The 46,922-nt window shown below is 63.9% G+C and carries 48 protein-coding genes; 22 read left to right on the plus strand and 26 right to left on the minus strand.

Features of this window, described 5'->3' with window-relative positions; genetic code table 11:
• The first annotated feature begins 350 nt into the window (after positions 1 to 350).
• The 3 genes from BXU09_RS18795 (at position 351) to rnhA (ending at position 2,409) form a co-directional block, all read left to right on the plus strand.
• Positions 351 to 1,316 carry a WYL domain-containing protein gene (locus BXU09_RS18795; RefSeq protein ID WP_144012405.1) on the plus strand — a complete coding sequence of 322 codons (966 nt, stop codon included), beginning with the start codon at positions 351 to 353 and terminating at the stop codon, positions 1,314 to 1,316.
• A gap of 326 nt (positions 1,317 to 1,642) precedes the next feature.
• Positions 1,643 to 1,924 (plus strand): hypothetical protein, encoded by a 282-nt coding sequence (locus BXU09_RS18800; protein WP_168174681.1) that lies wholly within the window; start codon positions 1,643 to 1,645, stop codon positions 1,922 to 1,924.
• A 35-nt stretch (positions 1,925 to 1,959) separates the two neighbouring features.
• Positions 1,960 to 2,409 (plus strand): ribonuclease HI, encoded by a 450-nt coding sequence (gene rnhA / locus BXU09_RS18805; RefSeq protein WP_346417602.1) that lies wholly within the window; start codon positions 1,960 to 1,962, stop codon positions 2,407 to 2,409.
• 152 nt (positions 2,410 to 2,561) lie between these two features.
• On the opposite strand, the gene BXU09_RS18810 is transcribed toward rnhA, so the two are convergent.
• The 3 genes from BXU09_RS18810 to BXU09_RS20645 all read right to left on the minus strand — a co-directional run bounded on the left by BXU09_RS18810 (position 2,562) and on the right by BXU09_RS20645 (position 7,531).
• Positions 2,562 to 5,507, minus strand: coding sequence for a Tn3 family transposase (locus BXU09_RS18810; protein ID WP_078305856.1), 2,946 nt, complete (start codon positions 5,505 to 5,507; stop codon positions 2,562 to 2,564).
• 7 nt (positions 5,508 to 5,514) lie between these two features.
• Positions 5,515 to 6,066, minus strand: coding sequence for a recombinase family protein (locus tag BXU09_RS18815; RefSeq protein WP_078305857.1), 552 nt, complete (start codon positions 6,064 to 6,066; stop codon positions 5,515 to 5,517).
• An 841-nt stretch (positions 6,067 to 6,907) separates the two neighbouring features.
• The gene (locus BXU09_RS20645) at positions 6,908 to 7,531 is read right to left on the minus strand and encodes a hypothetical protein (RefSeq protein ID WP_144012407.1); all 624 of its coding nucleotides are present in this window, start codon (positions 7,529 to 7,531) and stop codon (positions 6,908 to 6,910) included.
• A 155-nt stretch (positions 7,532 to 7,686) separates the two neighbouring features.
• On the opposite strand from BXU09_RS20645, the gene BXU09_RS18820 reads away from it, so the two are divergent.
• Positions 7,687 to 8,689, plus strand: a protein-coding gene (locus BXU09_RS18820; RefSeq protein WP_144012408.1) for an IS630 family transposase whose coding sequence is annotated in 2 segments (ribosomal slippage) — positions 7,687 to 8,157 and positions 8,159 to 8,689 — 1,002 coding nt in all. Because the reading frame shifts where the segments join, the coding sequence is not laid out codon by codon here.
• A gap of 1,111 nt (positions 8,690 to 9,800) precedes the next feature.
• Here BXU09_RS18820 and BXU09_RS18825 read toward each other — a convergent pair.
• A complete protein-coding gene (locus BXU09_RS18825) occupies positions 9,801 to 11,330 on the minus strand; it encodes a hypothetical protein (RefSeq protein ID WP_078305858.1) in 1,530 nt (509 codons plus the stop codon).
• Positions 11,331 to 11,532: 202 nt separating this feature from the next.
• Positions 11,533 to 13,026, minus strand: coding sequence for a replication initiator protein A (locus BXU09_RS18830; protein ID WP_168174682.1), 1,494 nt, complete (start codon positions 13,024 to 13,026; stop codon positions 11,533 to 11,535).
• 131 nt (positions 13,027 to 13,157) lie between these two features.
• On the opposite strand from BXU09_RS18830, the gene BXU09_RS22040 reads away from it, so the two are divergent.
• A complete protein-coding gene (locus BXU09_RS22040; RefSeq protein ID WP_276205858.1) occupies positions 13,158 to 13,283 on the plus strand; it encodes a hypothetical protein in 126 nt (41 codons plus the stop codon).
• Entirely contained in the window at positions 13,276 to 13,572 is a 297-nt protein-coding gene (locus BXU09_RS20650; RefSeq protein WP_144012409.1) for a hypothetical protein, read from the plus strand. The genes BXU09_RS22040 and BXU09_RS20650 overlap by 8 nt, the downstream gene beginning before the upstream one ends.
• A gap of 177 nt (positions 13,573 to 13,749) precedes the next feature.
• Here BXU09_RS20650 and BXU09_RS18835 read toward each other — a convergent pair whose 3' ends face one another.
• On the minus strand, positions 13,750 to 14,316 hold the full coding sequence (locus tag BXU09_RS18835; RefSeq protein WP_144012410.1) for an IS630 family transposase: 567 nt from the start codon (positions 14,314 to 14,316) through the stop codon (positions 13,750 to 13,752).
• Complete coding sequence (locus tag BXU09_RS18840; protein WP_078305861.1) at positions 14,313 to 14,810, minus strand: winged helix-turn-helix domain-containing protein; 498 nt, start codon at positions 14,808 to 14,810, stop codon at positions 14,313 to 14,315. Before BXU09_RS18840 ends, BXU09_RS18835 begins: the two co-directional genes overlap by 4 nt.
• A 148-nt stretch (positions 14,811 to 14,958) precedes the next feature.
• On the opposite strand from BXU09_RS18840, the gene BXU09_RS18845 reads away from it, so the two are divergent.
• From BXU09_RS18845 to BXU09_RS18855, 3 genes are all read left to right on the plus strand, one after another.
• The gene (locus tag BXU09_RS18845) at positions 14,959 to 16,023 is read left to right on the plus strand and encodes a DUF1963 domain-containing protein (protein ID WP_240501513.1); all 1,065 of its coding nucleotides are present in this window, start codon (positions 14,959 to 14,961) and stop codon (positions 16,021 to 16,023) included.
• Between the two features lie 266 nt (positions 16,024 to 16,289).
• Positions 16,290 to 16,619, plus strand: a complete 330-nt coding sequence (locus BXU09_RS20655) for a hypothetical protein (protein WP_144012412.1) — start codon at positions 16,290 to 16,292, stop codon at positions 16,617 to 16,619.
• Positions 16,620 to 17,542: 923 nt separating this feature from the next.
• A complete protein-coding gene (locus tag BXU09_RS18855; protein WP_078305863.1) occupies positions 17,543 to 18,394 on the plus strand; it encodes a tyrosine-type recombinase/integrase in 852 nt (283 codons plus the stop codon).
• Positions 18,395 to 18,447: 53 nt separating this feature from the next.
• Here BXU09_RS18855 and BXU09_RS20660 read toward each other — a convergent pair whose 3' ends face one another.
• Positions 18,448 to 18,981 (minus strand): hypothetical protein, encoded by a 534-nt coding sequence (locus BXU09_RS20660; protein WP_144012413.1) that lies wholly within the window; start codon positions 18,979 to 18,981, stop codon positions 18,448 to 18,450.
• A 279-nt stretch (positions 18,982 to 19,260) separates the two neighbouring features.
• On the opposite strand from BXU09_RS20660, the gene BXU09_RS22145 reads away from it, so the two are divergent.
• Complete coding sequence (locus tag BXU09_RS22145) at positions 19,261 to 19,551, plus strand: helix-turn-helix transcriptional regulator (protein ID WP_078305864.1); 291 nt, start codon at positions 19,261 to 19,263, stop codon at positions 19,549 to 19,551.
• 53 nt (positions 19,552 to 19,604) lie between these two features.
• Here the strand turns inward: BXU09_RS22145 and BXU09_RS18865 are convergent, their stop codons facing one another.
• The 3 genes from BXU09_RS18865 to BXU09_RS20665 all read right to left on the minus strand — a co-directional run bounded on the left by BXU09_RS18865 (position 19,605) and on the right by BXU09_RS20665 (position 23,431).
• Positions 19,605 to 20,312: a hypothetical protein gene (locus BXU09_RS18865; protein WP_078305865.1), complete on the minus strand. Its 708-nt coding sequence runs from the start codon at positions 20,310 to 20,312 to the stop codon at positions 19,605 to 19,607.
• A gap of 315 nt (positions 20,313 to 20,627) precedes the next feature.
• Positions 20,628 to 22,775, minus strand: a complete 2,148-nt coding sequence (locus BXU09_RS18870; RefSeq protein ID WP_144012414.1) for a nuclease-related domain-containing protein — start codon at positions 22,773 to 22,775, stop codon at positions 20,628 to 20,630.
• Entirely contained in the window at positions 22,772 to 23,431 is a 660-nt protein-coding gene (locus BXU09_RS20665) for a hypothetical protein (protein WP_144012415.1), read from the minus strand. Before BXU09_RS20665 ends, BXU09_RS18870 begins: the two co-directional genes overlap by 4 nt.
• 202 nt (positions 23,432 to 23,633) lie before the next feature.
• On the opposite strand from BXU09_RS20665, the gene BXU09_RS18880 reads away from it, so the two are divergent.
• Positions 23,634 to 24,383 carry a hypothetical protein gene (locus BXU09_RS18880; protein WP_078305868.1) on the plus strand — a complete coding sequence of 250 codons (750 nt, stop codon included), beginning with the start codon at positions 23,634 to 23,636 and terminating at the stop codon, positions 24,381 to 24,383.
• Positions 24,384 to 24,467: 84 nt separating this feature from the next.
• Here the strand turns inward: BXU09_RS18880 and BXU09_RS18885 are convergent, their stop codons facing one another.
• Positions 24,468 to 24,944 carry a hypothetical protein gene (locus BXU09_RS18885; protein ID WP_144012416.1) on the minus strand — a complete coding sequence of 159 codons (477 nt, stop codon included), beginning with the start codon at positions 24,942 to 24,944 and terminating at the stop codon, positions 24,468 to 24,470.
• On the minus strand, positions 24,941 to 25,108 hold the full coding sequence (locus BXU09_RS21095) for a hypothetical protein (RefSeq protein WP_168174685.1): 168 nt from the start codon (positions 25,106 to 25,108) through the stop codon (positions 24,941 to 24,943). The genes BXU09_RS18885 and BXU09_RS21095 overlap by 4 nt, the downstream gene beginning before the upstream one ends.
• Positions 25,109 to 25,185: 77 nt before the next feature.
• Here BXU09_RS21095 and BXU09_RS18890 point away from each other — a divergent pair, with 77 nt between their 5' ends.
• The 4 genes from BXU09_RS18890 (at position 25,186) to BXU09_RS18905 (ending at position 28,523) form a co-directional block, all read left to right on the plus strand.
• Positions 25,186 to 26,217: a hypothetical protein gene (locus tag BXU09_RS18890; RefSeq protein WP_144012417.1), complete on the plus strand. Its 1,032-nt coding sequence runs from the start codon at positions 25,186 to 25,188 to the stop codon at positions 26,215 to 26,217.
• Positions 26,218 to 26,539: 322 nt separating this feature from the next.
• Complete coding sequence (locus tag BXU09_RS18895; RefSeq protein WP_078305871.1) at positions 26,540 to 26,833, plus strand: DUF3006 domain-containing protein; 294 nt, start codon at positions 26,540 to 26,542, stop codon at positions 26,831 to 26,833.
• On the plus strand, positions 26,830 to 27,837 hold the full coding sequence (locus BXU09_RS18900) for an excalibur calcium-binding domain-containing protein (protein WP_078305872.1): 1,008 nt from the start codon (positions 26,830 to 26,832) through the stop codon (positions 27,835 to 27,837). Before BXU09_RS18895 ends, BXU09_RS18900 begins: the two co-directional genes overlap by 4 nt.
• Positions 27,828 to 28,523 (plus strand): hypothetical protein, encoded by a 696-nt coding sequence (locus tag BXU09_RS18905; protein ID WP_144012418.1) that lies wholly within the window; start codon positions 27,828 to 27,830, stop codon positions 28,521 to 28,523. The genes BXU09_RS18900 and BXU09_RS18905 overlap by 10 nt, the downstream gene beginning before the upstream one ends.
• Positions 28,524 to 28,560: 37 nt before the next feature.
• Here BXU09_RS18905 and BXU09_RS18910 read toward each other — a convergent pair whose 3' ends face one another.
• From BXU09_RS18910 to nagZ, 13 genes are all read right to left on the minus strand, one after another.
• Positions 28,561 to 29,259 carry a hypothetical protein gene (locus BXU09_RS18910; RefSeq protein ID WP_078305784.1) on the minus strand — a complete coding sequence of 233 codons (699 nt, stop codon included), beginning with the start codon at positions 29,257 to 29,259 and terminating at the stop codon, positions 28,561 to 28,563.
• A 151-nt stretch (positions 29,260 to 29,410) separates the two neighbouring features.
• Positions 29,411 to 30,277, minus strand: a complete 867-nt coding sequence (locus BXU09_RS18915; RefSeq protein ID WP_078305874.1) for an ROK family protein — start codon at positions 30,275 to 30,277, stop codon at positions 29,411 to 29,413.
• A complete protein-coding gene (locus BXU09_RS18920; RefSeq protein WP_078305786.1) occupies positions 30,270 to 30,953 on the minus strand; it encodes an N-acetylmannosamine-6-phosphate 2-epimerase in 684 nt (227 codons plus the stop codon). The genes BXU09_RS18915 and BXU09_RS18920 overlap by 8 nt, the downstream gene beginning before the upstream one ends.
• Positions 30,954 to 31,169: 216 nt before the next feature.
• Positions 31,170 to 32,189, minus strand: coding sequence for a LacI family DNA-binding transcriptional regulator (locus BXU09_RS18925; protein ID WP_078305875.1), 1,020 nt, complete (start codon positions 32,187 to 32,189; stop codon positions 31,170 to 31,172).
• A gap of 5 nt (positions 32,190 to 32,194) precedes the next feature.
• Complete coding sequence (locus BXU09_RS18930; RefSeq protein ID WP_078305876.1) at positions 32,195 to 33,787, minus strand: FAD-dependent oxidoreductase; 1,593 nt, start codon at positions 33,785 to 33,787, stop codon at positions 32,195 to 32,197.
• The gene (locus BXU09_RS18935; RefSeq protein ID WP_240501515.1) at positions 33,784 to 34,533 is read right to left on the minus strand and encodes a carbohydrate ABC transporter permease; all 750 of its coding nucleotides are present in this window, start codon (positions 34,531 to 34,533) and stop codon (positions 33,784 to 33,786) included. Before BXU09_RS18935 ends, BXU09_RS18930 begins: the two co-directional genes overlap by 4 nt.
• 88 nt (positions 34,534 to 34,621) lie before the next feature.
• Entirely contained in the window at positions 34,622 to 35,497 is an 876-nt protein-coding gene (locus BXU09_RS18940; protein WP_240501501.1) for a sugar ABC transporter permease, read from the minus strand.
• Positions 35,494 to 36,723 carry a sugar ABC transporter substrate-binding protein gene (locus BXU09_RS18945; RefSeq protein ID WP_240501503.1) on the minus strand — a complete coding sequence of 410 codons (1,230 nt, stop codon included), beginning with the start codon at positions 36,721 to 36,723 and terminating at the stop codon, positions 35,494 to 35,496. The genes BXU09_RS18940 and BXU09_RS18945 overlap by 4 nt, the downstream gene beginning before the upstream one ends.
• A 699-nt stretch (positions 36,724 to 37,422) precedes the next feature.
• Entirely contained in the window at positions 37,423 to 37,755 is a 333-nt protein-coding gene (locus BXU09_RS21230) for a glycosyl hydrolase-related protein (RefSeq protein ID WP_205684189.1), read from the minus strand.
• Between the two features lie 53 nt (positions 37,756 to 37,808).
• A complete protein-coding gene (locus BXU09_RS18950; RefSeq protein ID WP_205684190.1) occupies positions 37,809 to 40,742 on the minus strand; it encodes an alpha-mannosidase in 2,934 nt (977 codons plus the stop codon).
• Positions 40,743 to 41,075: 333 nt separating this feature from the next.
• Positions 41,076 to 42,464, minus strand: coding sequence for a hypothetical protein (locus tag BXU09_RS18955; RefSeq protein ID WP_144012390.1), 1,389 nt, complete (start codon positions 42,462 to 42,464; stop codon positions 41,076 to 41,078).
• Between the two features lie 284 nt (positions 42,465 to 42,748).
• The gene (locus tag BXU09_RS22150) at positions 42,749 to 42,976 is read right to left on the minus strand and encodes a hypothetical protein (RefSeq protein WP_346417603.1); all 228 of its coding nucleotides are present in this window, start codon (positions 42,974 to 42,976) and stop codon (positions 42,749 to 42,751) included.
• A 124-nt stretch (positions 42,977 to 43,100) separates the two neighbouring features.
• Positions 43,101 to 44,237, minus strand: a complete 1,137-nt coding sequence (gene nagZ / locus BXU09_RS18960; RefSeq protein WP_346417604.1) for a beta-N-acetylhexosaminidase — start codon at positions 44,235 to 44,237, stop codon at positions 43,101 to 43,103.
• Between the two features lie 165 nt (positions 44,238 to 44,402).
• Between nagZ and BXU09_RS21755 the strand changes: the two genes are divergently transcribed.
• The 7 genes from BXU09_RS21755 to BXU09_RS18980 form a co-directional block, all read left to right on the plus strand.
• Positions 44,403 to 44,642 (plus strand): hypothetical protein, encoded by a 240-nt coding sequence (locus BXU09_RS21755; protein ID WP_240501517.1) that lies wholly within the window; start codon positions 44,403 to 44,405, stop codon positions 44,640 to 44,642.
• Complete coding sequence (locus BXU09_RS22155; protein WP_346417605.1) at positions 44,596 to 44,973, plus strand: hypothetical protein; 378 nt, start codon at positions 44,596 to 44,598, stop codon at positions 44,971 to 44,973. Before BXU09_RS21755 ends, BXU09_RS22155 begins: the two co-directional genes overlap by 47 nt.
• On the plus strand, positions 44,955 to 45,248 hold the full coding sequence (locus BXU09_RS22050; protein WP_276205860.1) for a hypothetical protein: 294 nt from the start codon (positions 44,955 to 44,957) through the stop codon (positions 45,246 to 45,248). The genes BXU09_RS22155 and BXU09_RS22050 overlap by 19 nt, the downstream gene beginning before the upstream one ends.
• Positions 45,245 to 45,592 (plus strand): MurR/RpiR family transcriptional regulator, encoded by a 348-nt coding sequence (locus BXU09_RS18970; protein WP_078305878.1) that lies wholly within the window; start codon positions 45,245 to 45,247, stop codon positions 45,590 to 45,592. Before BXU09_RS22050 ends, BXU09_RS18970 begins: the two co-directional genes overlap by 4 nt.
• A gap of 108 nt (positions 45,593 to 45,700) precedes the next feature.
• Positions 45,701 to 45,964, plus strand: a complete 264-nt coding sequence (locus BXU09_RS18975; RefSeq protein ID WP_240501519.1) for an SIS domain-containing protein — start codon at positions 45,701 to 45,703, stop codon at positions 45,962 to 45,964.
• A gap of 281 nt (positions 45,965 to 46,245) precedes the next feature.
• Complete coding sequence (locus BXU09_RS21760) at positions 46,246 to 46,440, plus strand: hypothetical protein (protein WP_240501520.1); 195 nt, start codon at positions 46,246 to 46,248, stop codon at positions 46,438 to 46,440.
• A partial coding sequence (locus BXU09_RS18980; RefSeq protein WP_240501522.1) for an extracellular solute-binding protein occupies positions 46,416 to 46,922 on the plus strand: 507 nt, incomplete at its 3' end. The genes BXU09_RS21760 and BXU09_RS18980, both read left to right, overlap by 25 nt.

The raw sequence follows: 46,922 nt of genomic DNA on the forward strand, positions 1-46,922 counted from the left end.
AGCCCGCGAGGGGCGCTATGTCTCACCGACGACTAACTGTCCTCCACTTGCATTTTGTTCCGCTCACATGTCAAAGACTGACGTAGGCAAAATCTCAAAAATGCGTCATTCTCTGGCAGTTTCGTGAGACGCGATCCAGTTCTTGTCTTAATGTGCCATCCAAACAGACGCCCCTGAGGACACACCTGGAAGTCGCACTACAGAGAAAACTATATTTTATTCACTGCAGAGTTTGTCGCGAGAGCCAAAGGATTGTTCGTGCGTAAAACGTAGTAGGCATCTGCTTAAACTATTCAAACAACTTTTTATAAATCACTATAAGAATCTAAAAACAGCTCAGGAGAGTCTCTGTGAGTGTACCGGTCACTAAAGCCCAACGCATCCGAGCCGTCCTTAATACTTTGAGCGATTCAGAATGCACTGCCCGCGAACTGACGCGTCGCCTTGGATTACCTCAAACTAAGCTCCGCAGCGTGCAACGGGACTTAGAAGAACTCATGAATGCCGATGAAGTGAAGAGGTCTCCAGACGGAAAATATAGTCGGCCTGTCCGTACTACAACTCTCAATTCCGTTGAAGCATTGGCTCTATATTCTGCTGCGCGAATGCTCTATCACCATGCGACGGAGTACAATACGCACTACCTAAGCGCACTCAAAAAACTCACCGAACAACTGCCCACTCCCGCGCGGCGCGTAGCGATTATGGCCAATGAAGCTTACCGGCGCAAACCAAATGGTCACGCTTCCCGTACATTTGAACTAGTAGCGCAGGCTTGGCTAGAAGGCAGGGTACTGCGTACTCAATATCACTCGGTAACCAGAATATCCGAAATAGAACTCGCCATCTATTTTATTGAAGTTAACGCCCGCAACCGTGAAGCCTATGCTATCGGCCATAATCGATTGGGGGATAACGCAGAACCTCGAGTTTACCGCCTTTCCCGTATGCGCAATCCTTATCTCCTGCCGGATGAATGTGAAATTCCTGAACATTTCCATCCGCTTGAATACCTTTCTAATGCTTGGGGCATCATGACTGGCCCTCCCATACGAGTCGAATTATTCTTTACACCCGAAGTGAGAGAGCGTATTGCCGAGATGCCTCTCGGTTCCCGAACGGAATTGTTGGTGTTGTCCTCTGGGTATACACGTGTCGTTCTGATTGTCGGCGGATGGAAGGAACTTGTTCCATGGATTCTCGGTTGGGGCGCAGAGGTGGAAGTAGTGGCACCGACCGATTTGCGTAGCCATATCAGTGAAGTCGCTCTTAAATCTGCGCAGGTCTATCACGCATCAGTATTTCAGCATGCCTAAGAGAAGTAGCAAGAAATTAAACACTGTGGGCATTAAAGAGCCAGTCAGCTAAAGTGTTTTGAATCAATGTTTTTCCCATTGACCGCAATCTCAAGAGCACCGTGCCTGCAATATTGCTTACCAATAGACGTATGTGATTAGCGGTCGACCGTAAGGTCAAGTCGCCGGGTCAGCGCATCAGGCCGTTCAGGACCGCGACGCGATGGTCTTGTTGCGTTCCAGACGTGATTAAAGCCAGGTTATCCGGTCCTGAGGGGCACGACCCCACCGCGGCGGACGACCTACTGGTCAGTGCATTTGAGCCCCTATGGGAGGCCTGTTTTGCCATGATGGAGGCAGAGGAAGCCGCCATGCGCCACGCCTGGGAGTACGTCATCAAAGCCGCACAGAATTTGCACGCGCAGGGTCACCCCCACTTGACGCGCGCGCAACTGCTTCAGGAAGCCCTCCGCCTGGGCTGGCCTCACGAAGCCGTGACGCTCGGCACCCACATCTCCGACCATATGCGCTCGGACCGCGAGTCGGCGGCGCACCCCTACCTCGACCGCGTGGCCCGCAACACCTACCAGCTGAACGAGGCGGGGCGGCGCGCCGTCCAGGGGTTGTGATGCCGGACGCAGCGCCCCGCCCCACTGTGCGGTTGGTGACCGACGGCGCCTGCTCCGGGAACCCGGGCCCCGGCGGGTGGGCCTGCATCCTGTCGATGGGCGAGCACGTCAAGGAACTCAGTGGGGGAGAGGCGCAGACCACCAACAACCGCATGGAACTCACCGCCCTGCTCGAAGGCCTGCAGGCTCTGAGAAAGCCCTGCGCCGTGCACGTGGTCAGTGATTCCCGCTACGTCATTGACGCCTTTGAAAAAGATTGGCTGAGCAGCTGGCAGCGCAAGAACTGGAAGAGCGTCAAGAACTCGGATCTCTGGCAGGCGCTGACCCAGGCGGCGCGGGGGCACACCCTGACCTTCGAGTGGGTGCAGGGGCACGCGGGGCACCCGGAGAACGAACGTGCCGATCAGCTGGCCGTGCAGGCCCGGAATGCGGCCGCCAGATTGCCCAGAGAGGTCCGGGAAGGCCCGGTGGGCGGCCTGTTCTGAGCGGTGGTTGTCACGGTTTGCGCTGGAAGGCCCGGCCACCAGCGGCATGCACCGGGACCAGGGCGGCCCCCCCAGGGCCCCGCACGGCCAGCTCTCCCACACAGGGCTTAACCTAGCGAAGGACAAAAATTTGTCCAACTCGCCTGTACCCGCTAGACCCTGAGTGGCAGCCGCTCATGCATATTCAGCGTGAAGGTGCCGTAGGGATTGATGTGCTGCCACTTCAGTGGGGTCAAGGCCCGCAGGTCCGCCCCGGTCAACTGCCCCTGCCACTCCGGCTCTGACAGCACCTGCTGCATCATCAGCGTATTGACGTAGACCAGGCTGACCTGGAGCAGGTGCAGGCCCAGCATCTGGATTTCCTGCTCCTCGATGCGGTTGCTGGTGAACTCGCCACCCTTGCCGTACAGGATGAAGTCGTTGGCGCTGTTCCACGACTCGATCACCTGCAAGCCCTCGTGGATCTCGCGGCGCAGGCTCTCTTGGCGCAGATAGTCGCACAGGAAAGCGGTTTTCACCGCTTTCCCCAACTCAGCCAGCGCCCGGTACGTCGGGTGCTGCACGTTCTGGCGGGTAAAGCGCCGCAGGATGCTCTCGGCATCCGCCGTCCCCAGCCGCAGGGCGGTGGCGAGCTTGATCATCTCATCGTATTGCTGCTCGATCAGCTCCCACTGGATCGGGCGGGTCAGGATCGCTTGCAGGTGGACGTATTTTTCTGGCTCGCCCTTATTGGGGCGGTACAGCTTCTGGTGCTTGATGTTCTTCAGACGCGGCAGAAGCTGAAAGCCGAGTAGCTGACAGAATGCGAAGCCCACCTCGCTCTGGCCGTGGGTGTCTACGTAATTCTTGTCCACCGCCATCTCGGTGTCGTGCCGAAGCACGCCCTCGATCATGGCGGCCACCTCGCTGCTGGAACAGCTTTTGAGCTGGCTGTAAATGCACACCGAATGCTGCTCGACGTGCCAGTACACCATCACGCCGGGACCGCCGTAGCGGGCGTGCCACTCGGTCATCAGGTTCTGGTCCCAGGCCCCGAACTTCTTGCTGTCCGAGGCGCAGGCGGTGGTGGCCTCGCCCCACAGCGTGGCGTCCCTAGCCTGAAAGATGGCGTTGCACACGCGGCTGATCGCTGCCCGGAGGTGTTCCTTGTGGACGTAGCGACGACGGATGTACTGGAGGTCAGCGAAGCTGTCCTCCCCGCCCCCACTGCACATCCGCTTCAGGCCCGCGTTGGTGCCGATGCCGTGCAGACACAGCAGCAATCGGCGCTGCACCACCTCACGGCTCAGCACCTCACGGGCTGCCACCGAATGGAAGGCGGTGGTGAACCCGGTCCGCAGTTCCGTTTCTTTCAGGACATCCAGCAGGTTGGTCATCGGCCAGCGCTGTACCAGCGCCGCGGCCAGCCGGGTGATGTTCTGCGGTTCGGGGAGGGCGGCCAGCGGCGAGATTGACAGCCGCCCCTTCCCCTTCTTCGACGTGACCAGCTTGACTCTGGCGTTGGTGGGAAGATCGGTGTTCAGTGCGTCCAGCGCGGTTTCCATGTGGGTGCGAAGCTGACGGGTAAACGTCTGAGCTTCACCCGGTTGGGCCAGGGCCGAGTAGTACTCGGCCCGTTTCTGCTCGAAGTCGCCGGGAAGGTCCTCATCGGGATTGCGGAAACGCCCGGCTCCCTCGACCCAGACCTCCTTGCAGCGGATCTTGTCACGCAGCGTGGTCAGGACGCACATCTCGTAGGTGACGCGGTTGACCTTGCGCCCCTCGACGTCATCGAGGACCAGGGCCTGCCAGTCGTCCTTGACGACACCACCCAGCGGCACGTCCTCGTTCAGGGGAAAGGTCAAGGTCCGGCGGTCCCGGTATTTCGCCAGCAGCTCCAGCGCCCGCATGATGGGCCGGTGGCGGTCGTTATTGCAGCGGAAGGTCAGGGCGTCCAGCAGCAACGAGATGGCCCGGCGATAATGGTGGCCGTAGGAATTGCGCGTAACCAGGCGCACCTGGCGGTCATAGTTGCCCTCGGCCTCCATCTCGCGGATCAGGTCATCGAGAACCGGCTCCGGCACCACCGGATAGATCACTTCCCGTACTGCTCCTTCCGGCTGAGCGCGGGCGGCCTTCGCCAGCTTGAACAGCAGCGCACTCTTGCCCCTGACCCGCCGGAGTTGCCGCAGCAACTCCGCCTCCACCTTGCTCTCGGCGTGGGTGCCGATGTGGTGGGCCACCCGGATGAGCAGTTCCACCAGGTCATCGGTGACTTCGGTCTGGCGTTGCCAGCACAGCGCGGCCAGCAGGACATGGCGCAAGGGGGCGGGATGGCGTCGCAATTCGCGGGGCGGTTCGCTGGCCGCCCGGCGACGGTACTGCCCGACGACTCTGGGCGGAACGCCAGTGAAAACCTCGGAAGTCAGCCCCAGGGCGCGCAATTCGTCGAGCTTGGCGAGTTCTTCGAGGACGGTGTCCACCTTGACCCGCCCGGCGGTGTCCTTGAGCGCGGCCAGCGTGGAGCGGATGACCAGAAGGGGTTGCAGGTCATCTGCCGCCGCGTCAGTGCTGATCAAAGCGTCCAAGGACTGACAGGACTGGGGCTTGAGGCGAGCCTGAATGCCTTGCAACCAGCGGGCTTCCTGCCTGTTCACGGCAGCGCGCAGGCAACGTCCCAGGCGTTCCGCCGTGGGCGGAACGAGGCGCTCTCCCCGCAAAAACTCTCGTCCCTGCTGTTTCAAGGTTTCCGAGTCTGAATTGAGATCGGCGATCAGAGGCATGAGATGGGCGATCAACGCGGTTTCATCCAGCCCCCGAAAGGCCCGGAAGCCACAGAAGTGTGCCACCTCATCGCGGTAACGCCGAGCGGTTCGGGTGGACCAGTCCACCTCCGCCCAGCATGCCGGGGAGACCGCAAGCTGCTGGGCCAGGAAATCGACGACCACACCGGGCACCCCTTGGGGATGGTCCAGAAACTCGCCCTGGAGCTGAAAGGTCTTGAGCAGCGCAGCCAGACTTAGCGAGGCCGCCTCGCCCTTGAAGCCCAGGAACGCCCGTTCTGGATGGGTCAGGGTGAACTGCCCAGCCAGCTCTTCGGGGGACCAGTCGTGTTTCACGCGCCAGCTAACGCCGGAGCAGTCGGGTGATGGTGCTGGGATGGACCCCGAATAGGCGGGCACACTGCGCCGCTGTCCGCCGCCCGGACCCCACCGACTCGCGGATGTCCTGTTCCTGATGGGGCAAGAGCTTGCGTTTGCGGCCTCCAACACGCCCTTCCAGCCGGGCCTGTTCCAGGCCCGCGCGGGTTCGTTCCCGGATCATGGCCCGCTCGAACTCCGCGAAGGCCCCCACCATCTGCATCATCATTCGGCCCGCCGGGGTGGTGGTGTCGATGGCCTCCGTCAAGCTGCGAAAGCCTACGCCCCGATCTCCCAGCAGCTCCATCAGGTGAAGCAGGTCCTTGAGGCTGCGGCTGAGTCGGTCCAGCTTCCAGACGATGACCACATCCCCTTCTCTGAGCTGGTCGAGCATCTTGTGGAGTTCGGGCCGGTCCCAGCGGCCCCCCGAAGCGTGTTCGGTGAACACGCGCTCAGCCCCACCGTCCTTCAGCGCCCGCAGTTGCGCGGCGGTGTCCTGTTCGTGTTGCTTGCTGACGCGGGCATAGCCAATCTGCATGGGGCCTCCAGGGTTGCGAAAACAGGTTGCCAATTCAGCTCATTGTGCAACATAGTTTCGCAATGTGGGAAGTAGCCTGCCATCAGATGGTCCAAGACATTGCACAGACGCTCGTTTGTGCAAGCTTAGGCTACATGGCGACCCGCTGAAGGATGCCGCAAATCTGCAACTCTGGGGAGGATATTTTTTCTATCCTGGGACCGGGAGGAGGCCTTGCCACATTTCGCCTCCCTCGACTTGTCAACTCAGGAGGGTGTATGAAAAGAGTTAGCCTTTTGGTCATCACGCTGCTGCTTGCTGGATGTGGTCAGACAGATCTTGCCCCGACTGTGCGAGAGAGCGACTCATCGAGCGCCGTCACCGATTCTCGCCCAGAAGGGCCGACTTTTGCTGCACAGGACACACTAAAGTCTGGCGGCGATCTCACAGCATAGGACGTCACTGGTTGCACGAAGGAGGTTTCAAACCCTCACCAATCGGGCCACAATAACGCCGAGATCATCACCAAGGGGCAGTTAACCTGTGGGCCTACTAATCAGGATTTACGTGCGTACATTACCGTTTACATGTGGCACTCTAGTGGGGCACTCTATCGTAAAAGCTCTACACAGATTCTTAATTTAAGCCGGTATAATCTGACCAAGTCTCCGTGGAGTTCTAATGTTGCTGCTGGACCCTGTGTGCCTGGATACTACTACGGCAGTATCAATGTAAAATACACTAATTTCAGTGGCGGTATCGTCAGCTATTCACCTGATCTCTATACTGGCACTATCTACGAGGACTGCATCTACTGAACGCTTAGAGGATAACGGGCTTAGCAAATCCTTGCTAAGCCCGTTTAAATAAATGTACACTTAAATGCATTTACAATCATAACATCAACTCGCCTGCCAGTACTCTCGACGCGTCGGAAAAGTGTTAATCCGGAATCTCGATCAATAATATACTGACAACTCAGGGAATTTTCCAGTAAATCATCTGACGTCGAACCGCGCAGAAGGGGCGGTACAGGTTGTGCTTGTACTTCAAAGGCTTGCCGTTCTAAGAATACGCAGTTCTCTACGCTGATCAGATAACATTGTGTAATTAGCTCTTTGGTTCTGCATATAACTTGATTCTGAAATCTAAAATTGGACAGGGTTGGCTGAAGGTAAGCGGGCGGAATATGCATTCCGATGAGTCCCTGACGTCTCTCAAGCTCCGCCACTTCCAATCGTGTGAATTCTTGCCCCTTTTGAGCGGTGTACACACCATCTTTGATATCAACAACTGCCGCAACACCCTGAGGATCGTTTTCGGGAGAAATACTCAGATGGAAGCTGTGATTGCGATACCAAGACAACTGTGTCTGGCGTGGGGCTGGGGACAATTCTGGCTGCTCCTGCACCTGGCTATAGGACACGTCGCAGGAGAGGAGCTGGTGGGGACAGCGGTAAGCTGCGGTGAGAAAAGCCCAATCCATAGCTGATTATCGCAATAATGCGTTGAGTTCCGAAAGAGGGGCAAGCAATACCAGCGGGGGAGCGGGGACTTCCTAAACGCGTGTCACCCAGTGCCAAGATTCAACACATTATTGATTCCTGCGTTGGAGCGTAACGAGAGGGGTAGGATGAGGGCATGCTGCCAGCCTGGCAACCCACCCGGTGGACCCGCGAACAGATGGAAGAACGGCGACTGTTCGCTGAACCGTATCTCCGCGCAGGGGAGCTGAGCTCCACCCAGATCGCCGAACGGTGCGGCGTCAGCAGCAGTGCCGTTCGACGATGGCGACAACGTCTGCGCACGCAGGGCTCTCTTGAAGCCACCATTGCTCCAGGCCGCACACCACGACTGACGGACGCTCAGAGCGCCCAGATCATGACGATCCTCAGCGCGGGGCCGGGCCCCGCGCAGGCCCCGAATGCCCGCTGGACGTGCCCACAGGTGCGCGAGCTGATCGGCCAGACCTACGACGTGTGGTACGACGTCGATCACCTCAGTCGGCTCTTACGGCAGTGGGGATTCACACCACAGAAACCGATGAGGCGGGCACGAGAACAGGATCAGGAGGCCCTCGTCAGCTGGGTGGACACCACGGTGCCCGAGTTGGAAAAAAAAAGTTGAGGCCGGAGAAACACTCGTCTTCATCGATGAGGTGGGCTTCAGCTTGAAGCCCACCGTGACCCGCACCTGGGCCCCCTGTGGTCAGACGCCCGTGTTGGTATCCAAGCACCGCTGGGACAGCGTGTCGACGATTGGAGCGATCGCCACGACGGGACAGTTTCTGCAACACACGCATCCAGCATCGATCAACGGCGCACACGTCCTGGCGTTTCTGTCGCATCTGTTGCGTCACATTTCTGGATCGATCACGGTACTGCTCGATAACGCCCGCATTCACAAGACGAAGGCGCTGGGCGCCTTCGTTGCAGCTGAACCTCGATTGTCGGTGGTGTACTTCCCGCCATACGCGCCTGAACTGAATCCGATTGAGCCGGTGTGGGCGTACGTGAAGCAGCATATCCTCGCGAACTTCTGCCCGTCAGATCTTCAGACGTTGAAGGCCCGATTGCCAGTGGCGTGGCGGAAAGTGCGAGCGGCTGAGCTTCCAAGGCGCCTCCTGCATGGAGCTCGGCTGTGACCCAGTTGCGCAGGAATCAATAAGTTATTTACGACTGGGATTGTAATTTAGGTTACTATAGTAATCCATCGTTCTTATTCTCAGGTCACCCCGAAACCTCCGTTGTGGATCTCCCCAAGCTCGGTGCTCAGCAACTTGGGGTGGGAGTGCCACGAATTGCCGAGGAAGTAAACGGCATCGTTGCGGGTCGTCTGGACGCCTGGTCACGAGCCAGTATTAGCTGCGTCGATGCCAGCCCATTTGACGGCATTGATGCTCGAGCAACCGTCACCCACAGCATCTCCGTCGTTGGCCCAAACAACCGTACCTTCGGTCCGTACACTTCTACGACTGGCACCGGGTATGGCTTCGCTCAGACAGCACGCAAGTTTATGGGCGGAAACACCACAGCGACCGGACGCTACGCATTCGCGTACTTTCTCGAGGCGTCCTGTGATGGCGCACAAACTTTCGGTCGAGGCGAGAGTATCTGGAGCGTAGCCGCCAACCGCGCTAGCGTCGTGCAGCCCCTCGTGCTTCAACCTTATTGAGATGCTTGTAGGAACAGAGGTGCCTCATGGCACCTCTGTTATGGTTTTGCCTATGGGGATTGATGTGAAGGCGTTGATGGATCTACTTGCTGTTGCTAGTGGACTTGGAGGTGATCTGTGCGTCGCATCCGCCGCGTCCGATTTCAACTGCCCCGCACCACTTCCCCAAGCCGCACTTGCGCATTTTCAGGGAGCTTACTCGACCCAAACAGTCAACGAGTCATACCAAGCAATCGTGTTATTGGGGACGAATGATCCGAGTGTCATAGCCGACCCAGGGGCATTTGCAACCTGTGGATGGCAACCGTTGTCTCAGCTCAAGCAAGCACCAGCAAGTCCGGTTTTGGCGTACTGTCATCCGGCATATCAGTTGGTCTTACGCATCAATGTAGGCATCCCGGGTGAAGACCCCTCCTGGTGGCGCATCGATGGTGCCCTCACCTATGTCCGCTTGGTGACGTGGCGCTCAAGGTGAAGTTCGCAGCTAAAACCTAATCTCAGGGGCAGCGATGCCGTCGATTGGAGGACTCCCGGGCTCCACTCTGGAGACTTCAACGACTTGGCCAAAATATTGGCTTTCGCTAGGTTAAGCCCACACACTGGAGCGCCTCGGCCGCTTCCCTGGGGTGGGCACAGCGCACGAAGCCTGGCCAGGGTGCTGGTCCGGCGAAAGCGCAGTGGCCACATCCATCCCTGGCCTGCTCGGCCACGTCCCGGGCGAGGTGCCCGCGGAGCTGCAGCACCTGATCCAGCCCGGCCCGGCCCTGGAGTCCATCCAGCAGCGGACTGAAGACCGGCGCGTCGACCAGCAGGAGTGGCAGGGTGGCGACCAGGGCCGTGCCCCGCTCCCCACGGTAGGCGACGCGCAGGATCTCAGCGACCGCCTGGTCCCGCACCGCCAGCCAGTCCGGCCGCTCCGCGCTGGGCCGGGCCACGTTTAGGGCCGCCCGCCGGTCCATGACACCCGTCAGGGCTTCACGCACCGTCTGGTCCAGGGTCCGGGCGGCTAGGTAGGCCCCGGCGGCGTGGGGGTAGGTACGGCCTCCAAGGCGAACCGGGGTGCGCGCCCAGAGACTCAGGAGTTCGGTGTCCTCCCAGGTGTCTGGACGCCACGGACGGGGGGCGGGCAGGGCCGGCGGCAGCCGGGGTGGAGGCGATGGTCGGTGCGGGCGCTTCGCCAGTGTGGAGCGGCCAGAATCCGGAGGGATGGGACGCTGGGCTGGGGCGGACTCTGCGGCAGCCTGACGCAGCCCAGCCAGGGAGAGCGGATTCACGGGACCAAGCAGATCGACGTGCATCTCCCCCCACCCAGGCCGAATGACCGGGGCGCCCGCCCGCCAGGTGCCGCGCTGCAGGGCCGCCTCGGGCTGCCAGGTGCTGCCTTTGGGGACGACGAGCACGGCGACATGAACGTCACAGCCAGCTGCTTTCAGGTGCCCGAGCGTGCCAGCCTGAGTGGTCGTCATTGTGAGGGGATCCGTCGCGCGATCATCCGTGCGGGCGCGGCGTTTGACCTCGATCACGACCGGTGTCTCGCCTGCCAGGGCCAGGATATCCACGTTCGTGAAGGCGCCCAGGTTGGCGGCCGCCACGCGCTCGATGTAGGCACTTTCGATCAGAGCGGCTCCCAGAGTCTCGTCTGGCACGCTGGACCAGCGTGAGAGGTCTGGTAGGAGCGGGCCGGGCGGCAACTTGAGCCGACCTTCGGGAGTGGCGGGGCCCGGCATCAGGATGGGCGCGCCGCGCACGACGGTGGTGCGCAGGGACCAGGCGGTGAAGTCGAGGGTCTGCTCATGGGCGGTCCACTGCACGTACCGGACGCCGTGCAGGCCGCGAGTGGTGCGGGCGAGCAGTGTGGTGTCCGTGGCGCTCAACTGCACGGGAGGCACGGGGGCCAGAACCACCCAGGTCCAGTCCTTGGGCTGACGCAGGACCCGCTCCAGTGGATCTTGCCGGCGGGCGCGCCGCCGCACGGCCCAGAGGCCGAAGTGGGCGACGTGGTGGCCTTCAGCAGTGAGGGCTTGCCGGACAGCGTGTTCGGACACCAGAGCGTCCAGCGGCGCCCGGTCCTGTACAGGCAGGGCCAGGAGCGAAGCCAGGGGCAAGGGCATGCCTCATGATGTCGCACGGGCCGGGTAGGCGTGTTCGTAAGTGTGGCGGCGCGGTTCAGGCGGGTGGAAGTAGCCGCTGCCACGGGGCATGCCGGTACGGGAGTGTAAAACCGTCCCCATCTCCACCCAGTGGATGACCTCCAGCGCATACGGCTGATACAGGTGTACATCTGAGTTGACGACATGTGTGACCAGCCTGGCTTCACCCGCCGAGCAGTGCGCCCTGACCCTTCTGGATGCGTTCCTCGGCTTCCAGGGCCAGTGCTTTCAGGAAGACTTCGGCGCTCCCGCTGTACACGGCCGTCATCAATTCCCGTTCCACCGTGACCGTGTCCAGGAGCGTAGCCCGGATCGCCTGATGGATCGAAGCAACCCGGGCTGCACCGAGCTTCACGACCTGCGCGCTGCACAACAACCGCATACGGGCTATGAGGGCGTCCGCCTGCTCTTCGGAACTCAGCGACCGCAACTCCACTTCACGGGCGTGGCGGACACTCGCCACGTCCTCCTGAGCGGTCTCCTGTACGGCTGGAGGCGCTGGTGTGGCCACACCAGCAGACCGTGCCAGCCGGCTCTTCGGAGAGGCAGGTGGCACGAACCCCTCCGGATCAGGGAACCGGGTGCCGTCATCCTTCAGGACGCTCACCACGTACCCAGCGCGGTTCTGAATTCGCCCGGAGCCCCGGGCCAGCAGGTATTCCGCTTTCGCGAGGCGGTGGATCAGATCATCCCGGGCGGTGTCCTGCACCAGCCCCTGCGCGACGTTCACACCAACGCCGTGCCGCACAAGGCGGCTGAGCAGGTCCATACCGAAATTGGTGCCATCCCCGAAACGGTAGATGACCTCCTGCCGCGCACCGCTTCCCAGGTACTCCACAGCTTCGAGGTACCCGTGTTCCTGCAGTTCGGTGTGAGCTTTTTCCAGGGCCCGGCGAATCCGACTGGGCACCAGGTCCTTGAGCTTGCATTCGATACCCCAGTCCACGAGGCGCATCCGCAGGTCCATGGAGATCACCTGCGGATCGGTCGGGTCGTACCGGCGGGCGTCCAGCAGGCGGTACACGCTGCGGGTCAGGGGCCGCGCAAGTTCTCCGAGCAGCATCGGGTCCAGGGGCTTGAGGTACTTCTCCCGGACACTCTGGACGAACGCGCGGTGCAGCCGGATCCGGATGACGCTTCCCCGCCCGAGGGTCTGCTCGGCACTGTCGTACGCGAGATCGTCCACCAGCGAGAAGGTCTGCGTGGTCCAGCGGCGCTGCGTGTGGGCCCGCCACGCGTTCTGAGCGACGAACTTCGCACTGTTCAGGCGGTGCAGGCTGGCATGCAGCACCTGGTAGTACCGGCCGCCGACATCCAGTCCCGCGCTCACGAGAATCTGATGTCCGGTCGTGACGATCTCACCGCTTTCCGGAGAACCCTGTTCCAGGAAGATGGTCAGAATACCGTTCATGATGTCGCCGTCCAGGCCGTGCGGCACGCCACCGAACTCACTGGGCGCCACGCAGGAGAGTCTCGCGGGTTGCCCGTCGACGTCGAGGTGGACTTCCCAGCTCGTGTAATCACTTGGAATGCGTTCCTGTACGCAGATCAGCCCCAGTTGCCCCAGATTCAGTTCGTCGACGCGGCGCGGGGTCTCGAGCGCAGGGACCCGCGCGCCGGACCGGGGCGGGCGTGGACGTTCGACCTGGTGTTTCACGATTCGCCCAGTATAGGCGGCAGAGTCCGGCGACGGGGGCCAGATGCCTGATTGATGATTTCTCCTGATTGGTAAAGAATTTGATTGATTAAAAGATTGAACATCATCAGAGAAGCCGCATGATTTGCGTTGTGAACGTCATTTTCAGATTTTTTCTGGCCGAGATGTCCGAACTCAGGTCGCCAGAACTGACCGAGATGTCCGAACTTTCCGACCCTGAACTGACCGAGATGTCCGAACAGACGCTCTGTGACTGACCGAGATGTCCGAAGAAAACCAACCCAGATGCCCGAACAAATCCCGACTAAATTGACCGAGATGTCCGAACTCAGGCCACCAGAACTGACCGAGATGTCCGAACTTCTGGGGGTAAAAACCACTCAGATCGATTCGGACATCTCGGTCAGTCACTACGCGGTACCTCTCTTTGAAAAATTGATGTTGGCGACAGCATTCAGCCCCTTATTTCTGCCATCACTGACCGAGATGTCCGAATTCGCAGGTGGCCGAGATGTCCGAATCGATCTGAGGTTTAATTATTTGTGATTAGGGATTGCCTGTATGCGGGAGGGAGGACTGGGACTCGATAGATTGGGGGTACCTCCTGGCCAGCAAGACCGTTGATGAGCACTGATCGCCGAGTCGTTGCCTACTGCGCCTGAGAGGCTGAACAATGACCTGAACCCTGAAGTTCGGCCGGAATACCAATCATACGGACTCCGATTAATTAGCCAACAGAGGCCACCAGTGGAAGAGCGTGTGCCGAGTGACCAGATCAGGTTGAGCCTCCAACCAGACACAGCGTTCCGAGAGGGCAGCCTCCACCTCCTTGATGCTCTTGAACGCTCGATTCGCAATCGGTACATCCGTCAACTCCCACAGCCGTTCCGCTGGCTGCAATTCCGGCGAGTACGGCGGCAACGTCACGGTCTGAATGCCATCAGGATGCCCGTCATCCGGTGGAAGATGGAAACCGGCCCCATCCTGAACGACCAACACCCGATGGTCGGCGCCAGCGCCGACCTTCTGCGCAAACGCCGCCATGACGGCCCCGTACGCCTGTTTGTTCACCACCGGGATCAACCAGAACAAGCTCTCGCCGCTCTCCGGATTGACAAACGCGTATACATACAACCACTCGTATCCAGGCTGAACTGGACAGGTCAACGGCTGCCCCGTCGGCGCCCACATGGAACGCCGGATCGGTTTGAGCCCGATTCGATGTTCATCCATGCACCACAGAGAGACACGCGGTACGAGACGCTCCGCCAGGCGGAGCGTCTCGGTCAGGACTTTGTTTTGAACGCTTCCTTGGCGGCCTCATCGCCGCCAACGTGCCGGGGTCGAGGGCGTTGAGGCGTGAAGCCCGCCGCCCGTAGGAATTCATAGGTGCGCCCGAGATGGACGGACATTCCGTACTGCTGCTGAAGCCAGTCTTGAACGTCTTTACCGGACCAGACGATGCCCTGCTCGAAGTCAGCGTGCAGTCGGGCGGCCAGGGTCTGTTGTTGCTCGGCCGTCAGGAGGCGGGGAGCGCCCTGGTTGGCGTGACGCGCGTCACGGAGGCCAGCGAGTCCCTGTTCGCGGTAGCGCTTGACCAGTCCGTAGACCGTGACCCGGTTGTACCGGGTCACTTGAAGGATCTCTGGCACGGGGCGTCCTTCTGCGAGGAGTGCGAAGAGTTGAGCTCTGCGTCGTTCGACGGCACAGGTACTGGCCCGGTAGAGATGCCAGAAGGTGTCAGCGTCATGCGCGAGAGGAGCGGTCAGAGGTATCTGTTTGATGCAACGATTATAATCTACTTAATCGGAGTCCGTATCACAGATGCCTGCTGTTCCAGCCTCAGCTCACCATCGTCACGGTCTGCACCAGCGCCGGCTGTCGCCCAACTCTGCCTCCAGGCCTTACTTCCATCCCGCACAATGGATGGTGATGCAGACGTACCTGGAGTACAGCGAGGAGGGCGGAAGCGCCCACAAGTTCTACGAGGCGCGGGTAGACGACTGCACCCTGACCCTCCGGTACGGGCGCATCGGCACAGACGGCCAGACCCAGGTGAAGACGTTCGCCTCCCCACAGGCGGCCGCCGCAGAAGCCATGAAGAAACTCGCTGAGAAGCGCAGGAAGGGGTACGTGGAGGCCACACCGGGCGAGCGGGAGAAGCGGAACGTTCCGCAGCCTGCTCTGCGGCTTCCCAGGGCCCTGTCACCCTACCGGGGCGTGCTGGAGGCGACTGTGCGCCCCTCCGTGCGACTGAGCGGGGTCCGGGCTCCGGCCCGGCCCTGGTCCAGCAAACTCGGCGGTGTGCCGTACCGACTGCTCGGCACCGACGCGCCACTCTCGCGGGATGGGCACCCGCTCACCTTCCTGGCCCAGCTGAACTTGGCTGAGTTTCCGGCGCTGCCCGGCTTCCCGGCCCAGGGAATCGTGCAGTTCTTCATCCGCGACGACGACTATTACGGCGCGAATTTCGAGGGCAGCCTCGACGCGACCTCCCTTGGGGACGCTGCCAACTTCCGGGTGCTGTATCACCCGGAAGTGGTGCAGGATACCGCCCGCCTGGAACTCGCGGCGCCTGCCTACCAGCCGGACCCGGACGGGAACGGCCTGCCTCATGACCCTGCCCAGGAGTTCGTGCTGCGCGGGGAGCTGATGTCCGGGCCAGTGACCGGTGACGACCGGCTTTTTGAGCACCTCGTGGGGCAGTCGTTGTGGCAACTCGGTGGGGAGATGGAGGAGGACGGTGAAGCGGACCCGTTGACGGACCGCTACGCCCGGCTCGCTGGGGCGGGGCATAAGCTCGGGGGCTACCCCAACTTCACCCAGCAGGATCCGCGTCGGCCAGAGGATCCCCATGTGCTGCTGTTCCAGCTTGACAGCGATGACGACCTGGACATGATGTGGGGGGACGTGGGCATCGCGAACTTCTTCATTCCCCCGGATGACCTGGCGCGGGGAGACTTCAGTCGTGTCGCATACCACTGGGACTGCTGCTGAAAGCCAGGCGGACCGCTTCGAGCGCGGTCATGCTCATCACAGCGTTACAGCTATGGAGCAATCACATGGACAGAGGTTCGGACATCTCGGCCATTCTGGGGTCTGCATGCCAACAGTAGGGTGAGGCGTTCGTATCGGACAACTCGGGTTTAATCGCGTTTGACACGCAAAAAGACCGTTTTGCATCCCTCAATGACGTTTGAGAGAACGTCGTATCCATCGTGTCGTCTCCTGACGCCACCAGCCGGTGCGTGAGAGCAGAAGCCGTGCTCAGCGCGGTTGCTGTTGCAGACGGAATCGCTGCTCAAATCAAGATTTCTGGCGAACTGGACGACAAAAAGATGAAGTTTCCAGGGTTGAACCCGATCCGTCTGCAGGTCGAGCATGTCATTCGAAAGATCTTTCCTGAAGGACGTCTACCGTCATCGGAGGTGGCTCCTTACGCGTCAATCTCATTGAGGCGGTGTGCAACCGCACTGTTGCCAGCGTGGAGTGACTTTCGCAGATTTAATGAGAAAAAACATCATCAAGTGGAGCCGAAATATGCGTCTGTGACGCGCTTTATGGGCTTTGCTCCCCAAGTATGTCGTGCGTAAACGGCTGGAATCCCCCGAGTATGTCGTGCCAGGGTCCGTGCTGGTGCACGCCAGGGAGAATTCATGATTTTCGTCGGTTGTGACGAGCAAAATCATGTGGCCAATACCCGAACCCCCCGAGTATGTCGTGCGGAGTCTCACGGGCGGAATAACGGATGCTCTGGTTGGCTTTCAAGAATCGCAGTACCTTCAGGGCATGGCGAGGCGACCCGTACACGCGACCCGCACGGCTCCGGAGCATGCTGATCTGACGGAACTGCCGTTCGAGCAGGCGTGCATTGAGATCGGGGCGCGCCACCGTCTGAAGGAGCCATACGCGTTTCAGCTGGCGCCGGGTGGGGCGGTGCATCTGGTGCGGCTGTCGGACGGTGAGGCGCTGTGTGGACGGGGACCGAAGGTGTATGCGGGAGGGATGCGGGTGACGGGGCCACTGTCATGCCGGGCGTGTGTGAAGGTGGTGGCGCGGCGGTTGCGGAGCAGTCTGGGTCGTCGGGCGGCGAGGTTAACGCCGACCCGCTGATGGGGGAGGGGTCTGAGCGGATGTATTGGAGAGACAAGTTGGTTGGGCAGTCGGGCCGGGACCCGATCGTCCGGCTCGCCGTCCGTCTGAATGACACCCTGTAAGTGTGGGGTGATCGGCACGAGTGCTCGAGGCGGCCGGTCAGTTGAACTCTCGTCCTGTGAAGCCGAAGCCGATAGGGTACTGGGCGCAAGTAGGAATCGAGATCCAGTTCGAGCAGCAGAGGGACTTCCATAAGAAGGTCTACTGGTGTACGCAAAACCAGTATATAAGAGACCAATCACTCGCCACTCCCACCCACTTCGCATTCCCGCCCCTCTCCGCTTTTCCCCAAGCTCAGGCACAGGCAGAAGCAGGAAGGAACTGATTCCTCTGGGAGCTAACCTTTTATATACTGGAAAGTGTGAGTGCAGCGACTGCCGATCTCCACCACCTGCTCCGTCAGGGAGACCTGCACGGCGCTCTGGACGCCCTCACCCCCCTCCTGCCGGGCCCGCCCGGCAGCGCCACCCACCTCAACGTCCTCAGCGGCATCCGCGTGTATTGCCGCTGGATCGAGGAAACCCGAGGCAGCCTCCTCCACGCCACCCACACCCAGGCCGAGGCGTACAGCGCCTGGCTGGCCGAGCACTACGCTCCCGCCACCCACAAAAACCGCCTCACCCAGGTCCGCACCCTCTACGACCTCCTCCAGGCAGAGAGCCTCACGAAGGACAATCCCTTCCGGGACATCAAAGGCCCCCTGAACCGCCCGCACGACCACCGACCCATCTACAGCCCCAGTGACATCGACCGGCTCCTGCAGGAAGCCAATCTCGAAGAACGCGCATTGGTGCTTCTGGGCGCGCACGGCGGCCTCACCGGCCCTGAAGTCCAGAACCTCACCTTCGAGTCCATCGACTTCGCCCAGGGGCAGCTCAAGCTCACTGGACGCACCGTCCAGGCCACCGAGGCCCTCATGGGCGCCCTGGAACGCTGGGGCCACCAACAGGGCCACACCGCCCTGTTCAGCGCCACGGGCCCCCTCTTCGACCTCCCCACCACCTTCCACCTGCGAAGGCGCCTGCACTTCCTCTGCAGGCGCGCCGGCGTCACCTACCGCGCCTGGCACGCCCTTCGCCACGCCGCCGGATTACAGCTCCTCCAGCAGGGCCTCACCCCCAAGAACCGCCAGACCGTCCAGGACCACCTCGGTCTCCACTCCGAAGAATCATTACGGCCGCTCGTCAAACTGAAAAAGGCCACTCGGTCCTGACCAGCTTCGTCGCAGGGGATTGACCTTTGCGCACATTAAGCACATACGGGGGCCTATTTCAAAATTTTATTTGGGATCTCATAATCCCCTTCGTCTCTAGCATAGCTATACGTTCTGATTACGGGTTCACAATCTTTCCATCCAATACTCAAAAGTATACTGCGATTGTCAAACATTGCCATCTTGTGTCCATTAACCAGAACATCCAGATCTTTCTGAACGCTTAATCCTTCCTCTTCCGTATTCACAAACCAACTACCGAACCAATCCACTTCTCCACCATAAATATGATGAACTGCTTCACCTAGGCCTAGGGCAAACCTTGGATCTATCTCAAGTTCAGCACTCCGTCCATCTTCATACCAGTAAGGCATCCCAACCGAACTCGCCATCACTATTTTCAAGCAGTCACCCTCGTGGTAGCCGAAGAGCAGACCGCTCAATTTACCTGACAATGACGCTGCTTGCCTCAATAAAAATACGCCTACATTACGGCTAATTTCTACGGAATTTGTTACGCCATCATTATAGCTGGAATGATTCTTGAATCTCGAAGAACTCCATCCGTATCTCTCAGCTATCCTCATCACTCCTCCACTCAAGAGAACCCCCTTTAAGCTGTCGTAGTCGATACTTTTTTATATGAAGCTTTAAGGCTAGACGTTCTCAACAGGCCGCTTGTTACAGGGATTCCCATCTCCGGAGCTCCATATAGGAACCCTGCTCACGAGTAGGACCGGTCGGTCTGACGAGGCACGACCGGCAGTTCGTTGGAGCTTGGGCGCTCCTGAGCGGCAGATCACTTTACCACAGCTTGATGCATATATGCCGTGGAATGTCAGCCAGGACCCTGGAAGCGTGGAGCAATGCCTTCCGACGGCGAACGTGCCCCTGGTCCTCCCCTACAGCGGACCCCTCTCTCAACAGCTTTCGGGTCACACATTCGGCAGATCCGCCTGGAGCTGGGATACTCACAGGAGGAACTGGCCGCCAGAGCGCAACTCGACCGCACCTTCGTTGGACGTGTCGAAAGAGGCGAGTTTCGAATCAGTCTCGAAAACGCTGCTGCGTTAGCCAGAGCCTGCGATGTCAGCCTCTGGAAAATTCTCCAACGCGCAGAAGAGACAGGAGAGCTTCCCACCAAAGACCCCTCGTAGAGTCATTGACGGGACAATGACTCTACGGGCGCCGCGCCCCACCGGCAGCCCACTCAGGGCAGGCGGCGCTCGAGGCTGTCCAGCACAGCGTTCACGGCCCCCTGCCACACCGTGGACGCCATGAACGGCCGGAAGCCCAGCGCCGAGTTGATCTTCAGCATCGGGCCGTTGCTGTCCGCGTTCTGCGTTCGGATCTCGGTGGCGTGCGGATTCAGCCGCTGCATCTCGCAGATGTTCGCTGCCTTCAACCATCCGCCCAGCCCGTGCCCCCGGTGTTCCGGCCGCACCCCGGTATTCCCCTGCGCCACAATGCCCGGCTGCGCTGGCCGCCACGACAGGTCCGTCAGGCCCGCCAGCGTTCCGTCCGGCGCGCGAATGACCGCCGTCAGGGTCTGGCGACCCCCAGCGCGCGCCAGACGCTCCATGGAGCGCACCTCCTCGGGGGTGGTGCGCTGGTCCTCCACATCCAGCCCGTCACGGGGCGCGCTGTTCATCACGTTCAGCAGCTGCGCATACGCGTCCAGATCCGCGTCCGGCACACCGTCCGCCCAGACCTCCAGCGTGTACCCGTCGTCCGGTCGGGTCGTCCACGCTTCCAGCAACCCGTCGGGGATGTCCGCGAGCAGCAGGCGGTTGACATGATTGCTCAGACCCGGCTGGAACCCATACCGGCGCGCGAACACCTCGCCGGCCGGAACGCGGTCCGTCGTCTGCGCGATCAGCAGCGTCCGCCCCGAAGCAGGCCACGAGCGCAACTCCACGAAAGCGCAACCCCAGGCCAGGAAAGACCCGGCGGGAACCGGCCGACAGCTGACGTGAGCAGCCCGCCCTCGGCTACGCCCAACCAGGGTCGCGGCCGGAAGTGGAAACACCGACCCCGCGTGGAATGGGTCATGCTGCCTTGAACGGCGACCCGAGCCTCAGCAGATCAGTCACTGTGCAGGTACGCTCCGTCAACCCCCGTCATGCTTGGTCTTCGGTCCACCCACCGGTCATTGAAACGTTGGGCGTCCTAACGACGAGGAGCCGCCGAGCCCGATGTCATCGACCTCTGCAAGCACCTGCGGCGTCCTGGGTCAGTTCACTGGAGTCCCGGGCAGGTTTTCGAAGTCGCTGGTGGGCACGTCGGAGTCTGTGACAGGTACGCCCGGCAGATCGGCGGGGTCCGACGTCACGGGTGCGGCCTCGACCGGCGTGGCGGTGACTGCTGCAGGGGTCACTGGCGTAACAGTGACCGGCGCTTCCGGCTGGGCAGGAGCCGGAGTGGGAGTCGTTGCGGCCGGACGGGCCGGGGCCGCCGCAGGACGCGGGGTCACCGGCGCTGCGCGGGGCGGGCTGGGCTGGGCGGCCGCTGTCGCCGGACGCGCCGGGGCCATGGCGGCGGGTACAGGTGTGGAGGGAGTGGCCGGAATCTGCGCTGGTGCGGAAGCGGCTGGAGTGGCAGGAGGCGCGGCGGGGGTGGGCGCCTCCACGGGGGCCGGCGTGGACGTGGGGGCCGCCTCCGGCGTCACGGCTGGGGCCGTGGTCGTGGGGGCCGGCTGGGCTGGCGGTTCCAGCGGAGCCGTCTCGGTGGGTGGTGTGGGGTCCGTGCTCACGGCCGCCCCGTTCGCGTCGGGTGCAGGCGTGACCGCCGGGGTGGTGACGGCCGGCGTGACGGACTCTCCTGACGCGGCGACCGGGGCGGGCCGCAGGAGGGTGCCCGCGACCAGGCCAGCGCCGACCAGTGCGGCGGCCCCCGCCACCCACAGCCAGGGCCGCGTCCGGGGCGGCGTGGCCGGGGTGCCGACCTCTGCGGGCGCGGGAGTGGTGCCTGCCGCGGCGGGGGGCGTGACGGGCGCCGGGTGGGGCGCCGCTCTCACCTCATGCCGGACGACCGGAACCGCTTCTGCCGGGAAGGGCGCGTCAACGTCCGGCAGTGGGGTGAGCAGGCGGGGCGTGACGCGGGTGACCCTCACCGGGAGCGTCCCATCACGCGGGGCGGGCAGGGAGTGGCGGGCGGTGGCCACGCGGGTGAGCGTGCCGATCCCGAGGTTCACGGCCTGCTGCTGCTCGTGGTTGTTCGCGGCCGCGATGGTCCGCAGGGCGTCCATGACCTCGTTCCGCTGCGCCTGCAGGACGTTCAGTTCGCTCGCGCGGGCCACCAGGACCGGCAGGGGCAGCGGGCCGGCCGCCGGGCCCTGCGCGGCCCGCACCTCCTGCTCGCGGGCCGTCAACTGCGCCAGCGCCGACCGCAGCTGCGCCTGCAGGTCGTCGATGACCAGGCCCATCTGCAACTGGGTGTCGTTCCACGCCGCCTGGTTCTGCCGGATGTGCCGCTCCCACTGGGCCTGCAGGTCCCGTTCCACCTGCTCCCGGATGTCGGCTTCCGTCGCCTGACCGTACCGTTCCGACAGGACGACGTCCTCCACGTTCTGGAACGGCTGCCGCGCCGTGAGCAGGACCGGTTCGGGCGACAGGTACCGGTCGGGCGTCACGACGCCGACCTGCACGTCGCTGTTCATGGGAACGGCGAACTCGTAGTACCCGCCGGGGTTCGTGGTGACCTGCAGGCGCTCACCGCCCGTTTCCACCCACACGGTCAGGTCCACCAGCGGCGCGCGTTCCAGGGCGTTCACGACGCGGCCCTGCACGAACGCGAGGTTCATGGGTTGCAGGCCGAGCCGTTCAGGCAGGTCCGCGAATGGCGCTCCGTCCCAGCCACCACCGTGGTTCCTGAATGCCGAACGCAGCGCCTGGGTGAACGCGGTGGATGTGTTCCCCAGTGCGAGAAGCACGTGATCGCTGCGGACGATGGCGGAACCGGCGTCCGCGTTCGGCAGGAACACGGACGGCGTGACCCGCACGCGCGTGCCGTACTCGCGGTCCAGCCACGCCTGGAAGTCGGCGGCGGTGTGTTCCGCCTGCTGGTACGGATTTTCCGACTCGCCCCGCTTGGTGTTGCTGATGATCTTCCCGGACCGACGCAGCCGCCAGGGGCCGTCCACCGTACCGTCGATCAGGCCGCCGTGCCGTTTCACTTCGATCAGGTCGACGCCGCCGGCACTCACGAGCGCGCAGTCGATCTGCCGCCGGTTGGGGCCGGGACTCGTGAATTCCAGCAGCGCGAACGCCCCGGGGCAACGCGCCAGAAAACGTTCCACGTGCTGCAGGGCCTGTTCGGGAATGTCCTGCTTGAGGTGGCCCTGTCCGACGAAGATCCGTGAACGGATCTCCGCGCCGCTCACCGCTCCACCCGACTGGTCACGAAGCTGGGCTTCCCGTCGAAGGAGCTCCAGGTGCCGTACAGCGTCACGGCGCCGCTGCGCAGCAGGTCGAGCGTGCCTGTGGACCACGTGCCGGCGTACACGACGCCCTGGTAGGTCTTCCCGTTCACGCTGAACGTGTACGTGACATGCACCTTCTGCGCGGCGCTCGTGAACTTCCGGACACTGGCGGGATTCACGGTGACCTGATCGATACGGACGACCTTCGCGGTGGCGGCGCCGCCCGCCTGCGGGGCCAGCGGGGACGCCGAAGCTTTCTTGACGCTCAGGGACGGCCGGTTCGCGAAGGTCCCCCACACGCCCACGACGCTGGCCGTGCCGGCCTCCAGGACGCGGCGGTCCGCGGCCGTCCAGTCCCCGGCGTACATGATGGCGTCGAAGGTGCCCTCGGGCGTCCCGACCGAGAACTTGAGGTGGGTGCGCCCGGCGGCGCTGGTGTACGTCTGCACGCCGCTCACGCGGACGCCGTTGATGAGGACCAGTTTCGCGGCTTCACCGGCCCGCAGCGACAGCGTCAGACCGAGTGCCTGGGGAGAGGTGGGCTGGCCGGGGAGGGCCGCCGCGAAACCGAGAAGGAGAAGGCCGGTACAGAACCACTGACGCAATGAGTTCTTCATGAAAATCTCGCGGACTATAGGGCACGTTCCGCGCCCCCGATGCGCAAAACCAGCAAACGCCTCCCAGCCCCCCCAGAGGGGGCCTGACTGGACAGCACCACCTGAATCCCCAGGACACGGTGCGGAGCAATTTCGGGGAGACGCGGCGTGAGGCCGGGCATATCTGCGTGGCGGACGAGCCGGGATTGCATAGCATCAGGCCATGAAGCTGAACGCCTGCGTCATGACGATGCTGCTGGCCGGGGCCGGTCTGGCCTCCGCCCAGTCCCGTGTCCTGTACGATCCCCGCCTGCCCACGCCCGAGCCGCGCATCAGCGAAACGGAACGCGGAAGGGTCAAATACCTCGCGGACCAGGCCGCGCAACGTGGCCTGTGGGCCAATCTCGACAATGTGCCGGGAGGAACACGGGACCTGCTGGAATGCGGATCCAGAGGCTTCAGGATCATGGGCGTCGCTCCGGGAGCCTTCACGGTCAAAGGCGCCCAGCAGACCGCCTACCTGTACGACTACTGCAATGTCAGTCACGCACAGAACCTCCAGGGTCTCGTGGTCCTGAACAACCTGGAAGTCGCTGCCCATTACACGTTCACCGGCCACTACTACGCGCTCTACGCAGTGAAGGACATCAACCGGAACGGGTTCACTGAATTGGGTCTGGAAGGGTACTACGGCAACACGGGAACGGGGGAGGGCTGGCTGACCGTCGCGGAGCTTCAGCCTGTCCGGCGCAACCTGATGAGGCTGGATGTCTACAGCGATGACTGCCTGGGTGTTCAGACGGGCTGGAAGAGCCAGGTGATCCGCGTGATCCCCGGCACGACACCCCGGTACACCACGCAGTCCATCGCGGGCCAGTGCAGCAGTGAGCGCGTGGCGACGAGCGTGGGCGGCGTCCGGTCCATCAGCGTGCAGGCGACCCCGACCGGCTGGACGCCCGCACCACTCAAATGAAGTCCGGCGTACTGCCCGGACACTGACGGCCCAGCCTGCCCATCAGGTCGACTGGTCTTCGTCCCACCCTGTGCACGCCCAGGCTCAACGGGAACCTGACAGTGAGGCCGCGATGATCAGCGGGGTCAGCGCCGCGCGGCACTCCCGCAGGGCCCGCACCAGTTCCCCGTCCGAGTGGCCCAGGGTGGGCTGCTGCTGGAGCCGCAGCGCCTCCAATTCCCATGCCGACAGTTCCGACAGCCGATCCATCAGTCGGCCCACCGCCTGCCACTCGTCCCGCCAGCGTGGCCAGCCGTCCGTGCCGGAATCGATCTGGCACAGGCCGACGTAGAGTGCTCCTTCCGTCAGCGCCTGCCTGTGAACGCTGGCACCCGGGGCGAGGGCTTTCAGCACTCCCGGTCGGGGCATCAGGGTGAGGGTGGGAGGAGGGCCGCCCACGCGGGGCTGCGCGTCCGCACGTCCGTCGGCGGGCGTCCGGAGTCGCAGCTGCAGTTGACGGTCCGCGGCCGCCCACCTCAGGGCGTGCAGGAAGGTCGGGGTGATCAGGAGCGACGAACTCACCCGGCGGACCACCTGAACCGCACCGGCGCCTGGGGCAGCGCCTGCCCGAGTTGCCCGAAGTCCAGATTGGTGTGCCCGTCGCCGGCCGCCATGGCGATCCGGGCCAGACCCGCCAGCAGGTGCGCGCCGGTCAGCGAACCGGCCTGCGCCTGAAGTCGCTGCACGTCCCGCAGCGCCCCGGAACGGGACGGGTTCGTGAGGCGCCGCTCCCAGGGGCGCGGGGCGTATGGTGGCGGGCACGATGGATGAATGGAAGGAACAGGGACTGCTGCGGCTGATCGCGGCCGGTCAGCCAGGCATGCTCGAACGGATCCGGAGACGGACGGATCTCACGCCGGCCCTCCTCGAGGCGCTGCGCTCGTTTGATCCGGTCGACTCGCTGGATAATCACTGGCAGTACCCGTCCGTGCCGAACTGGGACGACGGTGCGGACCTCCCCAAACGTCAGCAGGCGTGCTTCGAGCAGGTTGTCAGTGAGCTGGCGGAGCAGCGACGTGAGGGGCGACCGGAGGGATCGTTCAGGCCAGTGCTGAGCACGGAGATCGTGGACTTTGCGGGCCTCGTTCTTCTGGCCGAGCGGGGTTCTTCTGATGACATCCAGTGGCTGCTGAATCAGCGGCTGGTGTGTCCGTCGCAGGAATTCCCGCGTGGCTGGCCGTTGCCGTGGACACTGGAACCGGTGGGGCTGGAGTCATTACGCGGCCGCCTGAAGCGGGTGCCGGTCGAGTACCGGCAGGTGGCCCTGTTCGATCTGCTGGCGCAGGCACTGGAAGCCAACCCGGCGCTGGACGAGATTCCCGCCGCCGAGTTGTGGCAGTTGACGCACTGGTGGGCCGCGCTGCCGGGTGTGACCGAGCGGCAGTGGGCAGCCCTGATGGTCCGTCCGACCCTGCGGGAGGCCGCGGCGCAGGTGCGGGAGGTGAAGATCAACGGGGAGTTGCATCACCGCCTGTACCGGTGGGCGACCAGTCGGGACGACCGGACGCTCATGCGGAGTCTGCTGCGGGGGCGGGAGGCGCTGAGTGACGAGGCGTACCTGGACCTCGCGGGGCGGGTGTCGGTGGAGGACCGGGCGGCGGCCATCCTGGCGGGCGGGATGACGCCCCGTGTGATCGACGAGCTGCTGGAGGACCCGGAATTGACGCGCGAGCTGCTGGATCCGAGGGGGGAAGGGGCTGTGCTGAACATCCCGGTCGTGCATGGGTTCTCGGAGCGGTTCGCGGACCGGATCCAGGAACGGTTCGGGTTGATGTTGGACCGGGCCATCATCTGATGCGGGTGGATGGCCCGATCGTTGCCTGGCGGTGCCGTCCTCTCGCGCAGGTTGTTGTTCAGGCTGCCTCGCCGATTTACTTTTGCCACCTTCACGGAGGAATCCGGGTGCCTGCTCGAGAGCCAGAAGGACGTTCGCGGGAGGTCGACCGAGCGCAGCAGAGCGGCTCCAGAGGTGCCTTTTTCTGATGCCGTCATGCGAAGAACGGCTCTCTCCTGCTGACGCGTCAATCTCGCGCCGGAGGACACAGGGACCTCCTCAGCGTGCTGTCCACAGGGTCATCGTGGTGTGCGCCCTCTCCCGGCGTGCGCTAGCGTGCGGCATGCCCACCGACAACACTCCTGACGACCTGATGCCGCACCCGTCGTTCGTCACCGTGGACGGCCTCGAAGGCCACCTCGCCCGCGTGGAACTCCCGGACGGCATCACCGAGGACTGGCCCCTGGCCAGTCTTCCCCCCGGCGTCAAGGAAGGCGACGTGATCCGCCTGACCGTCCACGGCGGCGACCTCGAAGCGGAGATCGACCACGCCCAGACCCGCGAGCGCCTCACGGCCGCGCAAGCGGGCACGGACGCCCTGAATGCCGGGGCCCCGACCGGCGACGTGGAGCTGTGAAGCGCGCGCTGTGCCTGCTGGCCCTCAGCCTGGGACTGGCGCACGCGCAGCGCGCGCCCGCCGGGGTCCTCACCATCCGCTTCCTGGACGTCGGGCAGGGCGACGCCATCCTCATCACCAGCCCCGAGGGCAAGAGCGTCCTGTACGACGGGGGCCGCAGTGAGAGCCGCATGCGGGAACTCATCCGCCAGTACGACGTGCCCTCCCTAGACCTGATCGCCGCCAGTCACGGGGACGCCGACCACATCACCGGGCTGATCCCGGCCGCCGCGCTGTTCAAACCGCGCTTCTTCCTGAACAACGGCGTGGCGGCCACCACGCAGACCTGGGCGAAACTCACCAACATCCTGAAGCTCGCGGGCACCCAGGGTCTCCCCGCCCGGAACCAGGTCCTGAACCTGGGCAGCGTGCGGCTCACGGTGCTGCCCCCTCCGGCTGGCATGCCAGCCGGTGACCAGAACCTCAACAGCGTCGGCCTGATCGTGCAGTACGGGTCGTTCCGTGCGCTGCTGACCGGGGACAGTGAAACCGAGCAGACCCGCGCGTGGTTGCGGACCCTGCCTGCCGGAACACTGGGGCCGGTGGACGTGTACAAGAGCATCCACCACGGCGCGGCGAACGGGGACAGCGCCGCGTGGCTGGCGGCCGTGCAGCCCCGGAACGTGGTGGTAAGCGTGGGCCCCAACAACTACGGGCACCCGACGGGCACGGCCCTGAATCTGTACCGCAAGGTCGGGGCCAACGTGTTCCGCACGGACCAGCAGGGCACGGTCACGGTGACCGTGCAACCGGGCGGTGCGTACCGCATCACCACCGAGAAAGGAGCGGCCACGCCCGCTCCAGCCAGACCAACTCCTGCCCCCGTCGTCCCGGCCGCACCAGCGACCGTCACCTACTCGAACTGCGCGGCCGTCCGGGCCGCCGGGAAGTCACCGCTGCTGCGCGGTCAACCCGGGTACAGCAGCAAGCTCGACCGGGACGGGGACGGCCGCGCGTGCGAGTGAACCTCCTCGCGCTGACGCTGCTGACTGCGGCGTCCACGGCACTGGCCGCCCCGCTGCCCCGACTCCCAGCGAGTGCCGCTACGCCCGACGCCCTGATCCCAAACGGCTGGAAGGTCCAGCAACGCCTCCGGGCCGACTTCAACGCGGACGGCCTGACGGACACGCTCCTCGTCGCGCAGAGCACCGACCCCCGCAACGTCCACCCGCCCCGGGAAGACGGGTACGCCTGGAACGGGAACCCCCGACTGCTCGTCGGCGCGTTCGCCCGCCGCGACGGGCGGGTGCAGCTGGCCTTCCAGAGTGCCGTGATCACCCGCCGCACCTCTCCCACCATGGAGGACCCGTTCGGCTCCCTGGAGCTGTTCGGTCGGGGCTTCCGGCTGAGGCTGCAGGAGTTCTATTCGATGGGTTCCTGGACGGCCGGTTCGGTGACGTTCAACGTCCGCTGGCAGGACGGCTGCTTCCGAGTGATCGGGTATGACCGGTCCATGGTGCACCGCGCGACCCTGGACAGCGAGACGGTCAGCGTCAACTTCCTGACGGGCCGGATGCAGGTCGTCCTGGACAACGCCGGCGCCGAGCCGAATACCAACCGTGTGGAGCGCTGGTCGGCGTACCCCGGGCAGCGGCGGGTGTGTGTGCAGGACGTGACGAGCGGCCTGGAGTTCCGGCGCGACCTCCCCTGAAGTCCGGGTCACCCGGCGCGATGAACCGCTGGACTGCTCATGCCCAGGGAGGGGATGAATCCCCTCCCACTTCCCCTGCCCCTGTGATCTCGACCCACCAACCTGGTTCCGGCCGGTCCCACTGCTCGAGCTGCACCCGGTAGGCCTGCACATCCATCCCCGGAGCTGGCGGTCCGAGCGTCACGTCCTGCGTGGGTCCCAGCGGCGCCCAGTCACCCTCTTCCCACCGCCACACCGTACCCGGCCACCGCACGCGGTAATGACCCGGCCAGTCCGGTCGTTCCTTAAGTGCCTCCGGCTGCAGGCGCCACAGTCCCAGGCGCCAGGGGTACCGGGCGGAGTAATCGTCCATGAGCCGCTGACGCTCCTGGCGTTCGAGGCGCTCGCGTTCCCGCCGGGCCGCTTTCTGCCGCCGGTACGCGGCCGGGTCGGCGGGCGCGAGGGTCCCGCGGTCACGGGGCAACCCCCGCCTCCTGCGAACGCCGCGCGGCAGACGAACGGCAGGCGGCTCGTCCGGTTTGAGGCGCCCGCGTTCCCGCCAGACCATCCAGATGATCCGGATCAGCACGGACCCCAGCGCGGTCACCAGGATCCAGAGCTCTCCCTGGAGGAGTCCGGCGCGGTGGAGGCCGATGATCGCGGCGAAACATCCTGCAACGATCAGCAGTAACGCGGCCGGGGGCCTGACGGGCACCTTCTTCCCGGCAGGCAGGTCGGTGGTGGCGCGGGGGCCCATGCCCTGACTGTAGAGCTCAGTCTGCCTGGAGGTGAGCGACGATGACGCAGGAGTGACCGTGGACTCATGGGGCGTCCTGCTGGTCATCGTGTTCTGCTCTGCGGTGAGCGAATCTTGAAAACTTGCCGGTGTGCAGAGTTCGAAGGTACCGTCACGGACCTGGATACTTTTCCTTGTGTACTGCGAAAAGCGCGGCGCCAACGAGACCGGCGTCTGGCCCGTGATGGGCCCGTTGGATGTCTGGAGTTCCCGAATTGCCGAAAGCAGCTGAGAGGAATGCCTGGGTGTACTTGCGTAGACCCACACTTCCCCCAAGGCAAATGGTATCCAGGCCTATCAGGCAATGGGCATCCCACAACCGGTCAGCCAGAGCTGACAGCGGGGCATGCAGGAGAGCCTGAGCCCGCGGATCGTTCCTTTCTGCCTCATCGAACAGAGCCTCTACTCCTGAGAAACCGGCAGAGTGCGCCACACCGTTGAGGGCACTGCCAGACGCACTGAGTTCCAGAGCCGCGCCATTTATTCCTCGAGTGAATCCCAGTCCAATGTCCCGCCCACCCGGCGGGTCATGCAACTGGCCTCTCAGAACCAGGCCGCTACCGATACCAGTTGAGACCGTCACAAACATGAAGTTGCGATCAACCAACGCTCCTCGGGCTTGCCATTCTCCCAGGGTGGCAGCTCGGGCGTCGTTGAGAACATGAACGGGGATGCCGAGTGCCCGTTCCAGACTCTGAGCAACAGGCACGGCCGTCCATCCCGGCATGGTGGTTTGATTGACGGCCGTCACGCGTCCGGCCTCAACACGTCCAGTACACGCAACACCCAGCGGGACACGAGCCGCCGGCTTTAACTGCTCCACCAGGTCAATCAGCCGGGAAATCACTGCGTCCGGGCCATCTTTCGCACAGGTGGGCATCTGTATGCGCCGCTGCACAGCGCCCTCATGAAGAAGGGCGGCCCGGGTGGTGGTGCCGCCAAGATCCACTGCCAGCCGCAGACCCGATCCTTCAGTCATGGAGGGCCTTGGTGAACCAACTGGTGATGACGTCCGGCCTGGTGATGGCGGACCCAACGACCACGAAGACGGCTCCCTGCCGCCGAGCCTGGGTAGCCTCTGCAGGACTGTGCAGCCGACCCTCAGCAACGAATGGCACTTCTGCTTCTCGCAACTCGTTCATCAGTGTCCAGTCCGGGCCGCCGAGTTGACGACTGTACGGCGTGTATCCACTCAGTGTCGTACTGACGATGTCTGCACCAAGTGCCATTGCCGCCTGGGCTTCCTCCAGTGTGCTGATGTCTGCCATGACCAGAGCGCCAGCCTCATGGACAGCAGCAAAAATGCCCTGAAGCGGTTCTGGGCGCGGCCGGAGCGTTGCGTCCAGTGCGACGATCTCGCAACCCAGTTTGGCGAGATGAACAGCTTCCTCAGCCGTCGGAGTGATGTAGACGCTGGTGTCCTCCCGGTCGGTTTTTGTCAGACCGATAAGGGGCAGATCCGTCACGGCCCGCACTGCCTGCACATCAGCGAAACCTTGAATGCGCAGCCCTGCCGCGCCGCCGTGTTGAGCCGCTAGAGCCAAGCGGCTGATAATGAAAGGCTCGCGCAAGGGACTGCCTGGATGAGCCTGACACGACACCACCAGGCCCCCGCGTAGGCGTTCGAGAAGAGGATGAAGGGATTGATTGCCCATATAACGGCCTCCGAAAGGCAAAGAGGGATGCGACAGGACGGTATGGAGTGGTGCCTGAGGTGGCGCGGGGTCACCACTCCACACCGATTACTCTCCGTCTCCCCTGTGTCACTCCAAATCGTTCAGTCAGGTTCGATCTTTTTCCAGACGACCTCATCGGCTATGGCTTCCGAGCCACCTCCACGCCGTTCCACGGACTTCCTGGCAAAAGAGCAGTCATATGACACGCGGGGCAGGTCCCAGGCTGATCCCTTCGTGGATCGCGCAGCGAAATATGGCGTTCTGTACAGGGTCGTTTCCCAATAGACGCAACAGCACTTCGACGGCGCCGCGCCCCATCTCTACGCGGGGAACACGCAGGCGGGTCCAGTGCGGATCATCCGGTTGGCCAGTGATCGCATCGCCCAGTACGGCACTGGAGAAGTCATCAGGGGAGCGGAATCCTCCCTGCATTGCTGTGGCATCCAGGGCGCGCATCAGGGCGTCGTTCTCTACCAGAAATCCCGTCACGCCCTGGGTAAGCACCTCGCGTAGAAATGCGTCATTCACTTGTTCCGGCAGAAGACGCAAGACCGGCGCCGCGCTTCCAGCTACGGCCCGGAACCCCTGTTCGCGATCAGCAGCCGATTCGGTACGCTCCTGTCGCCCTAAGTACATCAGCTGCCGATGTCCCAGGCTCAAAAAGCGCTGAGTCATTTCCTGGGTCGCTTCCGTGTAATTTGCTGTCACGTGTGGAAGATCTGCGCCTGGCAGTTCGCGTCGACCGACGAACACCAGCGGGTGGCCGCCGCGGAGCGCTTCAACCAGATCCTGGCGTTCCTGCTCGCCAGGGTCACCCAGCAGGAGGGTGCCGTCCGTGAGGGAGAGGCGGGTGCGGCTCGCCTCCGACAATCGACGTCTGCTCCCAGTGCTGCTGGTATGCAGCAGGAGGTCCTGGCCCTGCCGGGACGCCTCTTCTTCAATGCCTTCCAGGAAAGGCGCGTAGAAGTCACGGGTACTTCCCGGGAAGACAGCTTCATAGGTGAATACACCGATCAGCGAACTGCGGCCACCCACCAATCTCCGGGCAGCAGCATTGGGGACGTACCCCAATTCCTTGATGGTCTGCAGGACTCGGGCCCGCGTATCCGGGTTGATTCGCGTGCCTGTGGTGTGGCCGTTCAGGACTTGCGATACGACAGTCTGGGAAACCCCTGCGAGTCGGGCGATTTCTTTCTGTGTGGGACGTTGAGGCATGGGATTTAAAAACCTGGAGACGGTGTCAGGCGATAGGAGTCCGGCCAGGCGAGTGGTAAGCCCAGTTGAACCAGTCGTTCCTGGAAAGCGGGGAGATCCTGTTCACGTACGGCGGAAGGAGGCAGGTCGCGTTCCAGACAGTGGGCGGCGAGTGCGCCCGCCGCTTCCCCGACGTTCCATTCCACTGGATGCAGGCGGTAGCATCCGTTGGTAATGTGCGTGACTCCTAACGTCTTGCCGGCAGCAATCAGGTTGTTGACGCGGACAGGGATCAGGGCGCCCAGAGGAATCTGGAAGGGCCAGCTGGCCACATCCACGTACCCGCGTCCACCTGTGGAGGGATGCAGATCAATGCGGTACTGTCCGACGCCCACACTATCTGCGAAGACTTCTGCTCCTTGCATGGCGCCGCGGGCCTCCACCCCGATCATCGTCTCTGTGACTGTGAACAGTGCCCGGATGCGACGGGCTTCCCTGACGTATGGCCGTAAGGCTAAACCGTGAGTGAGTTCAGTGCCAGTCAGGTCACCCCGGAGCCGTAGGCCTGGGTAACCTTGTCCTCCGTCGTGACGGGGAGCTTCCGTCTGCATCCAGTACAGCAGCGCAAGACTTAAATTTTTTCCGGCTTCCAGGTGACGGGCCTTTTCTACCGCATCGACGCCGACAAGAGGTCCCAGCCAGTAGTCATTCTGCGGCCAGTTCACCAGCGTGACATCTGGCGTCTCCTGTGTGTAATGTCGGTTCGTGACGATACGGCGGTAGTGCCAGAAGTCACCCTTGTGAGCCACCTCACGCGGATCACCGAACAGATCGCGGTAGATCGGTGTCCCGGTAATCGGATGCGGGTAAGTCCAGGACAGTTGCGGAGCGGGCCAGAAGGGAGCCTGATAATCCCGCCAGAAATCGTAATGTTCTGGCCGGTCAATCGTGTGGTCTTCTCCCTCCTGGTGATCCATCGCAAAACACCACGTAAAGGCCTGCTGGTTGAGGGGTTGCGCAGACTCTAGGGCGTGGGGCTCCCCGGTCTCCCCTTGGCTTTCGGCACCAATGACGCTTTCTGCTCCGCTGAGCTCAGTCAGCTCTCCCAGTTCAGTGGCGTCCAGAACGTACTGGGCCTGCACGATATGCTGGACGCCCGAGATGTGCTGGAAAGTGACAGCGCGGATCACGTCTCCATCCAGTTCTACCTGAACGGGGGCCGTGTCCGTCCAAAGACGCAGCTGGCGCGACGTCCGGTAGGGGGCGAGCATACTTTCCAGAACCTGGAGGGCCACACGAGGTTCGTGGCACAGCCGGCCGACGTTTCCTGCACCAGGATTGAGATAGGGATCGGCTGCCGCCTGTGGGGTGGCGTACACGTGCTCCCGGTAATGCTGCCGAATCCGGCGGCGAAACTCGGCGTAGGTGGCGGTGGCGCCATAGTCCTCGATCCAGATTGCTTCATCTGGTGGAACGGCCTGGCTGGTGAGCTGCCCTCCAATCCAGGGAGATTCCTCCGTGAGAATGACACGGTGCCCCAGGCGCAGGGCCGCAAGAGCAGCGGCCACACCGCCGACGCCTCCACCGACGATCAGGATGGGCGTGAAGTGCTCGGTCATCCTTTTGTCCCGCTCGCCGCGAGGCTTTCAATGAAGGTACGCTGGGCCATCAGGAAGGCCAGCAGGACGGGCAGTGCCACCAGGACACTGGCGGCCAGTGTGAGATTCCAGTACGTGCCGCCCAGTGGGTCGGTGAATCGTTGCAGGGCCAGGGGCAGGGTCATGCGCGCCTCGTCGTTCAGGTAGATCAGGGGATTGAAGTAATCGTTCCAGGAATTCAGCACTGCGAAAATAGTGACCGTCGCCAGGGCTGGCCGGGACAGAGGCAGTGTGATGTACCAGAAGACGCCCAGCGTTCCTAGCCCATCAATGCGTCCAGCCTCATCGAGTTCGCGTGGCAGCGTAATGAAGTGCTGGCGCATCAGGAAGACGCAGAGGGCACCAGTGGCACTGAAGACCTGCAGCAGAATGATAGGGACAAGGGAGTTGGAGAGTTGAAGTGCCCGGAACGCAATGAACTGTGGGATCGCGGTGAGTTCAGCCGGAATCATCATTGCGGCGAGCGTGAACACGAAGGCAAGATTCCGCCCTGGAAAGCGCAGGCGCGCGAACGCGTACCCGGCCGTCGCAGACAGGATGAGGGTAACCGGGACGGTAATAGCGACCGTCAGTAGGCTGTTGAGATACTGACGTGCAAATGGGTAGTCTCCGAAGACGCGAGCGAAGTTGGTCAAACCTGCATCGAGATTCAGACCGAATGGATTACCGAAGATCCCCTGGGCTGACTTCACGCTGGAGAGGAACATCCACAGGATCGGGGCGACAAATGGAAGACAGACGATGACCAGTAATACGTAAAGCAGAACTGACCAGGGGGTACGCGAGGGGGGAAGGTTACTCCTCATAGAACACCAGTGCCCGGCGCATCCGCCACTGCAACAGCGTCAGCAGCAGTACGACGACGAAGAGAATGGCTGCCAGGGCGGAAGCGTAGCCGAACTCGAAAAAAGTGAAGCCCTGCTTGAACATGTACACGATCAGGGTGGTGGTCGCACTGGCGGGACCTCCCCCAGTGAGAACCCAGATAGGCGTGAAGACTTTCAAAGCACCGATCACGGTCACCAGAAAGACCAGAAAGAGAGTGGGGGAGATCATTGGAAGGGTGATGTAGCGGTAGACCTGCCAGGGGCTGGCCCCATCCAGGTGAGCGGCCTCCCGCTGCTCGGGGGGCACTCCCTGTAAGGCGCTCAAGAAGATCACCGTGTTCAGTCCCACTGCCTTGAGCACTTCAATCACAATGACCGTACCCAGCGCCGTTTGGGGTGCGAGGAGCAGGTTGGCATTCTCGAAACCCATTCCCTGGAGCGTACCGTTGATCGGTCCCTGCGGTTGGAGCAGGAACTTCCAGATCAGAGACCAGGCGACAATGGGCATCACCACCGGGGAGAACACCATGGATCGGAAGGCAGCGATGCCTGGCAGGCGAACATTCAGCAGGCTGGCCAGGGCGAGCGCCACCCCGATGTTCAGCAGCACGATTCCCACGGTGAAGAAGGCGGTCACGGTGAGGCTCCCCCGGAACTCCAGATCATCCGCGAGACGCATGTAATTGCTCAGCCCGCTCATCCGGGGTGGGTCCAGCAGTGACCAGCTGGTCAGGGACATCCACAGGACTGCGACCAGAGGAGCGATGATGAACGCGAGCATGCCCAGCACGTAGGGCAGGGAGAGCAGCAGGCCCGCCCGAGCCTCACGGCGGGCGAGCGTCACAGCCGGTCAACCGTGCGGCAGGTGGTGTCCAGGATCGACCGGAGGTCCGCGCCGGGCTGAAACACCCGGTCCAGACTGCTGGTAATCACATCATTGGCTTTCAGCCAGTCGGTGGTTGTCTGAAGCACTCGTGCCGAGGCAATCTGACTGGTCAGTGCGGTTTTCAGCATCGAAGCTGGTATCGCGGGGTTGCTGCCCAGATAAGCGCTGCTCTTCAGGATGCTCTGCCGGGGCGGGGGGAAGAACTTCGCTGTGCGGTTCATGTTTTCCCGTGATGCAAGAAACTGCAGGAAGGCAAGCGCTTCGGCCTGGTTACGACCTTTGCTGAACGCGACATACCCAGCCTGACCCAACTGGCTTATGCGTCCCGTTGGACCCTTGGGAAGGGGGGCGACACCCCATTTGAACTTGGCGTCTTTCAGCTGCCCAGCGTAACTGACGTTGTCGTAGTACATACCCAGCTTCCCGCCCTCGAAGCTCGTCTGATCTCCGGGACGCGGCATGCTGCCGTCCTTGAACATCATCTCCTGCATCAGGTTGAAAGCGCGCAGGCTACCGGCGGAGTTCAGATTGCACTTCTGATTGCTGTCGTACACGCCACCACCGTGCGACCACAGTACGGCCAGCAGTCCGCCTGCCCAGGCCTTGGGATCGACTCGCATGACCCGTGCGCCGGAACTGCCCGTTTTGGTTTTGATGGCCAGTGCCGACTTCTGGAAGGCGGCATAGTCCCACTGCCCCCGGGCGTACTGGGCCAGAGGGTCCGTGATCTTGGCCTGTGCAAAGAGGTCCTTATTATAAAACAGCACAAGTGGCGAGTTGGAGAAGGGGAGGCCGTAGAGATTGCCATTACGCTTCCAGAGACTCAGCGAAGACGTCGTGAAGTCCGAAAGCCCGAAAGCAGCCACCTTGCCCAGTGAAGCCACATTGACAAGGTTGCCAGACGCGATAAATGTCGGTACGTCGCGTTCAGAGAGCCATCCGACATCGGGGGCGTCACCAGAAGCAATTTGCACAGCCAGCTTACGGCTGTAATCCGCAAACGGCGTGACTTCTATCCGGACATCCACATTGGTTTTGGCTGTGTATTCCCGCGCAAGCTGCTGCAGGAGGGCCAGGCCATCGCCGCCGGCCCAGGTGCTGAAGCGCAGTTCAGTCGCCTGCGCGGAAGATGCCACGGCGAGCATCGAAGCGAGAAAAGTGTACAGGGCGGGACGGCGCATCATGAACCTCCTGAAGTAATACGTATTGGCTTGCTCCGAAGCGTATGGGTACAGATCGGCCTTGTCAAGCGGTCAGCCCTGCGGACAGACTTCGGTCTCAGCTCGGGGTGGGCACGGGAACCCCAAAACGCCATTTCCCAAATGCCCCTCTGACCTCAGTGCCCGATACTTTCCCGTGGGGCTTGAAGAATTTCAGTTGACACGCGAGAACATGGCGCGTCCCCCTCCTCCGCCAAGCTAACCCGCTGCTTCACCGCGCATTTTCCGGAGTTCCGCCATGGTCAGGTCGAGGTGCTCTCCTTCATGGTCCTCGCCCTCCTTGGCGGCAAGGACATCCGGCAGGCAATATTGACCAGCAGTTCGCTCGGTCCTCGGTGATCATGGCTCCTCAGACACTTCCAAGGCGGGGTGCCTCAAACCTCGCTCGAGAAGCGCGTCAGCCGCACATCAAGTAGAAGTTCGCCTAATACGGACTCCGATTGAACGGCTCTGCAAGCCGTTCAATCGGAGCGGAGCGAGAAGGAGAGAAACGCCCCTCCGGACGTGGAGCTGGCAACCCGGGGATGTTCCGGGTTGTCAGCGAAACAGACGGCAGTCCGTATAATCATCCGCGCGAGGGTTACTCTGCGCCCTGAGCGACGACTTCAGCACTGCGCTGGGCGAGCCACTTTTTGCGATCCACACTGGCCTTTGGCCTGCTCCTCAAGAAGGACAAACTTGCACGCGCCCGGGCCGAATCTCAACTTCGTCCCGTTCACGCTTTGGGGTCAGGCCATTCCTGCCTGTAGAGAAATGCAACCTCAGCGTCACGACCTCATAGGGCCGCAGATCGAGGATGACCGTTTCACCAGTGAGGGTGAGCGGCCGCGGCGCTTCCTCCAGCAAGTTCACGCATTCGGCTCCCCTCAGTCCCGCGATTTCGAGTCGGGCTTCCCCGCGCGCTCCATGCGGCTCGTAGAGCCGCATGATCAGGGCGCCGTCCTCCTCCGCCTTCTTGAGGGCACCCAGGGCTACCGGCAGGCCCGAACCGCTCACCCAGCCTCCAGTCGGAACTGGGCCAGAAGCGGGAACCGCCACCAGCGGGCTGTTCAGGTCAAAGGCCTCACGCACGGTGCCGGCCTCGTTCCAGCGCCCCACGTGGGGAACAGCGCGTAGCTGAATTCGTGCTCGCCCTCGTCGGCGGTGGGATCGGGGTACATCGGACCGCGCAGCAGGGTCAGCGCCAGGGTCCCCCCCAGCGCCGAGTGCCCGTATTTGCTGTCGTTGAGCAGAGAGACGCCGTAGCCGCTCTCCCCCAGGTCGGCCCAGCGGTGCCCGGCGACCTCGAATCGCGCCGCGTCGCCGGGGGAGTTGCGGTGGGTGGGGCGGGAAACGGCGCCGAAAGCCGTCTCGAACCAGGCTTCGTGGGTGCGTATCTTCAGTTCAAAGACCGCCTTGACCAGTGTGCGGCGCTCGTGCCACTCGGCGCGGGTGTGGATCTCAATCCGGCGCGAGTCGGCACGCAGGCGGTAGGTTTGCGTGAGGCGCGATTCGCGCCAGCGCCGGGTGACCCGTAAGGCAGCGCGTAGAGGTCCGGCCTCGATCAATTCCAGGGTCTCCACCCCGCCGATCTCCTCGCCCTCGCCCTCGATGCTGGGTGCCACGTCCCAGGCGTCGTACTCGCGGGGCAGGTCGAAGTGGGCGATCAGGCGGTTGCCGCGACCCTCCAGGACCTCGCGCCGCTCCTGCTTGTCGTAGATCCGGTGCAGGGTGCCGTCCGTGCCGATCAGCACTTCCAACAGGGTGTTTCCCAGGATCCAGCCGTCTGCCGTCTCGCGCGTCTGCACGCGGGCGGACACAGGGGGGGTGTCGCCCGGTTCGGCGCGCAGTTCCAGCAGACTCAGGGCGGACACGTCGCGCCCCGGGGCGTGGACCAGCAGACCGCCCTCCACCGGCTGGGCGGGCAGCGGCTGGCCGTCCGCATCATGGACGGCACCGGACGCGCCGGGAAGCAGCACACTCAGCGGCCGGTCATGCAACGCGGAGTTGGCGATGGCCCAGCGGCCCACATGGTTCTCCCCCGCCGTCAGTGCCCGCACCGCCGCGTCTCGGAGGCCCGCAGCGCGAGTGACGACCTCCTCCAGTTCGGCTCTGGCGACCACGTTGACCTCGCGGATGCTGGAGCCGGGCAGGATGTCGTGGAACTGGTTGAGCAGGGTGTTTTTCCAGATCGCCTCCAGCTCGGCGGCGGGATAGGCATGCCCCGCCAGGTGGGCCAGGCTGGCGAAGGCCTCGGCTTCCAGAAGGCGGGCCTCCGCTGCGCGGTTCAGCCACTTGAGCCGTGCCTGCGAGGTCAGGACGCCCCGGTGGAACTCCAGATAGAGCTCGCCCACCCAGACCGGCAGGCCTTCGCGGGGCAGGGACGCAAAGAAGTCGTCCACCCGGCTCATTCGCAGCCGCGGAAGCGCCGGGAAGTCGCGCAGCCGGGCATACAGCTCCAGATGCTCGCTCGCCGGGCCACCGCCACCGTCGCCGTGCCCGAACGTGAAGAGGCTCTCGGGCTCACGGATCTCCTCCCCGCCCATCCAGAGCGGGAGGGCCTGACCCTGAAACTGCCGCCAGGTGCCCAGCAGGTCAAGCGGCTCGACCAGACCGTTGTAGGCCCGCCCCGCCGGGTTGTAGAAGGTATGCGCCCGCACCCGGCTGCCGTCGAGGCCTTCCCACTCGAACAGGTCGTATGGAAAGACGGTCGTCTCGTTCCAGTTGAGCTTGGTGGTGAAAAAGCCCCCGATGCCCGCCTGGAGGAGCAGTTGCGGTAGCGCCGAGGTAAAGCCGAAGGTGTCGGGGAGCCAGGCCACCGTGCTGGCATGCCCGAATCTGGCCTTGAAGTAGCGCTGACCGTACAGCAGTTGCCGCGCCAGCGACTCTCCGCCCGTCATCTGACAGTCGGGTTCCACCCACATGCCCCCGACCGGCTCGAAGCGGCCCTCCCGTGCGCGGGCCTGCAGGGCCTGAAGAAGGGCCGGGTCGTCCTCTTCCAGCCAGGCGAAGACCTGCGCGGAGGACTGACCGAACAGCAACTCCGGGTAACGGTCCATCAACTCCAGCAGGGTGTGGAAGGTCCGGCGCAGTTTGCGGCGCGTCTCGGCGACCGGCCACAGCCAGGCAAGGTCGATATGCGCGTGTCCGCTGAGGGCCAGGCGGCCGCTGGGAGGGTAGAGCGCCCGCACCCGGTCGAGATGTCCTGCCAGGGCCACGCGCGCCCGCTCGATGCCCGCGACGATTTCCGGGGGAAGCGGCTGGGGCGCAGGCAAGTCCGGCAGGCGGTCCCACACGTCGCCTGCGTGGCTGCGTCCCGCCGAGCCGTGGGAGATCCGGGCCAGATATCCAGAGGTGCCCGAGGGCCACTCGAGGTCCGCGAGCGCGGCCTCGGCGGCGGCCAGCAGATGCGGGACAACCTCGTGGACGTTTCCGGGCGTCCCCTCGCGCGGGCTGCGTCCCGTCTGGAGGCCGCCCAGTACCCGCGCGGCCTCCAGCACGGCGGTGAGGTCGAGCAGCAGGCCCTGGACCGCCGCCTCGGGCGCGACGAGGTGGGCACGGGTCAGGCGCGGGGCGGGGTTCGGGGTGCCGAACAGTCCCTTGGGCACCGCCTCGATCTCGACCCGGACCTTTTCGCCGCCCATGGCGCACCCGGCCACCCGGAAGGCGCGGTGGTACTCGTTCAGCCCGCCGGTCAGCGTTTGTGTCAGGGCGCTGCTGGTGATCTGCACGAAGCCCTCGCCGCCCACGTCGAGTTCGAGTTCCACCATCCGGCCCGCGAAGCTGGCAGGCACCTGAAATTCGGCTGCGAACCGCACCGGGCCGCCCGCAACCGATTGATCCACCTGCGGCCAGGGGTCACCGAGCCGCAGCAGCGTGGGGGGAGCGCCGGGTGCTGTGAAAGTCCACCCCTCCACAGGCCACTCGCGGGCCATCCGCCAGGCGGCGAAATCGTCGCGGCGCTTCTCGAGGAGTTGCAGGCGCTGGGCGAGGGTCAAGGACATGTGGAACACCTTGGTCTGGTGAGCGGCGCAGTGGGCCGGGCAGAGAGCGAACCGGTGAACAGCTGAGGCATCAGGCTCCTGTGGCAAGTCGCAGTGAGGGCCGCCTCCCGGTCGGAGCGGGGAGGCGGAAGGCAGAACCGGTCTGAGCGTGGGGAAGGGACGGCGCAACAGAGGGACGGCGCACCCCCCGCGTCATCTCATACGGATTCCGTTTGTTTCGCCAACACTCCGGAACTTCACCGGATTGCCGGCTCCACGTCCGGAACCCGCCCCGCTCCCACTCGCTTCGCTCCGATTGAATGGGCTTTGCAGCCCATTCAATCGGAGTCCGTATCAGCGCGGATCCGTACAGGTCAGCCTGACGATCACCGGCTGGGCGCGGTACAGCAGGTCCCCCTTCTGCGCCCCGGGCAGCGCGCTCGGTACTGAGCCGTCGTAAGTCTCTCCCACGGCGTACAGCAGGTTCGTGGCGCGTTCCTCCGTTCCGGCCTGGCTGCCGCACACGGCGTCCAGGCGCGTGGTGTGCTGCTCCCCGACGGCCAGAACGCCGCTCTCGGACTTGACCGTGTGCTCACGTCCCAGCGGCGTGAGCGCGTAATGCACGAAGGACTCGGGTACGCCCTGGTTGGCGAACGCCAGGGTGGAACGGACCGTCTGCCGCACCGGGGCCGTCAGATCGAAGGTGCTGCCTGAAGGCAGGGCGAGCGCGGCGCGCTCCCGCAGCTTGATGCTGGCGCGGATGTTCGGCAGGGCGCTGTCAGGGGTCACCGTGACGATATCGGCGGGCTGGGCGCAGGCACTCCACAACATGCCCGGGGCGAGGGGACGACGCCAGGGCTTCCCGGAGGCCCCTTCCAGCTGACCCACGACCAGTTCACGCCACGACGATCCCCGGAAGGCGTAATTGCCGCTGAGCAGGCGGAAGTCTCCCCGGCCGGGAAAGGCGATGGTGGTCATGACCTTGAACACCTGATCCTCGCCTGCGGTTTTCCAGCCGATCGCCTCCTCATGGAGGATCTCGCGGGTGGCAAAGCCGCTGTCCCCGACCAGTACCACGCCTTTCGGCGTGACGCGGAACTTCAGCCAGGAACCGGAAATCTCCAGACGCAGGGCGCCGTCATGGGGAATGCTCATCCGCATCGAGGCGCTCTGGTTGCCCGACAGGCGATAGACATACTGGAAGCCGTCCTCGCCGTTCTCACGGGCAATATTCTTCTGTTTGCCCTCGACATTGATGACGGGAATCCACGCTCCGTCCTGGACGGCGTAGATTCCGGCGTCGGCGGCGCGACCCTGGCGCGGCTGGCCCCCCAGGTACAGGTAGGGAAACACCGTATTGGTCGCGCGGATGTCCGGCATGAAGGCGGTACCCTCAATGAAGTTCACCGGGCCTGTGCGGGCCGGATCGGTCTGAAAGCGGGAATAGGCTCCGCTCATCTCGTTGCGGCAACGCAGGAAGACGCCATCCGAGGCGTGCCCGGGAGGTGTGGCGGCGCTCTGGGTGCCGAGCGGGCCGAAGACGTCCGGGTCGATTCCGATGGACGGCAGTGGCGCGGCACCCTCACTGAGGTCAAGCGCGTCTTGGCTGGGTTCTTCCGCTCCGGTGGACTGCGTGCCGAGCGTCCCCGCCGGGTGCACGGCAGACTGAGGTGCAGAGGAGAGGTGGCCGCAGGCGGTCAGGAGAAGCGCGGAGGCGGCGAGCAGGCTGAGTCGGTTACGCATGATGACCTTTCCAGGCGCGCCAGGGATGGACGTGCCCCCACCAGGGAGGTGGACTGCTGTGAGGGTGGTGTGCCGAGAGGGCCTTTCGTTGCCGGGTGCCCCGCCAGTCGATGACGCCAGTCACGCAGAGGGTGTCCTGCTGGAGGCCTGATGCCTGCGGGCTTCTGGCGGTCAGTCGGCTTCTGGAGGGTCACGGGTGTGCCCCTGGGTGAAAGCCGTCGGTGGTTGAGGGGAGGCCGGGAAGCGGCCGACGACCCCACCCCCGCCGGGGCATCCAGTCACCTTCACCGGGCCACCTGACCCAGTGGCACGGGTAATTCACCGTCCGCGGTGGTCTCTCCAGCCAGACAGCGCTGCAGGGCGTCCAGGGCCTCCGGGCGAAAGCCGTAGGTGATCAGTGCGGGCGCATTCACGTCCAGCGCCGCGTACGGATTCCACAGCGCCAGGTGAAGGTCAGGCGTCGCCCCGCGCCAGGCGGGGTGCCGGTGGCGGGCCGTGGTGGCCAGGATCACGGTTCGTCCACGGGCCCGCAGGGCCTGCCAGTCGAGGGAGCCGGGTCGGTGACGAGCAGGGTCTCGACCTCGTACAGCCCTCCTAGGCGCCGCGCAAGGTCCTGACCACTGACGCCCGCTTCCATCACGTTCTCGCCGGGCACCTCGGCCACGGCGACCAGAGTGACGCCCGCTCCCCGGGAGGCAGGACCGGATCGCGGTAGCGCGTGAGCCCGCGCGCCCACGCGTCTCCCAGCAGGGAGGCGTCCGCGGTCCGCTGCGGGGGTAGGTACGCCCTGGAGCGGCTGGGGTACTGGCGGGCCAGCGAGTCCAGTCGGGCGAGTTTGTCTGCCACGTCCGGCACCCGTCCGGCGGCGATCGCCTCTTCCACCGCCTGCAGGGTTTCTTCCTGCGCCGAGCGCCGTCCCAGGGCCATCACCATGTCGGCCCCGGCCAGCAGCGCCAGCACGGCCGCCTCGCCGCGCCCGTAGTGGTCGTCGATAGCCTTCATTCCCATCGAGTCGGTGATCACCACGCCGCCGTAGCCCCAGTCGTCCCGTAGCAGCCCGGTCAGCAGCGCGGGGGAGAGCGTCGCAGGCAGGTCCGGATCCAGCGCCGGGTAGACGATATGTGCCGTCATGACGGCGGGCACCTCGGCCTCCCGGAAGGCCCGGCGGAAGGGGACGAACTCGCCCACCTCCAGTTCGGCGCGTCCCTTGGCCACCCGGGGCAGCGCGAGGTGGCTGTCCAGGACGGTGTCCCCGTGGCCCGGGAAATGCTTGACGCAGCCTGCCACGCCCTCCGAGAGCGAACCCTCCAGCCAGGCGAGGGCCAGCTCGGTCACCCGGTCGGGGTCCGACCCGAAGGCGCGGTCCCCAATGACGGGGTTGTGCGGATTCACGTTGAGGTCCAGTACCGGCGCGAAGTTCCAGTTGATTCCCACGGCGGCCAGGGGTCGCGCAACCGCCGCGCCGACCTCGCGGGCCAGGGTGGGGTCGCCGGCCGCCCCCAGGCTCAGGGCGCTGGGGGCGGCCGGCCAGAACGGCGTGCGGAAGACGCCGCCGCCCTCCTGGTCGATGGCGATCAGCGCTCCAGCACCCATCACGTCGCGCAGGTCCGCCACCAGCCGGGCGAGCTGCGGCTCGCTCTCGACGTTCTTGCGAAACAGGCAGACCGCCCGGATCCGGTGGCGGCGCAGATGTTCGCGGGTGTCGGCGTCGAGGTCGGGGCCAGGAATATCGACCATCAGCAGCGGGCCGGCCTGGGGAGCATGTTCGGGCATGGGTCTCCTTTGGAACAAAGTTCCAGTTTGGGCATTGATTGACAGCGGTTTGCTCCAAGAGTAGTCTTATTCCAACTTCACAGTCAATCCTGGAATTTTTCTCCAACCGCGCTGCTCGCTCACCGCGCGGCCATCCAGTTCGCCCGCCTCGCCAAAGGAGTCTCCGTGATTCATCCCCGCCTTGCCCGGAGTGTGCTCGACCGGCTGCACTCGCAACTCATCGTGTCGGTGCAGGCCGATGACGGCAGCCCGCTGCGGGATTCGCGCATCATCGCCGCCCTGGCCTGCGCCGCCGAACTGGGCGGGGCCGCCGGACTGCGCGTCCGCCTCGGCCGAGGACGTGCGGGCCGTGCAGAGCGTGAGTGCCTTGCCCCTGATCGGCCTGACGAAGACGTGGCGCGATGACACCGACGTCTACATCACGCCGACCCCGGCGGAGGCTGAGCAGCTGGCCGGACTCGGCTGCGCGATGGTGGCCTTCGACGCGACCCGGCGCCCCCGGCCACACAGCGTTCCCGAACTGATTGGTGCCATCCAGGCGGCAGGAGCGCTGGCGCTGGCAGACGTGGCCACCCCTGGCGGAAGCGGCCGCGGCCTTGCACGCGGGGGCCGATCTGGTGAGCACGGCCCTGTCGGGCTATACCCCCGACAGCCCGCAGCAGGAGGCTCCCGATTTCGAGCTGATGCAGGGACTGCACGCCGCCGGCATCCCCTTCCCTGGCCGAAGGGCGCCTGAAAACTCCTGCCGACGCCGTGCGCGCCCTGGAACTCGGCGCGCACGCGGTCGTCGTGGGGTCCGCCATCACCCGGCCCGACGACGTCACCCGTTGGTTCACGGCGGCCCTGCGGACGCTGCCGGGCAGGTGGCCACCCGATGATCGAGGACCGGACGCGGATCACCGGGGCGCTCAGCCGCCTGCGGGCGCAGATAGAGTTGCTGACCCCGGCCCAGCAACGCGCAGCGGCCTATACACTCGAACACCCCGGCGAGGTGATCTACCAGACGGTTGACCGAGCTGGCCGAGGCGAGCGGCACCGGAGTGGCGACCGTGATGCGCCTGTGCCGTGACCTGGGCTTCGCCGGCTTTCAGGAATTCAAGCTGGCCCTGGCCGCCGATCTGGCCAGCGTGCAGGGTCCGGTGGACGCCCCCAGCGGCACGCCCGAAAGCCTGATCGCGCACGCCGTCCGCACCTGCTCGCGGGTGCTGGAGGATACCAGCAAGGTGCTCGACCCCCGCGAGCTGGAGCGCGCCCTGAACGCGCTGGCAGGGGCGCCCTGCATTCTGCTCACTGGTCAGGGGCCAGCGGGGTCACGGCCCTGGACTTCGCCTACAAGCTGCTGCGCCTCGGCCTGAACGCGGCGGCCCTGACGGATCCGCACCTGGCGTCCATGCGCGCCGCCGTCCTGCCCACCCGGCTCGGTGGCAGTCGGAATCACCCGCTCGGGCAGCACCGTCGACACCGTGCACGTGCTGCGCCAGGCCCGGGAGCGTGGGGCCTTCGTCGTCGCCATCACCCACCGCGCCCGCAGCCCGGTCACCGAATACGCCGGTTGCACCCTGCACACCGCCTCGCCCGAAGATCCCCTGGGCGGCGGGGCGGTTGCCAGCAAGGTTGGACAGCTGCTGGTGCTCGAGGCCCTCTACACCGGCCTCCATGCCCGGATTCCGGGTGCACAGGAAGCGGTCAGGGCAACCGCTTCTGCCGTTGTGGACAAGAGCTACTAGCGCCCAGAGGAGGACCCGTCATGACCCTGCTCTTTACCTGCTCCGAAAGTGTCCAGCCTCCCCGACACCAACCTGCGGCCTTTCCTCCCGGCACACTCCGCGAAGGCCAGAATGTGACGAACCCATAAATTCAGCCCACCGGGACGCCACGTGCGCCACGCCCGCCTCGTCACGGTTCACCAAAAGCTCTCTCGCCGAAAGGACCCCTCAACCATGCGCAAACAAATTCTGCTGACCGCTGCCCTGCTCGCCTCTCCACCGCCGCTGCCCAGAAGACCCAGGTGGAGTTCTGGACCATCTCGCTGGCGCCCCTCTTCAACGACGAGATGGAGCGCCTCGCCACCCAGTTCGAGCAGCAGAACCCGAACGTGGACGTGAAATGGGTGGACGTACCCGCCAACGCCATCGAGCAAAACTGCTGGCCGCCGTCGCCGCCGGTCGCCCGCCCGCCGTGGTCAACCTCAACGCCGACATGATCGTGAAGCTCCAGCAGCAGGGGGCGCTTGAAACCATGAACGGCGTGGGCCAGACGGTCCTGAACACCTACTTCAAGGGCGCGCTGAACACCTTCACGGTGGACGGCAAGGTCTACGGCCTGCCGTGGTACTGGTCACCCAAGGTCGTGGCCTACAACACCGACCTGTTCCGGAAAGCCGGACTCGACCCCAACAATCCGCCGCGCACCATGCAGACCCTGATCGCCGCCGCCAAGCAGATCAAGGACAAGACCGGCATGTACGGCTTCGTGCCCAACATCAACAACCTCGGCTTCCTGTACATGTTCCAGGAAGCGGGCCTGCCGATCCTCTCCAAAGACGGCAAGAAGGCGGTGTTCAACTCACCCCAGCACGTGCGGATGGTGCAGCAGTACGCGGACCTGTACAAGAAAGGCTACATCCCGGAAGACACCATGCGCCGGGGCTTCACGGCCGCGACCGAGCTCTACGGCGCGGGCAAG

The organism is Deinococcus sp. LM3 (genome assembly GCF_002017875.1).
Taxonomy (GTDB): Bacteria; Deinococcota; Deinococci; order Deinococcales; family Deinococcaceae; genus Deinococcus.

What these genes read in the sequence shown, in the direction of transcription:
- BXU09_RS18800 (WP_168174681.1), top strand. Translation starts at nt 1,643, where the DNA reads ATGATGGAGGCAGAGGAAGCCGCCATGCGCCACGCCTGGGAGTACGTC.
- BXU09_RS18815 (WP_078305857.1), bottom strand. Translation starts at nt 6,066, where the DNA reads ATGCAGATTGGCTATGCCCGCGTCAGCAAGCAACACGAACAGGACACC.
- BXU09_RS20645 (WP_144012407.1), bottom strand. Translation starts at nt 7,531, where the DNA reads ATGGATTGGGCTTTTCTCACCGCAGCTTACCGCTGTCCCCACCAGCTC.
- BXU09_RS18825 (WP_078305858.1), bottom strand. Translation starts at nt 11,330, where the DNA reads ATGCCCTTGCCCCTGGCTTCGCTCCTGGCCCTGCCTGTACAGGACCGG.
- BXU09_RS18845 (WP_240501513.1), top strand. Translation starts at nt 14,959, where the DNA reads ATGCAGACGTACCTGGAGTACAGCGAGGAGGGCGGAAGCGCCCACAAG.
- BXU09_RS20660 (WP_144012413.1), bottom strand. Translation starts at nt 18,981, where the DNA reads ATGAGGATAGCTGAGAGATACGGATGGAGTTCTTCGAGATTCAAGAAT.
- BXU09_RS22145 (WP_078305864.1), top strand. Translation starts at nt 19,261, where the DNA reads ATGCCTTCCGACGGCGAACGTGCCCCTGGTCCTCCCCTACAGCGGACC.
- BXU09_RS20665 (WP_144012415.1), bottom strand. Translation starts at nt 23,431, where the DNA reads ATGAAGAACTCATTGCGTCAGTGGTTCTGTACCGGCCTTCTCCTTCTC.
- BXU09_RS18880 (WP_078305868.1), top strand. Translation starts at nt 23,634, where the DNA reads ATGAAGCTGAACGCCTGCGTCATGACGATGCTGCTGGCCGGGGCCGGT.
- BXU09_RS18890 (WP_144012417.1), top strand. Translation starts at nt 25,186, where the DNA reads ATGGATGAATGGAAGGAACAGGGACTGCTGCGGCTGATCGCGGCCGGT.
- BXU09_RS18895 (WP_078305871.1), top strand. Translation starts at nt 26,540, where the DNA reads ATGCCCACCGACAACACTCCTGACGACCTGATGCCGCACCCGTCGTTC.
- BXU09_RS18910 (WP_078305784.1), bottom strand. Translation starts at nt 29,259, where the DNA reads ATGGGCCCCCGCGCCACCACCGACCTGCCTGCCGGGAAGAAGGTGCCC.
- BXU09_RS18915 (WP_078305874.1), bottom strand. Translation starts at nt 30,277, where the DNA reads ATGACTGAAGGATCGGGTCTGCGGCTGGCAGTGGATCTTGGCGGCACC.
- BXU09_RS18920 (WP_078305786.1), bottom strand. Translation starts at nt 30,953, where the DNA reads ATGGGCAATCAATCCCTTCATCCTCTTCTCGAACGCCTACGCGGGGGC.
- BXU09_RS18925 (WP_078305875.1), bottom strand. Translation starts at nt 32,189, where the DNA reads ATGCCTCAACGTCCCACACAGAAAGAAATCGCCCGACTCGCAGGGGTT.
- BXU09_RS18930 (WP_078305876.1), bottom strand. Translation starts at nt 33,787, where the DNA reads ATGACCGAGCACTTCACGCCCATCCTGATCGTCGGTGGAGGCGTCGGC.
- BXU09_RS18935 (WP_240501515.1), bottom strand. Translation starts at nt 34,533, where the DNA reads ATGTTCCTCTCCAGCGTGAAGTCAGCCCAGGGGATCTTCGGTAATCCA.
- BXU09_RS18945 (WP_240501503.1), bottom strand. Translation starts at nt 36,723, where the DNA reads ATGATGCGCCGTCCCGCCCTGTACACTTTTCTCGCTTCGATGCTCGCC.
- BXU09_RS18950 (WP_205684190.1), bottom strand. Translation starts at nt 40,742, where the DNA reads ATGTCCTTGACCCTCGCCCAGCGCCTGCAACTCCTCGAGAAGCGCCGC.
- BXU09_RS18955 (WP_144012390.1), bottom strand. Translation starts at nt 42,464, where the DNA reads ATGCGTAACCGACTCAGCCTGCTCGCCGCCTCCGCGCTTCTCCTGACC.
- nagZ (WP_346417604.1), bottom strand. Translation starts at nt 44,237, where the DNA reads ATGCCCGAACATGCTCCCCAGGCCGGCCCGCTGCTGATGGTCGATATT.